34 protein-coding genes and 1 pseudogene (1 of these 35 only partly in view) are annotated in these 56,779 nt (G+C 71.5%); 18 read left to right on the forward strand and 17 right to left on the reverse strand.

What is annotated here, in order from left to right; all coding sequences use genetic code 11:
- Nucleotides 1-575 carry the final stretch of a complex I subunit 5 family protein gene (locus JK363_RS22025; RefSeq protein ID WP_201876707.1) on the forward strand. Its footprint begins 1,231 nt before the window's first position, so 575 of the gene's 1,806 nt are visible here — the last part of the coding sequence; the start codon falls outside the window, past its left edge; the stop codon is at nt 573-575.
- A 139-nt stretch (nt 576-714) separates the two neighbouring features.
- Complete coding sequence (locus tag JK363_RS22030) at nt 715-1,395, forward strand: UdgX family uracil-DNA binding protein (RefSeq protein WP_201876708.1); 681 nt, start codon at nt 715-717, stop codon at nt 1,393-1,395.
- 92 nt (nt 1,396-1,487) lie between these two features.
- On the opposite strand, the gene JK363_RS22035 is transcribed toward JK363_RS22030, so the two are convergent.
- Nucleotides 1,488-2,225, reverse strand: coding sequence for an SDR family oxidoreductase (locus tag JK363_RS22035; protein WP_201876709.1), 738 nt, complete (start codon nt 2,223-2,225; stop codon nt 1,488-1,490).
- Between the two features lie 456 nt (nt 2,226-2,681).
- Between JK363_RS22035 and JK363_RS22040 the strand changes: the two genes are divergently transcribed.
- From JK363_RS22040 to JK363_RS44715, 7 genes and pseudogenes are all read left to right on the forward strand, one after another.
- Entirely contained in the window at nt 2,682-3,128 is a 447-nt protein-coding gene (locus JK363_RS22040) for a cupin domain-containing protein (protein ID WP_201876710.1), read from the forward strand.
- A 700-nt stretch (nt 3,129-3,828) separates the two neighbouring features.
- Entirely contained in the window at nt 3,829-4,872 is a 1,044-nt protein-coding gene (gene hppD, locus JK363_RS22045; RefSeq protein ID WP_201876711.1) for a 4-hydroxyphenylpyruvate dioxygenase, read from the forward strand.
- A complete protein-coding gene (locus JK363_RS22050) occupies nt 4,869-7,340 on the forward strand; it encodes an aminotransferase class I/II-fold pyridoxal phosphate-dependent enzyme (protein ID WP_307821822.1) in 2,472 nt (823 codons plus the stop codon). The genes hppD and JK363_RS22050 overlap by 4 nt, the downstream gene beginning before the upstream one ends.
- Before the next feature lie 3 nt (nt 7,341-7,343).
- Nucleotides 7,344-8,444 (forward strand): prephenate dehydrogenase, encoded by a 1,101-nt coding sequence (locus tag JK363_RS22055; protein ID WP_201876712.1) that lies wholly within the window; start codon nt 7,344-7,346, stop codon nt 8,442-8,444.
- Between the two features lie 279 nt (nt 8,445-8,723).
- Nucleotides 8,724-10,805, forward strand: a complete 2,082-nt coding sequence (locus tag JK363_RS22060) for an ABC1 kinase family protein (protein ID WP_201876713.1) — start codon at nt 8,724-8,726, stop codon at nt 10,803-10,805.
- 228 nt (nt 10,806-11,033) lie between these two features.
- Nucleotides 11,034-11,291, forward strand: coding sequence for a LysR family transcriptional regulator (locus JK363_RS22065; RefSeq protein ID WP_201876714.1), 258 nt, complete (start codon nt 11,034-11,036; stop codon nt 11,289-11,291).
- A 219-nt stretch (nt 11,292-11,510) separates the two neighbouring features.
- Nucleotides 11,511-11,798, forward strand: a pseudogene (locus tag JK363_RS44715) (hypothetical protein); the annotation flags it as partial.
- A gap of 96 nt (nt 11,799-11,894) precedes the next feature.
- Here JK363_RS44715 and JK363_RS22075 read toward each other — a convergent pair.
- Both JK363_RS22075 and JK363_RS22080 read right to left on the reverse strand, forming a co-directional pair.
- Nucleotides 11,895-12,308 (reverse strand): DUF6640 family protein, encoded by a 414-nt coding sequence (locus tag JK363_RS22075; protein WP_201876715.1) that lies wholly within the window; start codon nt 12,306-12,308, stop codon nt 11,895-11,897.
- 94 nt (nt 12,309-12,402) lie between these two features.
- Nucleotides 12,403-12,891: a luciferase domain-containing protein gene (locus JK363_RS22080; RefSeq protein WP_201876716.1), complete on the reverse strand. Its 489-nt coding sequence runs from the start codon at nt 12,889-12,891 to the stop codon at nt 12,403-12,405.
- Nucleotides 12,892-13,010: 119 nt separating this feature from the next.
- On the opposite strand from JK363_RS22080, the gene JK363_RS22085 reads away from it, so the two are divergent.
- Nucleotides 13,011-13,430 (forward strand): winged helix-turn-helix transcriptional regulator, encoded by a 420-nt coding sequence (locus JK363_RS22085; protein ID WP_201876717.1) that lies wholly within the window; start codon nt 13,011-13,013, stop codon nt 13,428-13,430.
- Nucleotides 13,431-13,470: 40 nt separating this feature from the next.
- Here JK363_RS22085 and JK363_RS22090 read toward each other — a convergent pair whose 3' ends face one another.
- From JK363_RS22090 to JK363_RS22100, 3 genes are all read right to left on the reverse strand, one after another.
- Complete coding sequence (locus JK363_RS22090) at nt 13,471-13,911, reverse strand: DUF3592 domain-containing protein (protein ID WP_201876718.1); 441 nt, start codon at nt 13,909-13,911, stop codon at nt 13,471-13,473.
- Between the two features lie 163 nt (nt 13,912-14,074).
- Nucleotides 14,075-14,611 (reverse strand): hypothetical protein, encoded by a 537-nt coding sequence (locus JK363_RS22095; protein ID WP_201876719.1) that lies wholly within the window; start codon nt 14,609-14,611, stop codon nt 14,075-14,077.
- 252 nt (nt 14,612-14,863) lie between these two features.
- Nucleotides 14,864-15,517 carry a LysE family transporter gene (locus tag JK363_RS22100; protein WP_201876720.1) on the reverse strand — a complete coding sequence of 218 codons (654 nt, stop codon included), beginning with the start codon at nt 15,515-15,517 and terminating at the stop codon, nt 14,864-14,866.
- A gap of 100 nt (nt 15,518-15,617) precedes the next feature.
- Here JK363_RS22100 and JK363_RS22105 point away from each other — a divergent pair, with 100 nt between their 5' ends.
- On the forward strand, nt 15,618-16,535 hold the full coding sequence (locus JK363_RS22105; protein ID WP_201876721.1) for a LysR family transcriptional regulator: 918 nt from the start codon (nt 15,618-15,620) through the stop codon (nt 16,533-16,535).
- A 74-nt stretch (nt 16,536-16,609) separates the two neighbouring features.
- Complete coding sequence (locus JK363_RS22110; RefSeq protein WP_307821823.1) at nt 16,610-17,284, forward strand: class I SAM-dependent methyltransferase; 675 nt, start codon at nt 16,610-16,612, stop codon at nt 17,282-17,284.
- Here the strand turns inward: JK363_RS22110 and JK363_RS22115 are convergent.
- Genes JK363_RS22115 through JK363_RS22140 form a run of 6 tightly spaced genes read right to left on the reverse strand, consistent with a single transcriptional unit; the run spans nt 17,265 to nt 32,622 of the window.
- Nucleotides 17,265-18,368 carry a class I SAM-dependent methyltransferase gene (locus JK363_RS22115; RefSeq protein ID WP_201876722.1) on the reverse strand — a complete coding sequence of 368 codons (1,104 nt, stop codon included), beginning with the start codon at nt 18,366-18,368 and terminating at the stop codon, nt 17,265-17,267. The two genes, JK363_RS22110 and JK363_RS22115, sit on opposite strands and share 20 nt — an antisense overlap.
- Entirely contained in the window at nt 18,365-19,579 is a 1,215-nt protein-coding gene (locus JK363_RS22120; protein WP_201876723.1) for a glycosyltransferase, read from the reverse strand. Before JK363_RS22120 ends, JK363_RS22115 begins: the two co-directional genes overlap by 4 nt.
- Nucleotides 19,576-20,451, reverse strand: a complete 876-nt coding sequence (locus tag JK363_RS22125) for an alpha/beta fold hydrolase (RefSeq protein ID WP_201876724.1) — start codon at nt 20,449-20,451, stop codon at nt 19,576-19,578. Before JK363_RS22125 ends, JK363_RS22120 begins: the two co-directional genes overlap by 4 nt.
- Before the next feature lie 2 nt (nt 20,452-20,453).
- Nucleotides 20,454-20,780 (reverse strand): acyl carrier protein, encoded by a 327-nt coding sequence (locus JK363_RS22130; protein WP_372444823.1) that lies wholly within the window; start codon nt 20,778-20,780, stop codon nt 20,454-20,456.
- Nucleotides 20,777-25,462: a beta-ketoacyl synthase N-terminal-like domain-containing protein gene (locus tag JK363_RS22135; RefSeq protein WP_443726304.1), complete on the reverse strand. Its 4,686-nt coding sequence runs from the start codon at nt 25,460-25,462 to the stop codon at nt 20,777-20,779. Before JK363_RS22135 ends, JK363_RS22130 begins: the two co-directional genes overlap by 4 nt.
- Nucleotides 25,456-32,622, reverse strand: a complete 7,167-nt coding sequence (locus JK363_RS22140; protein ID WP_201876725.1) for a type I polyketide synthase — start codon at nt 32,620-32,622, stop codon at nt 25,456-25,458. The genes JK363_RS22135 and JK363_RS22140 overlap by 7 nt, the downstream gene beginning before the upstream one ends.
- Before the next feature lie 360 nt (nt 32,623-32,982).
- Here JK363_RS22140 and JK363_RS22145 point away from each other — a divergent pair, with 360 nt between their 5' ends.
- Nucleotides 32,983-33,924 carry an NAD-dependent epimerase/dehydratase family protein gene (locus JK363_RS22145; RefSeq protein WP_201876726.1) on the forward strand — a complete coding sequence of 314 codons (942 nt, stop codon included), beginning with the start codon at nt 32,983-32,985 and terminating at the stop codon, nt 33,922-33,924.
- Between the two features lie 14 nt (nt 33,925-33,938).
- Here the strand turns inward: JK363_RS22145 and JK363_RS22150 are convergent, their stop codons facing one another.
- The 4 genes from JK363_RS22150 to JK363_RS22165 form a co-directional block, all read right to left on the reverse strand.
- Nucleotides 33,939-35,198: a vWA domain-containing protein gene (locus JK363_RS22150; RefSeq protein WP_201876727.1), complete on the reverse strand. Its 1,260-nt coding sequence runs from the start codon at nt 35,196-35,198 to the stop codon at nt 33,939-33,941.
- Nucleotides 35,195-36,457, reverse strand: a complete 1,263-nt coding sequence (locus tag JK363_RS22155) for an AAA family ATPase (RefSeq protein ID WP_201876728.1) — start codon at nt 36,455-36,457, stop codon at nt 35,195-35,197. The genes JK363_RS22150 and JK363_RS22155 overlap by 4 nt, the downstream gene beginning before the upstream one ends.
- Before the next feature lie 65 nt (nt 36,458-36,522).
- Entirely contained in the window at nt 36,523-37,920 is a 1,398-nt protein-coding gene (locus tag JK363_RS22160; protein WP_201876729.1) for a hypothetical protein, read from the reverse strand.
- Nucleotides 37,921-38,099: 179 nt separating this feature from the next.
- Nucleotides 38,100-39,677, reverse strand: coding sequence for an alpha/beta hydrolase (locus JK363_RS22165; protein WP_201876730.1), 1,578 nt, complete (start codon nt 39,675-39,677; stop codon nt 38,100-38,102).
- Nucleotides 39,678-39,944: 267 nt separating this feature from the next.
- Here JK363_RS22165 and JK363_RS22170 point away from each other — a divergent pair, with 267 nt between their 5' ends.
- Nucleotides 39,945-40,427: a nuclear transport factor 2 family protein gene (locus tag JK363_RS22170; protein WP_201876731.1), complete on the forward strand. Its 483-nt coding sequence runs from the start codon at nt 39,945-39,947 to the stop codon at nt 40,425-40,427.
- Nucleotides 40,428-40,445: 18 nt separating this feature from the next.
- On the opposite strand, the gene JK363_RS22175 is transcribed toward JK363_RS22170, so the two are convergent.
- The gene (locus tag JK363_RS22175; RefSeq protein ID WP_201876732.1) at nt 40,446-41,081 is read right to left on the reverse strand and encodes a hypothetical protein; all 636 of its coding nucleotides are present in this window, start codon (nt 41,079-41,081) and stop codon (nt 40,446-40,448) included.
- Nucleotides 41,082-41,276: 195 nt separating this feature from the next.
- On the opposite strand from JK363_RS22175, the gene JK363_RS22180 reads away from it, so the two are divergent.
- From JK363_RS22180 to JK363_RS22195, 4 genes are all read left to right on the forward strand, one after another.
- The gene (locus JK363_RS22180) at nt 41,277-42,764 is read left to right on the forward strand and encodes an MFS transporter (RefSeq protein WP_201876733.1); all 1,488 of its coding nucleotides are present in this window, start codon (nt 41,277-41,279) and stop codon (nt 42,762-42,764) included.
- A 50-nt stretch (nt 42,765-42,814) separates the two neighbouring features.
- A complete protein-coding gene (locus JK363_RS22185; protein WP_201876734.1) occupies nt 42,815-43,576 on the forward strand; it encodes a thioesterase II family protein in 762 nt (253 codons plus the stop codon).
- A 240-nt stretch (nt 43,577-43,816) separates the two neighbouring features.
- Nucleotides 43,817-50,317, forward strand: a complete 6,501-nt coding sequence (locus JK363_RS22190; protein ID WP_201876735.1) for a type I polyketide synthase — start codon at nt 43,817-43,819, stop codon at nt 50,315-50,317.
- A partial coding sequence (locus JK363_RS22195) for a type I polyketide synthase (protein WP_236075994.1) occupies nt 50,314-56,779 on the forward strand: 6,466 nt, incomplete at its 3' end. The genes JK363_RS22190 and JK363_RS22195, both read left to right, overlap by 4 nt.

The following is a 56,779-nucleotide window of genomic DNA, read 5'->3' on the forward strand; positions in this document are numbered from 1 at the left end:
AAGCGGTCACCGAGGAGGCCGCTGGAGGCGGGGCGACCGCGCTGTTCGTGTCGGCCTCGGCGATCACCGGCGGCGCGGTGCTACGAGCGGGCGGCCGGGTGTTCCTCGGGCTCGGCACCCGCCCTCCGGACGCCCCGGAAGAGACGACCGGCGAAGCGGAAGAGCCGGAGACCCGTGGCGGGCCGCTGTCCCGGATCCCGGGCTCGATGCTCGCGGTACCGGCCGTACTGCTCGCCGGGGCGCTGGCGGTGGGACTGGTCCCCGCTCTGCGCACCGCTGTCGGCCACGCCGCGGACACCTTCACCGATCACCACGGCTATCTCACCTCCGTGCTGTACGGCCGTGCGGCACCGCCCGCGGCCACACCCGCACCGCACTGGACGGCGGCCGGTGTGCTGGTGGGTCTGCTGGTCACCGCCCTGGCCGTGGCGCTCGCACTGCTGGCCGTACGGCGCGCCGCGGCGGAACCGGCCCGCTGGTTCACCCCGCTCAGGCGGATGCACTCCGGCCATGTGGGCGACTACGTCGCCTGGTTCCTGGCGGGCATCACCCTCCTGGGAGCCCTGCTCGCCTGAGCCCCTGGCCGCCCTGGTGCCGTTCCTCCGGTCGTGGCCGTCTGCCGGTCGTCGCGTTAGGAGCTCCCCGCCTTCGGGAACCGGATGGGGCGGGTGCCGGGCAGGCCGGTCGCCCGGCACCACGAGGAGGTGGCCCGGTATGGGGCAGCCGTACGACGCCACCCCGTATCTGCCCCCGCGCGGAGGACTCGCGGCGCATCGGCGAGCCGCGGCGGGTTGTCGGGGCTGCCCGCTGTTCGAAAACGCGTCACAGACCGTGTTCGGAGCGGGCAGCCCCTCGGCTCGGCTCATGCTCGTCGGCGAGCAGCCGGGCGACCAGGAGGACCGCCAAGGGGAGCCGTTCGTCGGGCCGGCCGGCGGTCTGCTGAGGAGGGCACTGCGGGAGGCCGGTCTCGACGAGGCGCAGGCGTATTTCACCAACGCGGTCAAGCACTTCAAGTTCACCATCGCGCCACGGGGCAAGCGCCGGATCCACAAACCACCCAGTCTGCGGGAGGTTTCGGCCTGCCGACCCTGGCTGAACGCCGAGTTGCGCCTGATCGGCCCGGAGGTGGTGGTGGCGCTCGGCGCCACCGCGGGCAAGGCGCTGCTGGGGCCGTCCTTCCGGGTGACGAAGGACCGGGGCACCCTCATTCGCCTGCCCGGGGAAAGGGTATCCGGGAGAGACGGTGCTCCGGCTCCGACCGCCGGGGCAGAGGGCTTTGTTGTCCCGACACTCCACCCCGCGGCGGTTCTGCGTGCCGAGGATCGTGAGGCACGGTACGCGGGCCTCGTATCGGATCTCCGGCTGGCGGCCCGGGCACTGGCTGACGGGTCGTAGGCCGGTGTGGACGTCAGGTCGGGGTGGACGCGGCACGCCACGATGCCCGCACCGCCCGCGCCGCGACCAGCGCCCTCGGGCGCCTGGAGCGCCTATGGGCGCTTGAGCCAGTCCCGGTAGTGGGTGGGGGCCAGGTCGGCGCCTTCCGGCGCGGTGAGCACCTCTCCCGTGATCACACCGAACATGCCCGCCTTGTCATCGGTGACCACACGGCGACCGTCGGGTCGGGCGTCCAGTGTGATCCGGCCCAGCTCGTCGAGCGGGAACACCTCGGGGCCGCCGATGTTGCGGATGCCCCGCAACGGGGGGCCGGAGGCGGTATCCGCGACCGCGGCGGCGATGTCGGCGGCCGCCATCGGCTGCACGGGGGTGGACGGCAGCCGGACGATGTCGCCGTCGGTCGTCCAGGACATGATCGGTTCGATGAACTCGAAGAACTGCGTGGCCCGCACGATCGAGTACGGCGTCGGCCCGTTCGCGAGAGCGTTCTCCTGGATCGTCTTGGCCCGGTAGTAGTCGAGCTGGGGCACCTGGTCCACGCCGACGATCGAGAGAATCACCACGTGGTGTACTCCGGCCTCCTCCGCCGCGGTTCCGATGGTGTTCATCGATGTTTCGAAGAATTCGATGGAGGAGGCGTCGAACGCGGGGGAGTTCGTCAGGTTGATCAGCACATCGGTGCCCGAGAGGACCTCCTTCAGGCCCTTGCCGCTGAGCACGTCGACCCCCGTCGACAGCGAAGCCGGTACCACCTCGTGTCCGGCCGCTGTCAGGAGCTCGACCACCTGGGCGCCGATCCGGCCGCTTGCCCCCAGGACTGTGAACTTCATGACGCACCCTTCGTCGAGTGTTCGGATTCCTGAGGCGTCCGGTTCCCGAGGTGTCCGGGGAAGCCTGCCATGCCGTTGTGTGCGGCGGATGGCGTCAAGGCAATGACCACGACGAGCGGGGCCGTCGTCACACCGCGCCGTACCGCGCACGCCCGGCTTCCCGGCGGCTCCGGAGGGGAATCCGTCGCCTGACACCACGGTACGCCCGACCGTGCGACGGCCGCAGCGTGGCCGATCGGAGGCGGCCACAAGGGGTGGCCTGTACCGATGCGCAGTAGTGTTGCGTACGAAGCCGGTCCGCTCCGGCGCTCGGCGCCGGACGGCGGGCGGCGGTTGCTTGATCCACGCGACGAGGCGACATGCGGGCCGTATCGGCCGAGGCGTTGTGATGTGACGCGGCCACCTGTGACCACACCGTTCGGCCCTCCATGTCGGCGCCCGGACGGAGGTGGCGTGATGGCGAACGACGAGCCGACGGCCCACCCTTCAGCGAACCAAGGGCATCGATCGGAGGCATGGAGGACCGCTCTCACGGTGATACAGGAGGCGAAAACACTTGTCGTTCCGGAGGGTGCGCACGCCATGACGGTGGTGGTCGAGTTCCCTCCCGGAGACCCTGGCACACCGCCCCACCGGCACTTCGGACCGGCCTTCGGCTATGTGCTGGAGGGGGAGATGCTGTTCGAGCTGGAGGGAGAGCCGGAGCGGGTGATCCGGGCGGGGGAGGCGTTCTGGGAGCCGGGAGGCGATGTGATCCACTACCAGGACGGCAACCATCGTACGGACGTACCGGTCCGGTTCCTCGTGACCATGATGTGTCTGCCCGACAAGCCCATGCTTGTCCTCGTCGACGAGAAGGAGCTGGAGCAGCGCAAGAACAGGCGTGCGCCCCGGCCGTCCTGACGGCCCTCCAGCACAAACACGTGTGAAGAAGAGGAATTCTATAGGTCGTTGCCGGTTCCGCCCCCGGCTGTTTCCGTGGCGCGTCGGCGCGCCCGAAAAAGCCAGGTCCTCTTCGTTCGTGTCCGCATTTCCGGGAGCCGTGCCATAGGTGCTCGCGCGCATATCCCGCCGGGTCCGCCGCAGCACGTCGAAAGGGCATCGAAGAATTCATGGTGACCCGCTCGGCCGCCCGGCACCGCCGGGTACGGTCTCCTGCGTCAGCGCAATGTCCAGGGAGAGTTCAGGTGTCCCGGTGCTTCTGCGGCGGCGGTACGGCACCCTTCCGGCGCCTGGGTCGCCTGCGACCTGGCACACCGTGCCCCGCGCGCGGCCGTCGCCCCGCCCGAGGCGCTGATCGCCGTCGACATCCTCCGTGCCGACATGCGCGTCATGGACGGCTACCGCTACGACGCGGGTGAGCGGGCGCGGGTGTCCCGGTCCAGGTGCTGTATGACGAGGAGGACGGAACCGCGGAGGGCGCCGAGCGGTGACGGCCGCTCAGCCCGAAGGGGGCCTGGCTGCGCCGGAAAAGCCCTGGAACCGCCGCGGGCGGGACCGGCGCGAAGGCCTGTATGCAATTATTTAATGTGGTCTTCCCGCACTGAAGTCGACTGAATTAGAGTGCGTCTCATCGATGTGAACATGCGAGTCTAATTGTCGGATGGGGGATATCGTGACCGCGCACGATGTCGAGTACATAGAGATTTACACCAGCGACCAGCAGAAGACCACGGACTATTTCGTGTCGCTGTTTGGATTCCGTGAAAAGGCGAAAGGTGTCGCGGAAGGACTGGATTCGGTACTTCTCGTCCAGAACCAGCTCCATCTTGTCGTCTCCGCGGGCCCGGGCGCGGCGGAATTCCTCGCCGCGCACGGTGACGGCATTTGCGACATCGCCTTCTCCTGTGCGGACGCCGCCGCGGCCCGGGACGGCGCGATCGCGACCGGAGCCATCTCCCTCGCCCCCGCCGACGCCCCGGTGCCCGTCGTGTCCGGCTTCGGGAATGTGCGCCACACCCTCGTCCAGCGCGCCGCCGGCGAGGAGCGCGGACTGCCCGTCGGCCGGTCCTGGACCCCGGTGGCGGCCCCGGCCGCCCACTCCGACGACGCCCCCGAGCTGCGCCTCCTCGACCACATCGCCGTCTGCCTGGAGGCGGGTCAACTGCACGACGTGGTCCGCTTCTACATCGACGGCTTCGGCTTCGAGCAGTACTACAGCGAGTACGTCGCCGTCGGTGAGCAGGCCATGGACTCCATCGTGGTCCGCAGCCCCTCCGGCGGAATCACCTTCACCCTCATCGAGCCCGACCCCGCGAAGAAGCCGGGCCAGATCGACGCGTTCCTGAAGCGGAACGGCGGCGGAGGCGTCCAGCACCTGGCGTTCCTCGTCGACGAGATCATCCCGGCCGTCCTGGAGTTCGAGGCCCGCGGCGTCGAGTTCCTTCAGACGCCGGGCACTTACTACGACGCCCTCGCGGAGCGGATCAGCGACCTCGACGAGGGGATCGCCGACCTCCGCAAGACGAACGTGCTCGCGGACCGCGACGAATGGGGCTACCTCCTCCAGCTCTTCACCCGCTCCCCGTTCGAGCGGCGCACCCTCTTCTTCGAGCTGATCCAGCGGCATGGAGCCCAGGGCTTCGGCAGCGCCAACATCCGGGCGCTGTACGAGGCCGTGGAGCGTGCCCGGGAGATCAGCTCGTGACCGTTCACCCCGCCAACGACCACGCACCACCGCCGCTGTCCCTCGATGAATTCGAGGCCCGCGCCCGCGCTCGCATGCGGCCCGAGGTCTGGGACTTCATCGAGGGCGGGGCGGGCGAGGAGCGCTCGCTCGCCGCCAACCGGCAGGCGTTCACCCGCACCCGGCTGCGCACCCGCGTGCTGACCGGAGCCGGGGAGGGCGATCCGGCCACCACCGTCCTCGGGCGGCGGTGGGCCGCACCGCTGGCGGTGGCTCCGATGGCATACCACACGCTGGTGCACCGCGGGGGAGAGATGGCCACCGCCGGTGCCGCGGGCGCCGCGGGCATCCCCCTGGTCGTGTCCACCTTCGCCGGGCAGCCCTTCGAGGACATCGCCCGCGCCGCCGACTCCCCGCTGTGGTTGCAGGTCTACTGCTTCCGGGACCGCGAGACCACCCGCCGTCTCATCGAACGCGCGGAGCGCGCGGGCTTCGAGGCCCTGGTCCTCACCGTCGACACCCCGCGCCTGGGCCGCAGACTGCGCGATCTGCGCAACGGCTTCCGGCTGCCGCCGCACATCACCCCCGCCAACCTCCCGGTGGAGGGCGCGGACTACTCCTCCCCCTGGGAGCACAGCCGCACGGGTATGGACCCCTCGCTCGACTGGTCGGTCGTCGACTGGCTGCGCTCGGTGAGCGGTCTGCCGGTGCTCGTCAAGGGTGTCATGACGCCGGAGGACGCCGCGCTCGCGGTCGCCGCGGGTGTCGACGGCATCATCGTCTCCAACCACGGCGGACGCCAACTGGACGCCGCACAGGCAACGTTGGATGTACTCGCCGACGTCGCCGCCGTGGTCGACGGCCGCCGCGCACTCCTCCTGGACGGCGGGATCCGCCGCGGCGCCGATGTTCTGGCGGCCCTCGCGCTCGGCGCCGATGCCGTGCTCCTGGGACGGCCGATCCTGCACGGGCTCGCCGTGGCGGGCCAGGAGGGCGTGGCCCAGGTACTGGACCTGGTCGTCGACGAACTGACGGAGGCCATGACGCTGACCGGGACCGCCACGGTGGCCGACGCGGACGCCTCGCTGCTCGCCGCCCCCGCCACCGCGGCGCGCCTGTCCGTGCCCGGCTCCGCTTCCGTGCCCGCGTCCGCCCGCAGCTCCGGGGCCGCGACGCTGCGCAGGGAGCAGCTGCACGACAGTGTGTCCGACCCGGTTCTCGACACCATGAACTTCCTGAACGAGATCACGGGCCGTTTCCCCGACGCCGTCTCCTTCGCCCCCGGCAGGCCGTACGAGGGGTTTTTCGACACGGAGGAGATCTTCGGGTTCATCCGCCGCTACGTCGACCATCTGACGGCGGGCGGCTCGACGCCCGACGACATCAGAACCGCCGTCTACCAGTACGGTCCGACTGCCGGGATCATCCGAGACCTCATCGCCGACTCGCTCCGCACCGACGAGGACATCGACGCCGCGCCGGAGTCCATCGTCGTCACCGTGGGCGCGCAGGAGGGCATGCTGCTGATCCTCAGGGCGCTCTTCCGCGACCCGCGGGACATCCTGCTCGTCGCGAGCCCCTGCTACGTCGGCATCACCGGCGCCGCCCGGCTGCTCGACATCCCGCTCCGGCCGGTCGAGGAGGGCGAGAACGGCATCGACTGCGCGGCACTCGAAGCCGTCGTGGTCGCCGAGAAGGCGGCGGGACGGCGCCCCCGGGCCTTCTACGTGGTACCCGACCACTCCAACCCCTCCGGCAGCACCATGCCCCGTGAGGCCCGCGAAGAACTCCTCGCCCTCGCCACGCGGCACGATCTGCTCATCGTGGAGGACAGCCCCTACCGGCTCGTCAGCCCCGGCCGTCAGCAACCCACCCTGAAGTCGCTCGACCGCGAACGCCGGGTGGTGCACCTGGGCTCGTACTCCAAGACGGTCTTCCCCGGTGCCCGCATCGGATTTGTCGTCGCCGACCAGCCCGTGGTGGACGACCGGGGCAGCAGCCTCCTCGCCGACGAACTCGCCAAGATCAAGAGCATGGTCACGGTGAACACCCCAGCGATCAGCCAGGCGGTGGTCGCCGGGGCGCTGCTGGCCTCCGGCGGCAGCCTCACCGCGCACAACGAGCTACCCGCCAAGCACTACGGCGATGCCCTGCATGTCATGCTCGAGCAGCTCGACCGGCAGTTCACCGCCATGGGTCTCGAAGCGCGCGGCGTCAGCTGGAACCGGCCCAGCGGCGGTTTCTTCCTCGCGGTGCGCGTCCCGTTCGAGGTGGACAACACCGTACTGCTGCGCTCGGCCCAGGAGTTCGGCGTCATCTGGACACCCATGTCGTACTTCTACCCGGAGTCGGGCGGCGAGCGCACGATCCGGCTCTCCTTCAGCTATCTGAGCCACACGGAGATCGAGGAGGGCGTCGGGCGGCTGGCCGCCTTCCTCCGCGCGGAAATCGAGCGCTCCGCGGGCGATCGGGAACACGGCGGGACGTGACACATGAGGAGCGCGCTGATCGTGGGGACGGGGCTGATCGGTACCTCGATCGCCCTGGCGCTCAGCAGGAGCGGGGTCACCGTCTACCTGGACGACCGAGACACCACGGCGGTCAGAACCGCGGAGGCCCTCGGTGCCGGCTACCTGGAGCCGCCGCCCGCCCGGGTCGACCTCGCCGTGCTCGCCGTGCCGCCGGCGCACGTCGGCGCCGTGCTCGCCGACTGCCAGCGCAAGGGCCTGGCCCGCGCCTACACGGACGCGGCGAGCGTCAAGGCCCGGCCGCACGACGAGATCCGCGCCGCCGGCGGTGACCCGGGCAGCTACGTCGGCGGCCACCCGCTGGCGGGCGCCGAGCGCTCCGGGCCGCTCGCCGCCCGGGCGGACCTCTTCGAGGGCAGGCCCTGGGTTCTGACGCCCTCCCCGCAAACCGACCGCGCGACCCTCAACCAGGGCCTGGAACTGATCTCGCTCTGCGGCGGTGTGCCCATCCTCATGGACACCGATGCCCACGACCGGGCCGTGGCCCTGACCTCGCACGCCCCACATCTGGTCGCGTCGATGATGGCCGCCAGGCTGGAGGAGGCGAACAGCGAGTACATCCGGGTGTCGGGCCAGGGGCTGCGAGACGTCACCCGCATCGCCGGGGGCGACCCCGCGCTGTGGAGCGACATCCTGACGGCCAACGCCGACGCGGTCGCCGACGTCCTGGAGGCGTACGCGGCCGACCTGGAGCAGATGATCTCGGTGCTTCGCGCCCAGCGCGGCGACGACGAGCCCGCACGCGAGAAGGCGTCCGCGGAACTGGAGGAGATGCTGCGCCGGGGCAACCGCGGCCACGCCAGGGTTCCGGACAAACGCACCTCCCTGCCCATCGAGTTCATCGCCGTCCCGGTGGCCGTCCCCGACCAGCCCGGCGCGCTCGCCCGGTTGTTCTCCGCGGTGAGTGCCGCGGGGGTCAACATCGAGGACGTCCACATCGAGCACTCCCTCGACAAGCCCCGCGGCCTGGTCGAACTGCTCGTGGACGTGGCGTCGGTGACGATCGTACGGCGACTGCTCGACGAGAACGGCTGGGCCTGGCAGGAGGAGGTCCCGCTGGTCTAGGGCCCCGTCTTCACAGGGTCCGCCCTGCTCCCGACGCCTGGCACGGCCCGATCCGGGCGTGGTCAAGGACGCGGAGCGGGCGGCCCGGGTGGCCGCCCGGCGCATGGGCATGGAGCCCGCCGCGATGGCAGCGAGGTGTCCCCTTCGTCGGTGATGCTCCGTGCACACGCCCACCTGCGCCGACGGCATCACCGTGCGGTTGCATGAAGCTGACACGCTCCGCTCGATTCCGTCGAATTGCGCCTAGTGTGTCCCGCGACCTACCGAGGGAGCGGTTTCATGGGATTAGTGGCCACCGGCGGCAACGATGACATACCCCTCGCTCTCCTCATCGTCCTGACAGCCGCGATCCTGCTCGGCCCGGTCGCCTTCGGCCTCTCGGCAGCCTCTCGTCGCCTCCTGGGCATCAGGGTCGGTCCGCTGCGTGCTCTCGGCGCGGGCCTGGCGGGGGTGGCCGCCATGAGCGCCTGCGGACAGGCGATGGAACACAGTGGCAAGGACCTGGACGCGCTCTCCACCATGCAGATCCCTCTCGCGCTGTTCGCCGCGATGGCCACGCTGGTGATCCTGGAGGTCTTTCTCCCTTACGGCAGTTGGGCCAGACCGCTGCATGCGGTGCGCGGTTTCGGCGACCGGATGCGCCGGGCCCGCCGCTACTCCCGGATCAGCCGGATCTTCGTACGGCATGGCCTGGGCCGGCTGCTGCGCGGACGGGCCGGCTGGGACCGGGCGATGCAGCCCGGCCCGTACGGCGAGAAGTGCGCCCGGTCGGCGCGGCTGACGCTGGAGGAGTGCGGGGGCGCGCTCATCAAGCTCGGCCAGGTGCTCTCCACCCGGCGCGATCTGCTGCCCACACACTTCACCGACGAACTGCGCCGACTCCAGAGCGACGTACCACCGGCGCCCTGGCCGGAGGTGGAGGTGGTGCTCCGCGAGGAGCTGGGCAAGCCGGTCTCGGAGGTCTTCGAGTGGATCGAGCACAAGCCGCTGGCCGCCGCCTCCATCGCCCAGGTGCACCGCGCCCGGCTGCACGGCGGCCCCACGGTCGTGGTGAAAGTACAGCGCCCCGGCATCCGCGAGGTCGTCGAGCGGGACCTGGATATCGTGCTCACCGTCAGCCGCAGTCTGGAGAGCCGGGCCCGCTCCGCCCACGCTCTCGGCCTGCGCGAACTGGGGGACGCTTTCGCCGAGTCCGTGCGCGAGGAACTCGATTTCCGTATCGAGGCGCGCAATTCGGCCGCGGTGGCGAAGGCGACCGGCGGGCTCGAACTCGACGCGCCGGTCCGTATTCCGCAGGTGTACTACGCATTCACCTCGGCAAGGGTCCTGGTGCAGGAGTGGCTTGACGGAGTCACCTTCGACCGGGCCGGACCGGCCGCCGACCGGGCCGGCCTCGACCGTGAGAAGCTGGCCCGCACCGCCTTCGGTTCCATGCTCCACCAGATCCTGCAAGTGGGGGTCTTCCACGCCGATCCCCACCCGGGCAACATGCTGCTGCTGGCGGACGGGAGGATCGGACTGATCGACTTCGGTTCGGTCGGCCGCATCGACCCCTCGGTGCAGATCGCCATCCAGGAGCTGCTGGTGGCGGTGGATCGCGGTGACCCGGCCGGACTGCACGACACGCTGCTCAGCCTCCTCGGCACCCGGGCCACCACGCACGAGGAGCTGAACCCGGATCCGCTGCTGCTGGAGCGGGAGTTGGGTCGTTTCATGGCCCGGCATCTGGGCGTGACCGCCCAGCCCGACACGGAGATGTTCACCGTGCTGTTCCGTATGTTCGCCCGGTTCCGACTCGCGGTGCCGCCCGAGGTCGCCGCGGTGTTCCGGGCCCTGGCCACCATCGAGGGCACCCTCACCCAGGTCGCTCCGGGCTTCAACCTCCTCGAGGAGGCACGGGGGTTCGCCCTCGGGCTGCGGGCGGACCGGCTGACGTACGGACCCTCGCCGGGGCACGGTGGCGCTGCTACCGGCGGCTTCGCTCCGTCATCCATGTCGTCCGTGCTGCACATCGCCGCCCAGGAAGTGATGTCGGTGCTGCCGATGCTGCGCCGACTGCCGCGGCGGGCCGAGCGCATCAGCGCCTCACTGGAGGAGGGCAGGCTGGGCGTACGGGTCAGGCTGCTCTCGGACGCACGGGAGCGGCGGTTCGTCTCCGGTCTGATCCACCAGGTGACGGTCACCCTGCTGGCCACCTGCACCGGCCTGATGGGCGTGATGCTGGTGGTGTTCGGTACCGGCAAGGGTCCCAGGGTGTCGCAGCAGCTGGAGCTGTACCCGCTGCTCGGCTACCACGTGCTCGCGGTGAGCGCGATCCTCATGCTCAGGGCCCTCTACACCGCGATGCGCCGGCCCCTGTGACCGGCGCCCCATGCGGCTCCTCACCGAGCTTCGCCGCGCGGGCGGCCGAAGGCACCATCTTTCGGCCGCCCGCGCGGCGATCGGGAACGCGAAGGTGCAGCTTCCTGCACCGCCCATTGCCCTCGTACTCCAAGTGAGCTGATATGGAGTGGAATTCAAGCGATTCCAGCTCTACAGAGCTGGAATCGCTTGAACTCGCTTGTGTTTCACAGAGAGACAGGGGGAGTGATGCACGAACGTGAGTTTCGGGCGTTTGTTTCCGTGGCCGAGATCGGGCGCATGGACCAGGCGGCGAGAGTGCTGGGGTATTCGCAACCTGCCATCAGCTACCAGATCAAGTGCCTGGAGCAGATACTGGGAACGAAACTCTTCACTCGTGATTCCACCGGGGTGAGACTCACCAGGGAAGGCCGCATGATCCTTCCGTCCGCCCGGGCCGTACTCGCCCTGATCGAGAGCATGAAGGTTGTCTGCGCGCCGACGTGACGGACCGGCTTCGGGGCCGTTCCCGGTGCGTGGCATTTCGAATCGGCAGCTTCCTGCCATATTCCTTGCGGTGAGCGGTGCCCGGCCCGGTACGTTTCCGTGAAATCTTCGATGCCCCTACGTGACCCTCGGCGACCACGGGCGCGGGGCGAGTGATGGCGGCGGCCACCGCTCCGGCCGGAGCGGTGGCAAGGGTTCGAGCGGAGCCCACCAGCTGTGATGCGCGATGCGCGGCCGAGTCCCCACACCGACTGCGAACAGAGCGGCTTACATCCGCGCAACGCAGCATTCAGTTCTTCTCATTGCAATCTCTCGAACGCGGAGCCCAAGTGGCTGCCCTCAGACCTTGTCTGTGGTGATTCCCCGGTGTTTAGGGCCGAGTTGAATTCGGTGACAGTGCCAGGAAGGGGAGAATTCGATGGTCAATCCGCTGAGGGCCAGCATTCCATCTGGCCCGTTTTCGCCGAGATTCCGGACGACTGGGAAGCGGTGCAGGGCGCGGCCGCCCGTCAGGAGTGCCGGGGACCGGTGGCATTGTTCGCGACGGGTCCGGGACCCGTCCCGCGGTGCGCACGTACGGTCCGGGGCACCGGGCGCGGGTGCCTAGGCGATCCGGTGCTCCAGCCGCCGGGATTCAAGGACGTACGCCAGTGTGTTGAGGACCAGCATGGTCCCGGCGAGGACCGGCTGAATGGGTGGCACCCAGTCGCCGTCGACGAGGGCGGTGCCGGGGTAGAGGATCGCCGACAGCTGGGTGATCCAGTACAGCGACTCGGTCACCACGATCACCTGGACCAGGGAGCGCGTCCAGACGCCTCGGTGCACCCACAGCAGATACAGGCCCAGCAGGCCGAGCGCGGCGCCCATGCTCATGGTCTGGGCGTTGTGGAACTTCGCGTGCGGAGGCCAGTTGGGGTTGTAGATGTGGGTATCGTTCCAGTCCGCGAGGTAGGCACCGGTCAGGGTGACCAGTGAGGTGAGGGTCAGCAGAACTTTTCCAGTGGTGATCCTGGGCATGGGGTTTCTCCGCGAGGTGTGAGTGGTGTGAAGGGAACGCGGGGCGGTTCTCCGCGGCACGCGCCGGTGTTTTCGGCGCGGGTGGGGAGAGCGGTCAGACCGCGGCGGACCCGGCGGTCGGTGCATGACCCGTGGCGTACCGGTAGGAAGCGGCGATGACCTTCTTGGCCACTTCCAGTTCGGCTTCGTCGCGCGGCGCGTAGAACATCACGACATTGGCGCCACGGTCGTAGAGCGGGTGCTTCTCGCCCCACCCGGAGGCCAGGAATGCCGCGTGGTCGGCCGGATCCAGGGCCAGGTGCAGACTGCCATCGGCGTGCAGATGCACGAACTCCGCGTCCCCGCGTGGCAGGAACAGCCGGGCGCCGCCGGCCGGGGCGACATCGCTGAGGAACACCGCCCAGGTGCTGGGGACGGAGATCTCGCTGCGGCCCGGGGCGGTACCGGGGAGCGCGGTGGACATCCACTGCCGCAGCGCTTCCTTGATCTGCGCCGGGCTGGTCTGGGTGAGCTGGAGATGCGGGACCTCGGGCCCGGTCTCGGGCCGGTCACCCGCACGTACGGGCAGCGCCGGGAACATCATCGTGGTGCCTCCTTCGGTGGAGCGGTCCGGCTCTCTGCCGGGCCGCTTGCTGACACCACCACGCTAGTATCCTTCGTATAGTGGTTTCCTTCAGGAAAGTGCCCCCCTGCCCGCTGAGTATGGAGAGGGCGGACGAGAGCGAAGGGAAAGATGCCGTGACCGACCCGGCGCGGGAGGCGTGCCCGATCAATCCGGTGGTGGAGCTGATCTTCAGCCGCTGGACCACCCCGATCCTGTGGGCCCTCGAACACCACGGGCGCTCGCGCTTCAACGAACTCCAGCGGCTCCTGCCGACGATCACCCCGAAGGTGCTCACCCAGCGCCTGCGCCAGCTGGAACGCGACGGCCTGATCATCCGCACGTACCACGCCGAGATCCCGCCGAGGGTCGAGTACACCATCAGCGACCTGGGCCGCACCCTCGTCCCCGTCTTCGATGTCATCGCCGACTGGTCCGACGCCCACCTGCCGCAGGTGGCCACCGCCCGTCAGGCCTATGACACGGCCCGCGCGGAGGAAGCGGCCTGGGCGGAGGGCTGAGGAGGACATCCGTTGCCGCTCGGCATGCTCTGGGCCAAGCTCAGAAGGCCATCATGAACAGCTTCACCGACAGGATCGCCACCCCCACCACCACGAAGAGCGCCCCGAACCCGATCGCGGACCAGTAGTGGCCGAGGCTCATGCCCTCGGACGGAAGCGTCGAGTGGGAGGGGTCCGCCGGGTCGTAGACCACCGCGACCCGGGTACCGGGGCGAACGGTCTTGTCGAGGGGGCGGGCCATGTTGCCCTTGGTTTCCCTGGGTTGGTTGTCGGCTGTGGTCCAGGCGACGACCGGGGCGTACACGGTGGTTCCCCGGCTTCGCAGCGTGGTCGTCGACTCCGAGCCGTGGCCGCTCAGCTGCCGGGATTCCAAGCGGCTCACCACACCCTCCGTCCTCACGCCCCGCTGGAGCAGACTCCGAACCTGCCGGAGGGCGAGGAACATCAGCAGGCAGAAGACGCCGCCGACCAGTATGAACACCGCTGACAGGATCCAAGGGACAACAGAAGGGGACATGGCCCGGAGCCTATCGCCGGGCGGCCCCGGCTCCGGCTCCACGGAAACGCACCGCTTGTTCGCGGTGGGCACGCGTCATCGGCCGGCCCGGCACGGGAGTTGTCCATCCACGTGGCGCAAGCCGCTTTCATCCGGCCACGGTCTCCGCAAGGTACGCGATGCTCCCGACAGCCGTCCCATACCCGGGGACGGCAAGCAGCGGCCAGGGCACGGGGCGCGGCACGAGCACCCGCACATGGAAGCCGAAGTCCCGGTACTCTGGCATGCCTTCCGTGCCGGGCAGCACCATGAAGCGAGGCTGGATCGTGCAGAACAGCCACCAGTCCAGCACCAGCAGGTCGAAGAGGATGAGGGCCAGGAAGCAGATCGTGCCCAGCGCAAACGGCGGCCAGAAACCGAGCGCACCGTCCGAACGCCGGTGCAGCGCCCAGACGCCGGCCACCGGCACGGCGATGAACGCCAGCAGGTTCACCGTGCCTGCTGCGGCCGCCGCTCGCTTGCCCCGCGCGCTCTGCGTGCCGTACCGCTCCTGTATCGCCTGTGGATAGTCCGCGACCAGAGCGTCGGGGGCCACCAGCAGTGAGCCGATGACGCTTCCGCTGAACAGTGTCACAAGAACCGTGGCGCAACCCAGGCTGATTCCCAGTAACTCCCAAACACTCATGGGTCGGAGGGTACAGCAAGGTTAGGGTCGCCTAACTTGCCCCTCGAGGGTGGGCAGCGCGTCGGCGGCTTGTTGGCCTTGGGCGCTGAGGGCGGTGCTGCCGGTGGGGCGGTGGTCGCCCCGGCGGGTGCTGGAGGGCTCACCCGGGCTCAGTGGTTCTGGCCGAGTCCGGGGTCTTGCCGGGGAGCCCGTGGGGTGACTTCCGCTCGCGCGACCGGTCGAGGGCAGGGAGCCGCATGGCACGGCGGTGGCTCAGCCGGGCAGCAGCAGACCGACCGCCAGCGCCGCGACCACCACCGCGGAGGCCAGGGCGGTAACGGCCCGCCCCCGTGGGCCGGTCAGCGTTCTGCCCAGTGTGGCTCCACCCGCGGCCAGGAACAGCTGCCAGCTCACGGAGGCGGTGATCACGGCGGCCACGAAGGCCGCTTGGCCGGAGGGGCCGGTTCCGGTGCCCGTGCCTCCGGCGAGCACCAGCGCGGAGAAGTAGATGACCGCCCAGGGGTTCACCAACGTCAGGCCGAGGAAGGCGAGATAGGCCCGGACGGGGCGGCCCAGGACGTTCCGCTCCGGGCCGGGCGGGGCGTCCCGGTGCCGGTGGCGCCATGCCCGTACGGCGGTCCGTGAGGCCATGCCGAGCAGAATGACCGCGGCGAGTGCGCGCAACAGCCCCGCCACGGGGGCGACGGTCCGTGCGACCGCGGCGCCGCCGACCACCGCGACCAGGGCGTAGCAGCCGTCGGCGGTGCCCACCCCGAGGGCGGCCGCGGCGCCGACCCGGAACGACGTCCGGGCGGTCACGCTCACCAGGAGCACGGCCAGCGCACCGACCGGCATGGCCAGCGCATAGCCCGCCCACAGCCCTGGCAGAAACGACTCGGTCAGCAGCTCGGTCAGCGTCTGGGACATGCCCTCAGCATCGGAGGCCGCCATTGTTCGGGTCCATCGAATGTTTTTGTACGGAACCGTGCGGCACCGCCGTACGATCCGCGCCACCTACGATCGCCGTATGATCGACCCCCGGTTGCAGACTCTCCGTGTCCTGCACGAACAGGGCACCGTCACCGCCACCGCCCAGGCGCTGCATCTGACTCCCTCCACGGTCTCCCAGCAACTGCGCCAACTCGCCGCGCGGCTCGGTGTGGAGCTGTTGGAGCCGGCGGGCCGCCGGGTACGGCTGACACCTGCGGCGCTGGCACTGCTCGGGCATGCGGACGCGCTGTTCGCGCGCTGGGAGGAGGCCCTCGCGGATCTGGCCGGGTATGCGGACGGGGTGGCCGGGCGGCTGCGGATGACGGGGGTGGCGACCGCCATCACGGGGGTGCTGGCACCGGCGGCGGAGCGGCTCGCCCGCGAAGTGCCGAGGCTGGAGGTGGAGATCGGAGAGGATCCGGGCGAGAACCGCTTCGATCTGCTGCTGGCGGGCCGGGCGGACATCGCCGTCGTGATCCCGACGCCGGGCGGCCCGCCGCCGGACGATGTGCGTTTCACCCAGCGGCCGGTTCTCCAGGAGCCGCAGGATCTGCTGGTGCCGGCCGGGCACCGGTTCGCCGCGCGGGCGGCGGACGGGGTGACGCTGGCGGCGGCCGGCGAGGAGTGCTGGATCCGCGCGGGCGATCCGGCCGATCAGCATCAACTGCTGCTGGCCGCCTGCGCGGCCGCCGGTTTCACCCCACGATTGCGGCACAGCGCGGTGGAGTGGGCCGCGGTCGTGGCCCTGGTCGCCCATGACTGCGGAATCTGCCTGCTGCCGCGGTTGGCTCAGGTGCCGGACGGCTACCGGGACCGGGTCGTACGGGTGCCGCTGCGCGGAGAGCCCGTTCCGGTGCGGCGGTTCGTGGCGGTCGTACGGCGCGGCAGCGAGCACCGGCCCCCGATCGCCCGCGGGCTGACGGCGCTGCGCGCGGCCGCGGGCGCCATGCGGTAGCCGGTGCCGGTGGCGACCGATCTCGAGGGCGCGCTGCCCGTTGCGGACGTCCCCTGCGCATAGGGTGCCGCTTTGTGGACAACGACATATCCGATGGGCGGTTGCTTTCCCTGGACAGCACCGCGGGATACGGCGACGCGGCCGAGTCCCTTGCCGAGCAGTACGAGAGCGTGACCTTCGCCGAGGTGCACCGGGAGGTACTGCACCTGTTTCCGGCACACCCCAGCTCGGTGCTGGACATCGGGGCGGGCAGCGGACGCGACGCGGCGGCACTGGCCGCTCGGGGACACCGGGTCGTGGCCGCGGAACCCACCGCCGAACTCCGTGCGTTGGGTCGGCGCATCCACGCCGACAAGGAGATCGAGTGGATCGACGATGCCCTCCCCGAGCTGCCCGCTCTGAGTGTGTGCGCACGTCGATTCGACCTGATCCTGCTGACCGCGGTGTGGATGCACCTGGACCCGCCGCAACGGGCGGCGGGCATGGCCGCCCTCGTCCGTCTGCTCGGCGCCGGGGGACGGGTGATCCTGTCGCTGCGTCACGGCCCCGTTCCGGCCGGGCGCCGTATGTTCCCCGTCTCCGCGCAGGAGACCATCGCTCTCGCCGAAGAACACGGCCTGAAGGTGCTGCACCTCGCTCACCGCGAGGACCCGCACACCCGCGAGGGAGTGTCCTGGACCACGCTGGGACTGCACCACGCACCGCCGAGCCTCCAGGAGGCAACAACAGTCAGTCGCGGCGTGCGATGACCCGATAGGCGTTGGCCAGACGGAAGTGGCCCGCCATCGGCTTGATCAGCAGGCGGTCCAGCATGGTCGCGACGATCAGCGCGGGCACGCCCGCCAGGAGGATGGCGCACCGCGTCAGCCAGCGCAGTCGCCCCGGCCGTTTCTCCAGCCACGGGGCGTCCTCGGGCGGGGCGACCGCGTTCAGCAGCAGCCACACGGCGCCCAGCAGATCCACCGTGTCGTGTGGTTCGCGGTGCTGCTCCACGACCACGGTGAAGCCCAGCCGGGCCAGCTCCGCGCGGAGATTGGCCACCGGCACGAAGTGCAGATGCTGGGGCTGTAGCCAGGGCAGCCACCAGCGGCCGAAGAGCCGCGCGAACAGGCACTGCGCGTCGGGCACCTCGATCAGCAGATGGCCGCCGGGCCGCAGTACCCGTTGTGCGGCCCTCAACTCGGCGCGGGGATCGGTGCTGTGCTCCAGGTAGTGGTACATGCTCACCGCGTCGTACCCCTGGGCCAGTTCCTCGGCCAGTTCGGTGAAGGCGCCGCGGATCGCCCGGTCCACCCGCCCCGCACGCTTCGCCAGCTCCACGCCGTCGGTGAAGTCCAGCCCGTCGAAGGATGTGCGGGGGAAGACCGCGCGGGCCGCCTCGCAGAAGTGGCCGTGTCCGGTACCGACGTCCAGCCAGTTCCGCGGCGCCGGGGCGAAGCGTCTCAGCGGCTCGGCGCGCTGCCGGTAGGTCTTCCCCTTCCCGGCGAAGATGTTGCCGAGGTCCTTCTCGCCGAGCCCGTCGTAGAAGTCCCGGTAGTAGTACTCCAGGCCCGCTGCGCTGAGTCTGGGGTTCTGGAAGACATGGCCGCACGCCCGGCATACGTCCAGGGTGAAACGGCCCGGCTTGCGCTGGAAGCGGTCGACCGTGCGCAGCCGACGCCGCAGCCGGTCCGAGCCGCACCACGGGCAGTCGGGGCGGCGCGGCTCGAAGAACCGCTCCGTGCCCTGGGCCGCATCGGCCAGATAGCGCGGTCGCAACGCGGTGACGAGCGCCGCGCGATCGGCGCGAGCCGACCGCTTGCCGTGCTCGGCGCCCTCGATGGTGTCGCTCATCGCTCCTCCTCGGTGATCCGGTGGTCCCCGGCCGCCGGGTCCGCCAGATGTTCCAGATGTGTGGCGGCGACCGGGGCGCCACCTGCCGCGCGGAACGACGCGCTGACCCGCTCGGCCGCACCCCGGTAGCCGGGCTGCCCGAGCACGGTGTCCAGCGCCGCGCACAGCTGGGACGCCGTCGCCCTCCCGAAGCGCACCCGCACCCCGGCCCCGGCGTCGACCACCTGCGCCGCCACCACCGGCTGGTCGTCCCGGATCGGGGCCACCACCAGCGGGACCCCGTGCCACAGCGCCTCGCACACCGTGTTGTGCCCCGCGTGGCAGATGACCGCGTCGGCCCCTTCCAGCAGGGGGAGTTGGGGTACGTAGGGAAGGGCGAGCACATCGCGGTCCGCCGCGGTGTCCGGATCCGCGGTGGCCGCCGGATCGACGATCACCATCTGGAGACGGTCGGCGCTCCGGCGCCCGGCCGCGCGGCACTCCGCGAGGAACCGCGCCCCGGCGTCGGCGTTGGCGGTGCCCAGGGAGACCAGCACGGTGCGGCGCGCGGTGTCCAGCCAGTCCCAGGGGAAGGGAGGTTCGGCCGGGCGGGCGGCGACCGAGGGGCCCACGAAGCGGATCCGCCCACCGCCCCGCCCGGTGGCCCGGCCCGCCAGTTCCTCGGTGGTGAACGCGAGGACGAGGTGCGGCGAGAACCGGGGATCGGCGGTGCCCCGCGGATCCCCGATGCGCCCGCGCAACTCCTTCAGCAGCCCCTCCAGCCACGCATCGACCTTGGGCATCCCGTCGAGCGCACCGCTGAACTCGGCCGAGGTGGTGGCCGAGGTGGCCCACCGGACACCCCTCCGCTCCGCCACCAGACCACCGGCGACGGTCTGCTGGTCCGCCACCACCACATCCGGGCGGAACCGGGCCACCGCCCGCTCCGTCCCCGGGGCCATCTCCTCCGCGAGCGGCACCAGGAACCGCTCCCAGAGGAACTTCAGCGCGCCCGGCCCCCGGATGTCCGGCGGCCGGACGGCGCCGCCCGCGCCGAGCCGGATCCCCGCGCAGGGGAAGACGGCCGCCCGGCCCCCCGTCAGCGGCTCCAGCAGCTCGGGGAGCCCCGCCCAGGCCACCTCATGGCCCCGCGCGGCCAGTTCGGCGCCCACCCCGAGGGTGGGATTGATGTGTCCGACGAGCGGTGGCACCACGAACAGGAACCGGCTCACCGGACGTCCGCCCCAGCCGCCACCGGGCCGCGGCCGAGCCCGGCCCCCGGTACGGGGGACGGTGGTGTGCCACCGGGGTCGAGCAGCCACCACAGCAACAGGTCGAGCAGCGGCCCAGGCGCCTCGGCCAGGACGGAGTGGCCCTGGCCCGGCAGGACGACCGACCGGGCACCGGGCAGCAAGGACTCCAGCCACTCCCCGGCCCCGGCGAGCTCGGACTCGGCGCCGTACACCGCGAGCACCGGACACCGCACCGAACGGACCTGCTCCGCACCGCGTGTGCGGCTGCCCGGCACGTCCCGGGCGATGGTGGTAGCGCGCACCAGACGGGCCGCCGACCGCGCCAGCCGGGCCGTGTGCGCCCCGCGGTGCGCGGTGATCCAGGCCATCGACTCGGCCTCGTGCTCGATCAGTTCGCCGACCATCCGGCGGAAGATCCCGTCGATCTCCGTGGCCCACGACGCGGTGGCGGGCTTCGCCTCGATTGCCACGAGCCCCGCGACCCGTTCCGGGTGGCGGATGGCGTACTCGAAGGCCACCGTGCCACCGAAGCAGTTGCCGACCAGATGGACCGGACCGGTGATCTCCAGCCGGTCCAGCAGCCGTTCCAGATCGGTGACGAACGACTCCAGTTGGTAGCCGGTGGCCGGGCGACGGCTGCGCCCGTGGCCCCGGTGGTCGTACATGACCACATCGAGCCCGGCGGCGGCGAGGCCGGGTGCCACGGTGAAGTAGTAGCTCGCCAGGCTGTCGGTGAGCAGTCCGTGCAGCAGCACGGCGGTGGCGGCGGCCGGGTGGCCCGCGGGCGGGGGCAGCCGCTGGACATGGAGTTCGATACCGTCGCGGGGGCCGCCGGTGTGGACCATCGCCATCGTCAGCTGCCTCCTTCGGCGGCCCGTAGCTTCCGCACCACATGGCCGACCAGGCGTCCCACCGTGAGGTCGATGATCTCGTCGAGCTCCAGATCGGCCACGAACTCGGCGAAGTTGACGTGTTGTCCGTACCGCGCCTCCAGGGTGCCCGCCAGGGCCACCAGGTCGATGCTCTCCAGCTCCAGGTCCTCGGTGAAGCGGGTCTGCATGGTGATCTCGATGTCGTCGACGCCGTATTCGTCGAGCATGGTCCGGAGCATCCCCGCGATGTCCGCGAGGACGGACCGCTCGTCCGCCACGGGTGGGGCCGTCTGCTCACCGATGGTCACAGTGCGTTCTCCTCGTTGTTGTCCACCGTGCCGGTCGTCCAGGCCACGGCGTAGTCCCTGACCGGCAACCCGGGTGGGTTGGCCGTCTCCGCGCACCGCATCCGGTAGCGGCGCGGCGGACCGGAATCCGCGGACACCGCTGACACCCCCGACACCTCGGACACCTCGGCCAGCAGCCACCCGGGCCCGGCCGCGACCACGGCCGTTTCCGGTGCCCGGCCGGGTACCGGTGTGCCCTCCGCCGCGGTCACGGCCCGGTGCGCGGCGCGGAAGGCCGCCACCCACCGGGCCTCGGGCACACCGGTCGCGTCGCACACCGCGGCCAGTGCCTCCCGTTCCCGGTCCGCCACCGGGGTCCCTCCGCCGGGGTCCCCGACCGCCTCGATGCCGATGCCCAGCAGCCCTCGGCCGCCCGGCGGGCGGGGACGCACCACGGCCACCCCGGCCTCGGCCCGGTGCGCGAGGGACACCTCCAGCTCCGGCAGCGCCCGTCCGTGCGCCCCGGTGGCACACGGGCGCCCCCGCTCGTCCTCCTGGATCCTGATCTCGGCCGGGAAGACCGGACCCTCCCCGTGCTCCCAGAGCCACTGCCGCACCGCGTCCTTGGCCGCGATCCGGCCGAGCAGCCACTGTCTGCGGCCGCGCGGCGCGTGGCGCTCGTACGCGGCGCGCTCGGCCGCGCCCAGGTGGTTGCGCATGATGAGGTCACGGGACGCCAGGTCGGGCCAGCGTTCATGGACCAGCACCCAGCCGCCGGGGCGGGCGCTCGACAGTGTGTTGCGCTGCGGGAAGCGCTGGGCCGCCACCGTACGGGGGTGGTTGTCGAAGCGGCGGTCCTGCCAGCCGTTCAGCTCCGCCCACACCACGCCACCGACGTGGAGCTGCATATCGGCCTCCAGCGTGGTGTCGCTCAGCGACACGATCCGCACCACGCACTCGAGCGCGGTACCCGGTGCCGGTGGCGGCCCGAAGAGGCGCAGCCGGCGCAGGGCGACGGGGAAGACCACGGTGCGCTCGGTGCGGGTGGCCATGATCCAGTAGCCCAGGAGCTGGCCCACGTTGTCCAGCAGCGCGCCGGGCGCGGACGGTGCCGTGATCGTGCCGCGCACCTGGGACGCGCCGATGGCGGTGAGCCGGGTGAGGCCCTGGAACGCGGGGCCGTGGAACATCCACCGCTCGCGGTACAGCTCGGCCGCGGTGTGATCGGGGGCGCGTTCGTCGGCGGGATCCGTACGCCACGGGGCGGGGCGGTCGGCCGGATGACCGGAGGCCGTCTCCACCACACCGCGCGCGCCGTCCCCGAACGCGACCTCGAACCGGTCCGGACGGCCGGGGGAGGGCGTCACGGTGATGGGCACCTCGACCGGTGGCGCGGCCGCCACCCACTGGTCGAACCGCGCTCCGTGCACGGCGACCGCCCGCTGCCCGGGGGCGGCCCGTTCCGCCGCGTCCATGAGGTGCTGGAGGATCGTCGTGGCCGGGACCACCGGTCTGCGGTCCGTCTCATCGGGCCAGCCGGGGCGTTGCGGAAAGAAGCAGTGATCGAGCAGATAGGGCATGGCGCGGGTGGAGATGTGCAGCACGGTGCGCGTCGTGTGCCGCTCCGCGTGTGGTTCCGCGACATGCCGGGTGCTCCGTGCCGTGACGGGTGTGGCCGGAGGATTGCCCGCCGGGGCGGGACGGGCGGCGGCCGCGGCGATGACCTCCGCCGCCGTGTCCGCCGTCTCGCGCAGCAGCGCGTCGAGTTCGGCGGCCATGGGGTGGTGTCCGGCGAGGGCCCCGAGGCCGCCCGGCGTCGTCCGGCCGTTGGCCGCCACGGGGGACGGCCGGATGTCGGAAACCTCCGCCCGCAGCGCGTCGGCCTCCCGTCGGCCGAGCGACACCAGGGAGCCGCCGAGGTCGAGCCGCACCGGTGGCAGCGACGCGGTGGCTCGGAGCTTTCCGTGGCCGACCGCGCCGGGTCTGGGCAACGCGGGGTCGACGCGGGCACCTTCGGTCCACAGAGCGGTGGCCACCCGGCGGAGCTGGGCGACACCGTCACGGCGGGCCGAACCCGCCGCCACCACCAGGTGGTCCCTGCCCTGGAGCGTGTCGCCGATGAGCGAGGCCAACTGCCCGGTGCCCACCTGGACAAAAGCCCGCACCCCCGATGCGTGGAGCGCCTCGGTCAACGCGCGGAAACGCACCGGCTCCAGCAGATGGCGCACGAACAGGTCACGCACCGCCGCCTCGTCGTGCGGATAGGGCGCGGCCGTCGTCGCCGACCACACCGGGGTGGCCGGGACCAGCAGCTCGAACCGTCCCACGCTCTCCTTGATGGGCTCCAGATAGGGCGCCAGCATCGGGGTGTGGAAGCCGGACTGGAACGGAAGCAGCTGCGCGATGACCCCCTCGGCACGCATCGCGGTGACGAACTCCTCGACGGCGGCGCGCGGTCCGCACACCATCGACTGACGCGGGGCGTTGTCATGGGAGAGCACCGTCTGCGCGTACGGCCGCTCGGCGAGGGCGGCCACCACCCGCTCGGCGGAGGCGCCCAGGGCGGCGAAGGCCAGGCCGGGCACCCGGAGCGCATCGGGGTCGAATGAGTCGAGGAAGGCGTCGACGGCCTCCCCGGAGCAGAGCCCGCCGGCCGCCATGGCCGTCCACTCGCCGACACTGTGGCCCGCGAGCGCGTCCGGCACCAGACCCATCCGCCGCAGCGCGCGGTCGAGGAGCCGCCCGACCGCGAAGACTCCCACCCCATGGCGGCCCACGTCGCCGACCCGCGCCGCTTCGGCGGACGCGCGGGCGACCCCACCCGGTATCCCGAAGTACGCGGCGACGCCGTCCACTTGGGGCGCGAACTCCGCCTCCAGACCGGGGAACACGAACGCCAGACCACCGTCGTCGGGGTGTCGCTCGCCACCCTCGCCGAGCAGCGGGGCCGGGGTGAACCAGAGGTCGCCGCGACCCCGCCACGCCCGGCCGCCCGTCACCACCCGCCGGGCCAGGGCCAGCCGTTTGGCGGTCGGTGCGACGATGCCGAGCCGGGCGCGGCCCGGTGTGCGGTGGCCGTCCGAGCCGGCGGCACGCAGCGTGGCGTCGTCCGCCGCGAGCAGCTCGCCCAGGGCCTCCGGAGTGGCGGCGGCGAGGGCGAGCACGGGCTCGGGCTCGCTCACGGCGAAGGCAGGGGCAGGGGCAGGGGCCGGAGTGGGGGAGGGGCCGGAGCGCGATGGCGAGGGCGCTTCCTCCAGCACCACATGCGCGTTGATCCCGCCGAATCCGAAGGCGTTCACCGCGGCCCGGCGCACCGGCGCACCGGGCCAGGTCTCCCAGGGCTCGGCCTTGTCGAGGGTGCGGAAGCGGGTGGCCGCGAGCGCGGGATGAGGGTCGTCACAGTGCAGCGTCGGCAGCAGCTGTCCATGGTGGAGTGCCAGCGCGGCCTTGACCAGTCCGGCCACACCCGCCGCGGGCATGGTGTGGCCGATCATGGACTTCACCGAGCCCATGACCGCCACCTCAGCGGCATCACGAGGAGGCCCGAAAACCTCGGCCACAGTGGTGAGTTCGGCCGAGTCTCCGGCCGGTGTGCCGGTGCCGTGTGCCTCCAGCAGTCCGATCGCCCCGGGCTCCCGCGGGTCCAGACCGGCCGCCCGCCAGGCCTGCCGCACGGCCCGGGTCTGGCCGTCGGGGTCGGGGGTGGTCAGACCCGCGGCGCGGCCGTCGCCCGCCACCCCGGTGCCCCGTACGACCGCGTAGACACGGTCCCCGTCCCGCATGGCGTCGGCCAGCCGCTTGAGCACCACCACACCGGTGCCCTCGCCGATCAGCACTCCGTCGGCGGCCCGGTGGAACGGGCGGATGCGCTGACTCGGCGACAGCGCGCGCAGTTGCGTGAACACACTCCACAACGTGATGTCGTGGCAGTGGTGCACACCGCCCGCGAGCATCACGTCGCACCGGCCGGAGGCCAGTTCGGCCACGGCCTGGTCGACGGCGACGAGCGAGGAAGCACACGCGGCGTCCACCGTGTACACGGGGCCGCGCAGATCGAGCCGGTTGGCCACCCGGGAGGCGGCCAGGTTGGGCACCAGCCCGATGGCCGCCTCGGGGCGATCGGGCCCCAGCCGAGCCACGAACGCCGCCCGGACCCGGTCCAGTACGTCGTCCCGGAGTCCGGGCAGCAGTTCCGCGAGCGTATGCGTCAACTGATGTGCGGTACGCACCCGTTGGTCCAGCCGGGCGAGCCCCGGGGTGAGATAGCCACCGCGTCCGAGGACCACCCCCACCCGCTCCGGAGCGGGCAGCCGGTCCGGGCCGCCCGCGTCGTCCAGGGCCTCCGCGGCCACCTTCAGCGCGATCAGCTGGTCGGGCTCGGTACCGGACACCGAGGACGGAGTGATCCCGAACCGTACGGCCTCCACCTCGGCGAACTCGTCGACGAACCCGCCACGTCGGCAGTACACCCGGTCCGGTCCCGCCGTACCGCCCCCCGCGCTCCCGGGGGCGTAGAACGACGCGTCCCACCGCCCGTCCGGGACATCGGTGATGGCGTCCACGCCGTCCAGCAGGTTCCGCCAATAGGCGGCGAGCCCCGGGGCGCCGGGGAACAGCACGGACATCCCGACGATCGCCACCGGCGGGACACGGCCGTCCCCGGCAGCCCCGTCCGCCGTACCGCCCGCGGCCCCGGTCACCAGCGCGAGGCGGTGCAGACGACGGCACGGACGGACGTGTCGCCCCAGGCCAGCTCGCGCAGCAGGGCCAACGCGCCCTCCTCGGGGTCGATCAGCGCGATGCCACGCCGGGCGTAGGCGCGCGCCAGCTCCGGGGTCACCATCCCGTGGTGCGCGCCCGTGGGCGCCCAGGGGCCCCAGTGCACGGTGAGCGCCCTGCGTCCGGTGCGGGCCGCCCACCGGGTCCCGATGGCCTCCAGCACGTCGTTGGCCGCCGCGTAGTCCGCCTGACCGCGGTTGCCGGACACCGCGGAGACACTGCCGAAGAGCACCGCGAACGAGGGCTCGGCGGAGACCTTGTCCAGCGCGTCCAGCAGTGTGCTCGCGCCGTCCGTCTTGGTGCCGAACACGCGCTGGAAGGACTCGGCGGTCTTCTCCTCGATCAGATGGTCGTCGATCACACCGGCCGCGTACACCACGCCGTCCAGCCGTCCGTGGTCCGCGTGGATCTCCTTGACGGCCTGGAGCACCGCGCCCGCGTCGCGCACGTCCACCGAGCGGTACCGCACCCGGCTGCCCCATCGCCGTAACTCCTCGACCGTGGACGCCACTTCGCGTGCACTCAGGATCCGGGTGGCCTCCCGTTGGATCTCCGCCGGTGTCCGGCCCCCGCCCCGGGCGGCGAGCGCGGCGCGCAGCGCGGGCTCGTCCCGGGCCCCGGCGGTGGCCGGGTCCTCGGGACCAACGGGTTCGGGGGTGCGGCCCAGCAGTTCGATCCGGCAGCGGGAGGCGGCCGCGAGCGTGGCGGCGAAGCGAGCGGTGATGCCCCGGCCACCGCCGACCAGGACCACCACCGCGTCCTGGTCGAGCCCCAGGGCCGCGGCCTCCGCCGCGCCCTCGCCCGCGGGGCCCGCGCCCGATGCGGCGAGTGTCCCCGGCCCGCTCTCCACTGCCTCAAGACCCTGTCGCCCGGTGGCGGTGCGCAGCACGACCGGTGCCCGGTCCTCGGCGGCCACCTCGTCGAGCAGCGCGTCGGCGACGGCGGCCGCGGTGGCCGTCCCGTCCGGGGGGAAGTCCGGGGGGAAGTCCGTGGGGAAGTCCGTGGGGAACTCGACAACCGTCGCCGCGATCCCGGGGAATTCCTTGGCCACCGTGCGGAACAGCCCGCGCAGCCCGGCCGGACGGAGGTCGAGCGGATCGGCGCGGCGGGCGGCCAGCAGCCATCGCGGACCGCGGCGCAGGGCCGCCTGGACGACGGGAAACGCCGCGGGCAGCACGGGCGCGCCGGAGCCGGTGAGCGGGTCGAGCAGGATGACCCCGTCCACCCGGCCGTCGCCTTCGTCCAGCAGGTGTTCCGCGTCGAACACCACGGCTTCGGCGCCATACCCGGTCAGCCGCGCGGTGAGCGCGTGGGCCACGTCGTCGTCGGGGCCGAGCAGGGCGAAGCGGGTGCCGGACAGCAGCGCCGGTGCGGTGTCGGCGGTGTCGGGAGCGGTGAGCGGCACCGGGCGCAACAGGAACCGGCGGGGTGCCGTTCCCGTGAGGGTGTCCGAGGACTCCGCTGCCTTGGCCGCGGTGGGGACCTCGGTGGGTGGGGCGGCGTCGATGGGTTCGGCGGCTGTGGGCGACAGCCGGGCGGTCAGCCAGGTGGCGACGGCCATCGCCGTACGGGCCTTGGCCAGCTCCTCCAGCTCCTCGTCGCCAAGGGCATCCGTACCGGCCATGCCCAGACGGCGGGCCAGCTCTCCCGCGATCTCGGCCCGTTTGATGGAGTCGATGCTGAGATCGGCCTCCAGATCGAGATCCGGCTCGATCATGTCGAGGGGGTAGCCGGTGCGTTCACCGATGATGTCCGAGACGGCGCGGAGCACCTCCTCCACGGTGTGTTCCCGGGCGGGCGCTTCGGTGTCATCGGCGGCGGGCGGTGGCATTTCCACGGGGACGGGCGCGTCCACGGGAGCCGGTGCGGCCACCGACGCCGGCACCGGCACGGGAACGCTTTCCGGTGCGCTCGGCCGGGCGTCCGGCGTGGCGCCGAGGTACGTCAGCAGCACATCGCGCTGCGCCGCGACCATCTCCCGGCTCGCCTTCAGGAATTCGGAGATCAGGGCGTCCCGGTCGCCCCGCGCGCCCTCCGTGTGTTCCGTCTGGCTCACCGTTGCCTCCACAACACGTCGGGCCGGTGCGAGCGCACCGGGGAGAAGTTCACCGGCGGCGGTGCGGACCAGCTGTCCGTCGACCGTCCAGCCCACCCGGCGCGGCGGATCGCCGTGTCCGGCGTCCACGGTGTCCCGGCCCCGGAACATCCAGCCGGTCCGCACCGGCAGCCCGGCCACCCCCAGTTGGGCGAGCGCGTCGAGGAAACCGCGCAGCCCGCCCGTACCGTCCCGCGCACCCTCGCAGGCGACGGCGCGGTGTGGGCGGTCGCCGAGGATCGCCCCGACCAGCCCGGTGAGCACCGTGCCGGGGCCCGCCTCGACGAACACCCGGGCACCCGCCGCGTACATGGCCTCGATCTGCTCCATGAAGCGCACCGGCGCGCCGATCTGGGCGGCGAGTTCCGCCCGGATCGCGTCCGGGGCCGGGCGGTGCGGGGTGGCCGTGCGATTCGCCCACACCGGGAACTCGGGTGGCTCCACCGTCTGCCGGGCCAGTGCCTCGGTGAAGCGTGCCGAGGCGCCCGCGACCAGGGGGCTGTGGAAGGCGCAGGCCACCGGGAGGGGTTTGGCCGAGTGTCCGGCGTCCCGCAGCAGCCGTACCGCCTCGGCCACCGCCTCCTCCGGCCCGGAGATCACTGCCTGGCGCGGGGCGTTGTGGTTGGCGAGGACCACCCGCTCCTGGAGACCGGCGTCCCGCAGCACCCGTAGGACGTCCTCGGCCGGTGCCGTCACCGCGGCCATGGCCCCGGGAGTGTCCCCCGCGGCCGCCACGATGGCCGACGCGCGCTCCGCACTCAGCTCCAGCAGGGCATAGGGGGTGAGGGCCCCCGCCGCGCAGAGCGCCACCAGCTCCCCGTAGCTGTGCCCGCCCGCCATGTCGGGCACCACACCGGCGGAGGTGAGCAGGTCGTACGCGGCCAGCCCGGTCATACCGAGGGCGGGCTGCGCCACCCGGGTGTCGGTCAGCGCCGCGCGCTGTGCCGCCCTCCCCGCCGGGTCGAACGCGGCGGGCGGATAGAGCACATCGGCGTGGGCGCGGCCGAGTTCCAGATGGCGCTGGAGTTCGGGGAAGGCGATGAAGTGGCCGCCGAACATCCCGGGCCGCTGACTGCCCTGGCCGGGGAAGAGGAAGGCCACTTTGCCGGTGCCGTCGCTGTCCCCGGTGCGGCCTGCCTCCGGTACTCCGGCGAGATGGATCCCCGCCGCCGGGTCGTGTTCGCCCGCCAGCACCCGGCGCAACCGTGCCGTCAGCCCCTCCACGTCCTCGGCCACCACCGCCACCCGCACCGGCGTGGGGTCGGCATCCGACCGCCGGGAGGCGGCCAGCGCCAGATCGCGCAGCCGCCACGGTCGGATGCCGGTACCGTCCGTGGTTGCCGACCTCAGAAGGTCCTCCACGGCGCGGAGCGCCGCCGCGTGGTCGGCGCCACGGAAGGTGAACAGCTCCGCGGGCCAGGCTCGGAGACCGTGCGGCGGGGGAGCGCCGCCGTCGTGGGCCGCCACGACCACATGGAAGTTGGTACCGCCGAAACCGAATCCGCTGACCCCCGCGACACGTTCGGCGGCGGGCACCCCCCACGGCCGGGCCTCGGCGGGAAAGGAGAAGGGGCTGCTGTCCTCGTTCCAGGCGGAGTTCGGCCGCTTCAGATGCAGGGTCGGTGGCTTGACGCCGGTGTGCAGTCCCAGCACGGTCTTGATCAGACCGGCCAGGCCCGCGGCGCATTTGGTGTGCCCGATCTGGGACTTCACCGAGCCGAGGGCACAGCTCCCCGGCCGGGCCCCGGCGGCGCCGAACACCTCGGTGAGGACGCTGAGTTCGGTGCGGTCCCCGACGACCGTTCCCGTGCCGTGGGCCTCGAGGAGACCGACGTCCGCGGGCGAGACACGGGCGTTGCGGTACGCGCGCTCCAGCGCCGCCCGCTGTCCCTCGGGACGTGGCGCGGTGAGACCCAGCGAACGGCCGTCGCTGGAGCTGCCCACGCCCTTGATCACCCCGTAGACGTGGTCGCCGTCGCGTTCGGCGTCGGCCAGCCGCTTGAGCACCAGACATGCCACGCCCTCGCCCAGGACGATGCCGTCGGCGGAGCTGTCGAACGTACGTGACCGGCCGGTCGGGGAGAGCGCGTGGACCGACGAGAACAGCATGTAGTCGGTGATGCTGTTGTGCAGATCGGCGCCGCCGCACAGAACGGTGTCACTGGTGCCGCCGACCAGCTCCTTGCACGCCACGTCCACGGCGGCCAGCGACGACGCGCACGCCGCGTCCACGGTGTAGTTGGCCCCGCCCAGGTCGAGCCGGTTGGCGATCCGTCCGGCGATCACATTGGCGAGCATGCCCGGGAAACCGTCCTCGGTGAGCGCGGGCAGCTGCTCCGCAACACCGCGCGGCACCTCGCCGAAGTACGAGGGGAGAACGGCCCGCAGCGTCTGCGCGTGGGACAGATCGCTGCCCGACTCGGCCCCGAACACCACGGAGGTGCGGGCACGGTCGAGGGCACGGCCGCTCTCTCCATCGCCGTATCCGGCGTCCTCCAGGGCCTGACGCGCGGCCTCCAGCGCGAGCAGCTGGACCGGTTCGATACTGCCCAGCGAGGCCGGAGGGATGCCGTAGCGCAACGGGTCGAAGGGGATCCTAGGCAGGAAGCCGCCCCAGCGGGAGTTGGTGGCGCCGGTGCTTCCGCCCCCGTCCGCCCTGTAGTGGACGGCCGGATCCCACCGCTGGGCGGGCACCTCCGTCACGGCGTCCACGCCACCCACCACATGGGCCCAGAACGTGGCGAGGTCGGGGGCCTGCGGAAACATACAGGCCATGCCGATCACGGCGATGTCCAGCGGCGGTGGCGCCTTCGGTTCTCCACCCAGCCGTTCCGTACCGGTGCCCAGCCGCTCGCGCAGCTCGGCCGTGTTCCGGTCGAGGAAGTCCGCCGCCCCGGAGGTGACGGAGTGGTGCAGCGCGTCGACGGTGGTGGTGGCCGAGCGCAGCACGGCCACGTCCCCGGCCATGAACATCCCCTCGGCGAGCTGACGGTCCTCGCCGACCCCCACCAGCCCGCCATCGGGGCCGCGTTCGACACCCTTGCTGGCGATCCGCAGTCGGCCGACGTTGAGGCGCTCCAGCTCCTCCCACATCCGCCGGTCCGGTGTGCCGCGGCTCCGCAGCCCTTCCCGGACGGTGTGAAAGCTGTCGGCGTACGGGCTGACCACACACCGGGTGGCATGTCCGGGCGCGGTTTCCAGCAGCGCGGTGCGCCGGGCTGCGACCACCTGGCGCTGGAACAGCGGCTGGACAGCACCCTGCGCCACGGCCTCCTCGGTGAACAGGTAGGCGGTGCCCATCAGCAGGCCCACGGCGCCACCGCGCCGGGTGAGCGGGGCGGCGAGCTCGGCCACCATGGCGGCTGACCGTTCGTCGTGGATGCCACCGGCGAAGAACACCTCGATGCGATGCCCCTGGCCGGTGTCGTCCGCGCCGTTCGCTGTGTTCGCGCCCGCCGCACCGTCCACCCCATCGAGGAAGTCCTCGATCACCCCCAACTGCGCCTCCCACAGCGGGAAGCTGTTCCTCGGGCCGACATGCCCCCCGCACTCGGAACCCTCGAAGACGAACCGGCGGGCTCCGGCCCGCAGGAACTGCCCGAGCAGCCCCGGTGAGGGCACATGCAGAAAAGTGGTGATGCCCTCCCGTTCCAGCGCCATGGCCTGGGACGGCCGTCCACCGGCGATGACGGCGTGGCTGGGCCGGACCTCGCGTACGGCCTCCAGCTGTGCGTTCCTGATCTCCTCGGGCGCGAAGCCGAGCACACCCACGCCCCAGGGCCGCCCCGCCATGGCGGCCCCGGCCTCCTCCAGCAGCGCGCGCGCCTGGTCGCGTCCGGCCAGGGCGAGCGCGATGAACGGCAGCGCACCGCCGTCGGCCACGGCGGACGCGAAGCCCGCCTGGTCGCTGACCCGGGTCATCGGGCCCTGGGCGAGCGGCAGCCGGGTCCCGGTCGTACGGGTCATCGGCGAACCGGGCCGCAGCACCGCGCCGGGCCCTGATGCCCCGCCGGGCCGTAATGCCGCGTCGGGCCGTAATGCCGCGTGTGGTGACGCCTGTGGGGCGGAACCACCGTGGCGTTCCCCGTCTCCCTCCTCCCGCCCGTCCGCCACCGCTCCCGCGTGGCGGATGGCGTCGGTGAGGGCCCGGACCGTCCGCGCGGCGTCCCGCCAGCGCTCGGCGAACCGTGCCGCGAGGAAGCCGTCCTGGCCGACGGGGAGGGGGCGTAGGCCGGGCGCGGACACTCTCCGCCGCAGAACGCGGTGACCGTCGGTCACGACGGTCTCCGAACCGTCCATGGAGCGGATCGCGGCCACGCGCTCCTCGGGAAGCCCGCATTCGGTGAGCAGCGACAGCTGGCTGTCCAGCACAACGCCGGCGGCGCCCGCCACGACGGCGGCCGCCGCCGTGTGCGGGCCGATGCCACCGCACGCCCACACCGGTACGGTCATCTCCGGGTCGGCGAGGAGTCGTTGGAGCAGTACGAAGGTGCTCAGCTCTCCCACCCGGCCGCCGCTCTCGCAGCCCCGCGCGATCACGCCATGGGCCCCGGCCGCGACGGCGTCGAGGGCCTCGTCCGGGGAGGTGACCTCGACGAGCACCCGGTGGTGACGCGCGATGTCCTGGACCGCCCACGGAGCGTCCCGGCAGAGCACCACCGTATGCGGCCCGTTCGCACCGGCGGCCCGTGGATCCGGGTCCACGGGCCGCTTGTTCACACCGGCCGCCCTGGGAGACGCACCGGCAGGCGGTGCGGTCAGATCGGCGGGTGCGAGTCGGCAGCCCGCCGCCACCCGGACCCCGAAGCGGCCGTCGCCCACCCATCGCCGGGTGCGTTCCAGCGTGTCTCGCGCCTGACGGCCACCAGCACCCAGATCGAGTACACCGAGCCCACCGGCGCGACTGATCGCCGCCGCGAGTCTGGCGTCCGGTTCCCCGAAGGGGGTGACACCGATGACAAGATCCCCCACGTGAACAGCGGACGCCATGTCTTCTCCCGAGAGGTCGATAACGCTGGGAAAAGGGACAATTCGAGCACGTTTCGACAGAGCACCGATCCGGGCGGCGAGGATGTCACTTTCGTGTTCAACCGGGAAGAGGCAGGGACGAATCATGTGTGATTCATGAGTGTTCGGTCGCCGGAGGCGCCGTTGTCGCGCTATCCGTCCGATCCCGCCCCGGTCGGTCCGGAGTGGGCGCCCCCTACCCTGGACGGGGGTCGGCAGCGGCCTCTACCTGCCATGTTGCGATCCCGGTCGCTGTCCGTCGCAGCCTGTCCGTGCCGTCCTTCCCCCGGTGGACCAGCCGGGCCCGGCACGGCGTCATGCCCTTCGCGCTAGTGTGCGCCTGTGAGCTTTTATGTCGTTATCGGATCCGGGCCGGCCGGCGCGGCCACTGCTCAACTGCTGGTCGAAAAGGGCCATTCGGTACGGGTCATCACCACGTCGGGCCGCGACCCGGAGCCCGGCATCGCCCATGTCGCCATGGACGCCAGGGACAGCGAGCGGCTGATCGCGGTCACAGAAGGGGCGGCCGCGATCTACAACTGTGCCGCACCGCCCTACCATCGCTGGGCAAGTGAATGGCCGCCGCTGGCCTCGTCGACCTGCGCGGCGGCCGAGGCGACCGGGGCCGTCCTGGTCACGCTGGGCAACCTCTACGGCTACGGACCGGTGGACCGTCCCATGACCGAGGAGATGCCACTCGCGGCGACCGGCCCCAAGGGGCGGGTGCGCGCCGCCGCTTGGGAGGAGGCGCGGACCCTGTATGAGCGGGGTCGTATCAAGGCGGTCGAAGTGCGGGCCTCGGACTTCTTCGGGCCCGGTGTGACCGACGGCGGGCATCTGGCCGCGCGGGTCATGCCACGGCTGCTGCGCGGCAAGCCGGTCTCCGTGCTCGGGGATCCGGACGCCCCGCACAGCTGGACCTATCTCCCCGATGTGGCCAGGGCCCTGGTCGAGGTCGCAGACGAGGAACGGGCCTGGGGACGCGCCTGGCACGTCCCCACGGAGCCCGCGCTGTCCATCCGGGGGATGGCCGACCGCCTTGCCGCTCACGCGGGAACGGGGCCGGTCGCCGTGCGCAGGCTGTCGCCCGCCGTCCTCGGTGTCATGGGGGTCTTCTCCCCGCTGATCCGTGAACTGAAGGAGATCCGGTATCAGTTCGACCACCCGTTCGCCGTTGATTCCAGCGCCTACGAAGCCGAGTTCACGGTCCGGGCCACCCCCGTCGGGGAGCAGGTCAAGGCGACGGTGGACTGGTGGCGTGAACGACTGGCCACCACCGGGTGACAGGTGCCCGGTCCTCACCGGGCGGCGGAATCCGATCCGATGACCACCACCCGGGCCCACTCGGGAGGTGAGTCCGGCACGTAGTCGGGGTCGTCCTCGTTCCACGTCCGCGCCGAGTGCTGTCGAGGGAACAGACCCACCACCGTCCGGCACGGTGGCCGACTCGTCGGCCAGGGCGTCTGCCCGTCGGTCAGGGCCACGATGGCATCCGGTCGGGGCCGGCTCCGGAGCGCCTTGGCGAAGCCCGTGCGCAGATCCGTCCCCCCACCACCCATCAGCGGAATGCCCTCGGCACGGCACAGCGGGTGCACCACCCGGGCCGCCGCGTCACACGGCACCACCGTGACCAGGTCGCGACGGCCGCCCACGGCACGGGAGATCGCGGCAACCTCTAGCAGGGCGCTGCCCAGTTCGGTGTCACTGACCGACCCGGAGGTGTCGATGACCACGCAGACCCGGGGCGGCCTTCGCCGAAGGCTCGGCAGCACAGCGCCGGGCACCCCGGCCGAGCGTCGCGACGGCCGTCCGTAGTGGTAGTCCTCGCCCGCTCCGGGGCCGGACGTCGCCGAGCGGACCGCCGCTCCCAGCAGCTCCCGCCACGGCTGCGGCGGGTGGAACACCTCCTCGGCCCAGCGCCGCCACCCCCTCGAGGCGTTTCCCGGACGTCCGGTGATGCCCTGTGCCACCCGGAACCGCACCGCGTCCCGTTCCTGCGTGCTGAGGCCGTGTGCGCCGTCCGGTCCCAGGTCCCACTCCCGTTCCAGCCCATCGGCACCACTGCCGCAGTCGAGCCAGGCCAGGCTCTGCGTACGCGGTCCGAGCCGGAACTGGCGCAGGTAGTCCTCCATGAGCTCCCCGTCGCTCAGCGCCAACGCCCCTGGATCGACCGCGCCTTCGGGCCGCACCAACCCGTCGCCGTACACATCGTCGTTGATCTCGCAGTCCGCGGCGATGTTCATCCGCAGCCGTTCCGCCGGACCCGTCAGCCCGCGCTCGCGCGCGACCCGGTCACCGCGTCCATGATGATCACGCAGCAGATGCGACACCTCGTGCACCCAAACCCCGGCCAGTTCCTCCACCGGCGTCCGGTCCACGAACACGGGAGAGACGTAACACCGCCAGTGCCGGTCGACAGCCATCGTGGGCACCCGACGCGATTCCACGGTGTGCAGGGCGAAGAGCGCCGTCGCCAAGTAGGGCCGGACCCGCGCCGCGTGCAGCCGGGCGGCGAAGAGCTTGTCGCGGTCCAGCGTCCCCGGTGTGTCCGTGGTCATCGGCCGCCCCGCGCGGTGACGGCGGCCCGGGTCGCCACGTGGTCCGCACGCCGGGACACCGTCACCGCTCCGGCGAGCTGTTCGATCGACGCGGGCACCTCCCACTCCTCCCGGCGCAGTGTGGCGAGCGTGGTGGCGGGGACGACCACCAGGTCCGGAGCTCCGGTCTCCACCGCCCGGACCAGCAGCGTCCACGCGGCGTCCCAGCGGGGCTTCTCCGGGCGCTTGCGGACCGCGTCCACCACCGCGTCCAGCACGGCCTGGCGCAGATCCCCCCGCTCGGGCAGGACACCACCGGCCGGGTCGGCGAGCAGCACTTCGGGATCCGGCAGGTCCATCCGGTCCAGAGAGGCCAGCAGTTCCAGCCCCGGACCGTCCCCCACGGTGCCCCGGACCAGAAGCGACAGTACGTCCCGGGAGGATCCGGCCGCGGTCGCGAAGGCGATCAGGCACAGGGTCATCTCCCAGCTCCGGGGGGACGGCCAGGGGCCGCCCCGGCGGCTTTCACTGCTGGGCAGCCGGTGGACCAGCCCAGGGCGCGCGGTGAGGAGCCCGCACACCGCGCGGCGGGCGAAGGCCACGGCCTCCGGCAACTTCTCCCGGTCGAGCCGGGGCAGTGTGGCCCGGGGCCACGTCCCGCCCAGGCCGCGTACCACGACGTCGTGGTCGTGGGTCCACTGAAGATGGACGAACCGGTTGGCCAGGGGCGGGCTCAGCTCCCAGCCATCGGCCGCGGAGGACCGCGGATTGGCGGCAGCCACGATCCGGACGCCGGGCGGCAGTCGCAGGGTGCCGATCCGCCGCTCCAGTACGAGGCGGAGCAGGGCGGCTTGTACGGCGGGCGGCGCCGTCGACAGCTCGTCCAGGAACAGCAGTCCTCGTCCGGCCCGTACCAGTCGCACCGCCCAGTCCGGCGGGGCCATCGGGACACCGTGTTCCGCGGGGTCGTCGCCGATGATGGGCAGCCCCGAGAAGTCGGACGGCTCGTGCACGCTGGCGATCACGGTGGTCAGCGAAAGGTCCAGGGCCGCGGCGAGCTGTGTCAGGGCCGCGGTCTTGCCGATACCCGGCTCACCCCACAGCAGCACGGGCAGATCGGCGGCCACGGCGAGCGTCAGGGCCGCCAGCTGTGTGTCGGCGCGCGGTTCGGTGGCCGAGTCGCGCAGCAGGTCCAGCAGCTCCCCGGCGACGTCGAGTTGGGCGGCGGAGACCGGGCCGGCGAGGTGGTCGGTCGTGGCAAACGGGGTCTTCATGGGCATGTGTCATCACCTCAAGGCTCGTAGTGATCCAAGTGATCCGAATAAGTGGGGGAGCGGGCCCCGGGTCAGCTGAGGGTCGCGTTGCGCGGGTGCGAACGGCGGTCACGCCGACGTGGCGGACTCGACCGCACCCGGCCTGTTCCGGCCAGGCCCGCCCGGAACAGGCCGTAGGTGATCCGCCGCCGCGCGGCCGTCTCCAGCTCGTCCCGCAAAGCGCCGTTGCGCAGCACCGCGTTGGGGCCCAGCAGGTCCTCGACGACGGCCAGCGCACCGGCGGTGTCGCCGTGGTTCAGGCGTTCGCGGATGCCGGGGAGGCAGTCCGGACGACGGTGCGCCTCGTCGATGGCCCGCAGACACGGAAGCGGAGTACCGCTCAGCGCGGCCAGCAGTTCCTCCCGGCGGATCTCGGCCGGGTCGTGGTCCAGTGCCGCCAACACCCCGTCGACCAGGCCGATCCGGTGCTGTGCTCCTCGGCACTCCACGAGGTGTGGTGGTCCTGCCCGGTCCGGGGTGCTGGACGGAGCGGTCGGAACACGATCCGGCACCAGCGCCGAGGCGACCAGCGGGTGCAGTTGATCGATCTCGATCGCGCCGGTGCGGAGGAGTTCCAGATCGGGGAGGACCCAGGTGGCCGCATCGGGCAGGACGGGCAGCGCGGAGGCTCCGCTCTCCGTGGTTGCCGTGGCGATCCGCAGGGCGGGCGGCCCGACGCCCTCGCGGTGCGGCACGAGGTTCAGGACCAGCCGATGCCGGCCCCCGAGCCGCACGCCGACGGCACGGGTGGACCGGTCCTCGGCGTGGAGCAGAATCCCCGCCTCGGCCGCCCACCGGTCAACGGCACAGCGGCGTCCCCGCGGCACCATCTCCAGTGCGTCGGGGTCCACCACGGGACTGCCGTCGACGGGCGGCCGTTCGGCCCCGGACCGGATCCGCAGCTCATCGGTTCTGCGGGCGTCCCACAGGTGGCGGTGCAGATCGAGGCGGAACCGCCGGTTGGGGCGCGGATGCGGATGACGGCAGGCGCCGGCCTCGGGGTGGGAGCCGTCCCACACCGCGAGGCTGATGCGCTGACCGGCATCCGCCCAGGCCGGAGCAGTCCGGGCCACGAGATGCACGGGGTGTTCGCCAGTGCGCCCCGGAGCGGCGTACCGAGCCAGGGTGATGGTCACTCCTGGGCGCAGCAACCCGTCAGGAGCGATCCTCGGCATATGCCAGCGCAACAGGTCAGGAGCCAGCCGGCGGAGATCTGCCCGGAGGCGGGTTGCCAGCTCCCGGCCATGGGTGCGTGCCAGGGAACGCAGGTTGAGATCGACATCAAAGCCTGCGGCGGCGCATGCCCCTGCCCAGTCCCCGGCACAACGGCGAGCGGTCGCAGTCTCGATCATGGACGGCGGCACGGCGTACTGACGCACGCGCAGCCAGAAGGAAAGTCGGGAATCCCCGTTCGCGGTTCGAGTGAGCATCAGCACTCACCTTGCGCGGACGGGACCCCCATTCTGTGGAGAGAAGGAGTCATCATCGCGGTGATCGTAGCGTCTGCCGCGTCAGTGTGCCAGGGGCGGCTTCCGTGACGTGGACGGAACGCGACGTGGGGCTCCGGTTTGCCGGAACCCCACGTCAACTCACCTCATGCAGAAGCGGATCAGAAGCCGTCCGCCATACCCGGGAGTCCCGGAGGTGTGGGAAGGGGCAGCTTCGTGGCGCCGCGCTCGCGCTGGGAGGCGGGCGTCCGGCAGGTCAGGTCCTCCGCCGGGAGACGTCCGGTGGTCAGATAGCTGGTGGCCGTCTTGTCGGCACAGGACTTGGAGCCGTAGATGCCGTGGCCCTCACCTCCGGCAACGGTGACCATCCGCGAGCCCTTCAGGGCCCGGTGCATACCGCGACCGCTGGTGAGAGGCGTCTGCGAGTCCCACTCGTTCTGCAGAACGAGCGTGTCGACCTTGGTGTTGAACGTGGTGGCGGGCTCGCTGCCCTCCTTCTTCCAGAAAGCACACGGCTTGATGGTGGAGCCGAAGTCGCCGTACAGCGGATACTTCGCCTTGTCCCGCACCGCGTCGCTGCGGTACTGCTCGGGGTCGCGCGGCCACTCACGGGTGTCGGCGCACACCACGGACCAGAAGGCGGCGGTGCCGTTGTCGTCGGGGGCGGCCCGGCCGAAGGTCGGCTGGGTGGGACGGCTGGGCGCCTTGGGCTCACCGGTGCGGGCCGGGGCCCGGTCGGCAGCCTTTTTCAGCTTGGCGATGCCCTCCGCGCCTTCGCGCACGGTGAAGAACCCGGCGCGGCTGCCGGCGCGAATGTCATCGCCGGTCAGCTTCTGGCCGTCGAGCTCGATCGGCTTGCGGTCGGCCTGGGCGACAAGGTCCCAGAAGGTCTTGCGAACGGCCTTGGGAGTCTTGCCCAGCTTGTACGTGCTGTGCCGCTGAGCGGTCCACTCGCTCCACCGCTTGAAGGCGGGTTCGGCGCCCTCGGCCCAGACCTGGATCATGCCGCGCCATATTCGTGCCGGGTCCACGGCGCTGTCCAGAACGAATCGGTCGGCGTGCTGGGGGAACAACTGCGTATACACGGCCCCGAGGTAGGTGCCGTACGAGTACCCCAGATAGGAGATCTTCTTCTCACCCAGCACGGCCCGGATCACATCCATGTCACGCGCCGTGTTCCGGGTGGTGATGTGGCTCAGCCTGTCGCCCTGTTTGGTGTCGCACTTCTTGGCGACGGTACGGGCCCACTTCACGTCCTTGGCCAACTTATCGGCCCGGTAGGGGCGTTGCCAGTTCTCCTCCGTGGCGGTCAGGCCACAGGTGACGGGGGAGCTCTGGCCGACACCCCGGGGGTCGAAGCCGACGAGGTCGTACTTCTTCTTCACGGACGCGGGCAGCTCACCGGACGACGTGAACGGCATGTCAATGCCCGAGCCGCCCGGGCCACCGGGGTTGAGCAGCAGCACCCCACGGCGCTCCGCCGCGGTGCTGGTCTTCATCCGCGATATCGCGAGGCTGACCTTCTTGCCGTCGGGACGGCTGTAGTCCAGCGGGACCTTGATGGTGGCGCACTGGAAGGAGGCCGGAGTTTCGCTGTGGCAGCGGTGCCACGCCGGCCGCTGCTTGACGTACTGCTCCAGGGGGTTTTCTGCGGCGGAGGCGGTGCCCGGCGCGAGGGCCGGCACCAGGGCGGCGAGGGTACTCGCCGCCAGCACATGAGTTAAGGGTCTGTTTCGCACCTGCGGTGTCCTTCTGGGCAGTGTGTGTCGGACGCATTCACCTTTTCGCACGGGGCGGTTGGGAGGTAACCCCCACGGGGGTGGAATGGTGTCCGACCGTGGGGGGACAGACCGGCCCGCAGGTGGTTCTGAAGTCGTAGTCACAGGGCGGTCCGCCTGGGTGTGCCCCTCCCAGGGACGGCGCATCCTGGCCCGTGTTTTCGCCGCCGGTCAGACTCCGGAGCGCAACGGTGAACGCCCGTCAGCCCCGGAAGGAAGGGAACGGATATGTCATCCTCTGCCGCCGACTACAACAGCCTGATGCGGAGAGTTCGTGTTCTGGAGGACAAGGAAGCGCTGCGCACCTTGATGATCCGCGGGTGGCGGGCGCTGGATCTCAAGGACTGGGAGACCTGGATCGCGTGCTGGGCCGACGACGCGACGCTCGAATTCGGCCCGTGGGAGACGATCCGCGGGAAGGAGGCGATCCGGGCGACGGTGGAGAGGGCGGAGTCGGCCTATCCGAGCATGCAGCACCACATCCTGAACATGCATATCGCCATCGAGGACGAGAACGAGGACCGGGCCACCGGCATCGGATACATGTGGTTCGTCGCCGTCACCGAGCCCGGGAGGACCGCCTCTCCCTACTCCATGGGAGGCCCCTACGCATGGGAGTTCAGCCGGGGCCGGGACGGCTGGCTCCTGACCCGCCAGCGGCTCGGCGTCTGGTGGACCCACGGTGAGGACACCCGCAAGGCGTTCGCGTAGCCGTTGCGGGCGAGGGGCTCATGCGTCGAACCAGACCACCAGGCGGACCTGGGAGTCACCATGGACGCTCGCAAGCGTCCGCATCACCGTCCACACCGGTTCCCACGGGCCGTCGGCGGAGACCGCGTCACGGCGCCGGGCGCGTTCGACGCGGAAGACGGTGGTACCGACGTCCCATTCGGTGCCCTCGTCCCACAGTTCTCCGACCCGGTCGGGGGCGACGGACAGGGTGTCGACGCCACTGGCCCTGGCGAAGCCACGGCCCCAGTCACCCCGGTGCATCAGCTCCAGGGTGCCGTCCGGATGCCGCCGGTAACGGGCGATATCGGTTGCCCGGGGGATCGCTGGTTCGTCCCAGTCGACGGCGAGGACCTCGTCCCAGCCGATCCAGGTGGCACCGAACGCCGCCTTCCCCGACGCCGCGTGCCCGGCCCGGGTCACCGTCGAGGCATCGGCCGGGATACCACGGTCGGCCGCGACCGGCCGCCAATGGCCACTGAGGGCCCGGACCCCGAAGAGGCAGGCGAAGGCGGGGTAGTCCCGGGTCATGCCGAGCATCGACAGCTCGATGGCGGAGTACCAGGCCGTTTCTCCGATGTCGAGGCCAGGCCCCCAGGTGCGGCACTCCACGAAGCCCTCGATGTCTGTTCCCACGGACCGATTGTGGCGTGCCCCGACGATCGGCACACGGGAGGGTCCCCGGGTTCCGCCGACCTGCTGGGGCACCCGGCACTGCTGTGACCTCTGCCACATCTGTGCGGGAAGTCCGCCGCGGATGTATCCGGACCGGGTGCGCCCGGATCTGTGGTCCGGAGAGGGAACAGTCAGCTTGAGGGTGGGAAGATAACCGTGACCGTTGAACGAAATCCGTGGCACGTTCTAGGCGCGCTGCTTGTCGGATTCTCCCTCATTTTGCTGGACATGAGCGTGGTGGCGGTCGCCAACCCCGCCATCATGGAGTCGCTCGAGGCCGATGTCTCCGAAGTGGTCTGGGTGACCAGCGCCTATCTGCTCACCTACGCCGCGCCGTTGCTCTTCACCGGACGGCTGGGCGACCGCTTCGGCCCCAAGAACGTCTATCTCGTCGGCCTGGTGGTGTTCACGCTCGCCTCCCTGTGGTGCGGTGTGGCGGGGAGCATCGACATGCTCATCGCGGCCCGCGCCGTGCAGGGACTCGGGGCCGCGCTGATGACACCCCAGACCATGGCGGTGGTCACCCGGATCTTCCCCGCGGACAAGCGGGGTGCCGCGATGGGCGCATGGGGCGGTTCCGCCGGAGTCGCGCTCCTGGTGGGCCCGGTCATCGGCGGTCTGCTGGTGGACTCCGCCGGCTGGGAGTGGATCTTCCTGATCAACGTACCGATCGGCATCGTGGCCTTCCTCCTCGCCTGGAAGATGGTGCCCACGCTCGAGACCAGGCCCCACAAGTTCGACCTGATCGGCATCGTGCTGTCCTGCGGGGGCATGTTCCTGCTGGTCTTCGGCCTTCAGGAGGGCAACAACAGGAACTGGTCGGCGACCATATGGCTGATGATCGGCGCGGGGCTCGCCGTGCTGACGATGTTCGTCGTGACACAGGCGCTCAACAAGGGTGAGCCCCTGCTGATGCTGAGTCTGTTCCGCGACCGCAACTTCGCGCTGGCCAACGTGGGCATCGCGGCCATGGGCGCCGCGGTGACCGCGATGACCGTGCCCACCTACTTCTACCTCCAGGGCGTGCGCGGGCTCACCTCCATGGAGTCGGCCCTGATCTTCGCCCCGTTGGCGATCCTGACCGGTGCCTGCGCCCCGGTCGTCGGCAAGCTGTCCGACACGATGCATCCGCGCACCTTCACCACCACCGGCTTTGTGCTGTTCGGCATCACCATCGTCGCGTACAGCGAGTTGATGAAGCCGGACTCGGACCTGTGGATGTTCTCGGCCACGGCCGCCGTGACCGGTATCGGCAACGGCATGGTCTGGGGCCCGCTGGGCGCCATCGCCACCCGCAACCTCCCCATCCACCAGTCCGGTGCGGGCTCCGGCGTCTACAACACCAACCGCCAGGTGGGCGCCGTACTCGGCAGTGCCGCGGTCGGCGCGCTGTTCGTGGACCGGCTCGACGCGCACCTGCCGGGTATCGGCGGGGGCGGGGGCCATGTCGAGGGCAGCGTCACCGCCATTCCCGATATGTTCAAGGAGCCCTACAGCACGGCGCTGAGCGAGACGGGTCTGCTGCCCGTCGCCTTCCTGGTGCTGGGCGCGATCGCCTGCACCCTGTTCATCCGCTTCCCGTCGCAGGAGACACAGAAAGAGAACGAGCGCGTCGCCATGCAGAAGGTCGATGACGCCAGTTGACCTCCGAACGCCAGTCGACGTCATGCGGAAATGAACGGGGAGGGTCTCCTATGGGTACCACTGAAGAATTCGGCCGCTGGATCCGCAAACTCAGCTCCACGGACGATCCCAAGGCCAGATTGATTTTCTTTCCGCACGCCGGAGGTTCAGCGAACTCCTACTTCCAGTTCGCGCGCGGATTCCGCGATGTGGACGTCTATGCGGTGCAGTACCCCGGTCGGCAGGATCGACGCCATGAGCCTTTCCGGGAAACCGTCGAGGAGCTGGCCGACGAGATCGCCGAACTCATCGGCGAGTGGAACGATCTGCCCGTCGTCCTGATGGGGAACAGCATGGGCGCGCTGGTGGCCTTTGAGGTGACCCATCGCCTGGAGGCCAAGGGCAATGCGCCATTGGCCCTCTTCGCCTGCGGTCGGGTGGCGCCGACGCTGCGCAAGGACGAGGGAACGCACCTCAAGGGCGATGACGCATTCCTCCAGGAGATGGCGCTGCTCGGCGGCATGGGGCATGAGCTGCTCCAGGACGAGGAGATCCTCGATTTGGTCCTGCCTCCCATGCGTGCCGACTACCGGCTGGCGGAGACGTATTGCGCCTCGCCGGAGACGCGGATCTCGGTGCCGGTTCATGTGCACATCGGCACGGTCGACCCCAAGGTGAACGAGCCCGAGGCGGCCGAGTGGCAGCGGAGCACCACCGGTGAGTTCACCCTCGACACCCATGAGGGCGGCCACTTCTTCTTCACCGACAACGGCGCCCGCCTGACGGATTCCATCAACAAGGCACTGAACGACGCGCTTGCTGTGAAGCCGTGAGGTTCTGACGGCTCGGGCGACCCGCCGCGCGGGCTTCGGTAGCCATCCCGGAGCCCCGCGCGGCCGGGTCGCTTCGCCATGCCCGAAAGTGCCTCCGGGCCGGTCCGCCACAGCATCGGCGGCCCTCAAACCTCTCTCGGGAAAAACCTCTTGAATGGCTGTATCCGGACGGGTCACCGCGGGATCTAAAGAGTCGACCACATGGTTGCCGGCAAGAGCCCGAAGGTGGGGGAAACAAGCATGGCCCTCGAGAAGCCCGACATCGTCGGAGCCCTGCGTAAGTCGCTGAAGGAGACCGAGCGTCTGCGGCGGCAGAACCAGCAGCTGCTCGACCAGGCGGGCGAGCCCCTGGCCATTGTGGGGATCAGCTGCCGCTTTCCCGGAGGGGTGACCTCACCGGAGGAATTGTGGTCGCTGGTCGCCGAGGGACGCATGGGGTTCTCGGAGTTCCCCGACGACCGCGGCTGGGACCTGGACAACCTCTATGACCCGGACCCGGACCACCCCGGTACGGCCTATACCCGCCACGGCGGATTCCTCGACAGCATGGCGGAGTTCGACGCCGAGTTCTTCGGTATCAGCCCCCGTGAGGCACTGGCCATGGACCCGCAGCAGCGGCTGCTGCTCGAAGGGGCCTGGGAGGCGTTCGAGGACGCGGGAATCGACCCACTGACGCTCAAGGAGAGCGACACCGGCGTCTTCTGCGGGCTCATGTTCTCCGACTACCAATTCGTCGCGGGCCTCAGCGACCGGCGGCCGGAGATCGAGGGCTACCTCTCCATCGCGTCCTCGCCCAGCGTGGCATCGGGCCGTATCAGCTACACCTTCGGCTTCGAGGGCCCCGCGGTCACCGTGGACACGGTGTGCTCCTCCTCGCTCGTAGCGATCGACCTGGCGGCCAAGTCCCTGCGCGCCAAGGAGTGCTCGCTCGCCGTGGTCGGCGGAGCGACGACCCTCGCCCGGCCCAGCGCCTTCATCGAGTTCAGCCGCCAGCGCGCCCTGTCACCGGACGGGCGCTGCAAGGCGTACGCGGAGGCGGCGGACGGTGTCGGCTGGGCGGAGGGCATGGGCCTGCTCGTTCTGGAGCGGCTCTCCGACGCCCAGCGCAACGGACGGCGGATCCTGGCCCTCGTGCGCGGCAGCGCCGTCAACCAGGACGGTGCCAGCAACGGCCTGACCGCGCCGAACGGTCCGTCCCAGGAGCGGGTGATCCGGCAGGCGCTGGCCGCCGCCGGGCTGTCCCCGTCCGATGTGGACGCCGTCGAGGGACATGGCACGGGAACCCCGCTGGGTGACCCGATCGAGGCGGAAGCGCTGCTGGCCACCTACGGCCAGAACCGGGAGAACGGCCCCCTGTGGCTCGGCTCGGTCAAGTCGAACTTCGGCCACACCCAGGCCGCGGCCGGGGTGGCGGGCGTGATCAAGATGGTGATGGCGATGCGTCATCAGACGCTTCCGCCCACCCTGCACGTGGACGCCCCGTCCTCGCATGTGGACTGGGCATCGGGCGAGGTCGCGCTGCTGACCGAGGCCCGGCCGTGGACTCCGGGGGAGCGCGTCCGGCGCGCGGGCGTCTCGTCGTTCGGCGTGAGCGGCACCAACGCCCATGTGATCCTGGAGGAGGCTCCGGAAGGGGACCGGGCCGAGGACCACGCGCCGACCGGGGAGCACGGCACGGGTATCCGGCCGCCGGTTCTCGTACCGCTCTCGGCGCGCGGCGAGGCGGCACTGCGTGAGCAGGCCGACCGGCTGCGGGCGCACATGATCGCTCGTCCGGAGCTGGACCACCTGGACATCGCGTTCGCCCAGGCGAGCACCCGCGCCCATCTCGAGCGCCGCGCCGTGGTCGTGGCCACGGACCGGGGCGCCCTGCTGACCGGTCTGAGCGAGCTGAGCTCGGCCGAGCCGGCCGCGAACGTGGCGGAGGGCCAGGTCGCCGGTGCGGGTGTGAAGCCGGTGTTCGTGTTCCCCGGGCAGGGTGCGCAATGGATGGGCATGGCGGTCGAACTGCTCGAAGCCTCTCCGGTGTTCGCCGCCGAGATCGCCGCGTGTGGTGAGGCGCTGGCGGAGTTCGTGGACTGGCGCCTGGAGGATGTGCTGCGCGGTGCGCCCGGCGCGCCGACCCTGGAACGCGTCGATGTGGTGCAGCCCGCCCTTTTCTCGGTGATGGTGAGCCTGGCGGCGCTGTGGCGCTCCTACGGTGTGGAGCCGTCGGCGGTGGTCGGCCACTCCCAGGGCGAGATCGCCGCCGCGTATGTGGCCGGTGGTCTGTCGCTGCGGGACGCGGCCCGGATCGTGGCGCTGCGCAGCCAGTTGGTCCGTGACCGCCTCGCCGGGCTCGGCGGCATGATGTCCGTCGCCCTTCCGGTGGAGCGGGCCGAGGAGCTGATCGCCCCGTACCGGGGCCGGATCTCGGTGGCGGCGGTGAACGGCCCGGCAGCGGTGATCGTCGCCGGAGAGCCGCAGGCGCTGGACGAGGTGCTCGCGGCCTGCGAGCGCGACGGGGTGCGGGCGCGCCGGGTCAAGGTGGACTACGCGTCGCACTCGGCCCAGGTGGAGGCCATCGAGGCCGAACTGCTGGAGGCGCTCGCGCCGGTCGAGCCCTCGAGCGGACGAGTGCCCTTCTACTCCACGGTGACCGGCGGGTTCATCGACACCGCCACCATGGACGCCGCGTACTGGTACCGGAACCTGCGCGGGCAGGTCGGGTTCGAGCCCGCCATCCGGGCCCTCATCGACAAGGGCATGGGTTGCTTTGTCGAGGTGTCGCCGCATCCGGTGCTGACGATGGCGGTCGACGAGACCGTCGAGGCGCGGGACGCGGTGGGCCGCGTCGCCGTGGTCGGCTCCCTGCGGCGGGACGAGGGCGGACTGCCCCGGTTCCTGCTCTCGCTCGGCCAGACGCATGTCGCGGGTGTGCGCATCGACTGGGAGGCGGTGTACGCGGGCACCGGAGCACAGCGGGTGGACCTGCCCACCTACGCCTTCCAGCGGGAGAAGTACTGGCTGACGCCGTCGGCGCAGGGCGGTGATGTCGCGGCGGTCGGCCTGGACCGGCTGCGGCACCCGGTCCTGGGCGCGGCCGTGCAGGTCGGCGACCGCGACGAGTGGGTGTTCACCGGTCGCTTCTCCACCGAGTCGCAGCCGTGGGTGAGCGACCATGTGGTGCTGGGCTCGGTGATCGTGCCGGGCGCCGCGCTCGTCGAACTCGTCCTCGCCGCCGCCCGCCGCCTCGGCTGTGAACTCCTCGACGAGCTGATCTTCGAGGTTCCGCTGACCCTCGACGAGGGCTCCGCCCGGCACATCAGGGTCACCGTGGGGCTGCCGGGGGAGGACGGCCGCCGCGAGGTCGCCCTCCACTCCCTCTCCGAAACCGCCGCCTCCGGGACCGGTGAGGACCGCGAGCGGCAGGTCGTCAGGCACGCGCGCGGCCGGCTGGCCCCCGAGGCCGACGGGTCCGCGGCGCCCTTCCCCGCCTCCTGGCCGCCGGTTGCCGCCGTCGAGTCCTCCGCCGACGCCCTGTACGAGCGGCTGGCCGACGTCGGGCTCGACTACGGCCCGCTGTTCCAGGGCGTACAGGCGGTGTGGCGCGGCGGCACCGAGGTGTACGCCGAGGTGGCCCTGCCGGAGGACACCGCCGTCGACGGATTCGCCATCCACCCGGCGCTGTTCGACTCCGCACTGCACGCCGGCATGCTGGACAAGGACCCCGGATCCGCTCCGGACCTGCCGTTCTCCTGGTCCGGAGTGCGCTGCGGCCGCCCCGCCACCTCCCGGGTTCGGGTGCGCATCGGCGCCACGGGTGAGTCCGCCTTCCGCGTCGATGTCGCCGACGAGAACGGCGAGATGGTCGTCTCCGTCGACAGCCTCGCCGTACGCCCGGTGGACCCGGCGCAGTTGACCCGCGCCCGGGGCGAGCAGAACGCGCTGTTCCAGCTGGACTGGACGCCGATCACCGGCACGTCCTCGCAGGCCCGTGTGGTGGTCCTCGGCGATCTCGACGCGCCGGGTGAGCGCTACGCCGATCTGCCCGCCCTGGAAGCCGCGCTCGCCGACGGCGCCGCCGGTGCCGACCTGGTGCTCGCCGAGATCGCGACCCCGGCCGCGGACGACCCCGCCCACGCCGCCAACGAGGTCGCCGAGCGCACCCTCGCCCTGGCCCAGCGATGGCTGGCCAGCGAATGGCTGGGCGAGGCCACCCTCGTGGCGGTGACCCGGCAGGCGGTCGCCGTCGGCGCGGAGTCCGTGGACCTGGCCCAGGCACCGGCCTGGGGTCTGCTGCGCAGCGCGCAGACCGAACACCCCGGCCGCTTTGTCCTGGTCGACACCGACGGTGGCACCCAGCCGGACTGGAGCTCCCTGGCCGGTCTGGACGAGCCGCAGTTGGCCGTGCGCGGCGGCCCGCTGCTGGCCCCCCGGCTGGGACGGCCGGTGGCCGGGCCGTCCGGTGAGGCGTGGCGGCTGGGCAGCACGGAGAAGGGCTCCCTGGAGAACCTCACCATCCTGCCCTCCGACGGCACCCGCGCGCTGGGTGTCGGCGAGGTCCGCGTCGCCATCCGGGCCGCCGGCCTGAACTTCCGCGACGTGCTCATCGCACTCGGCATGTACCCGGGTGAAGCGCCCCTGGGCAGCGAGGCGGCGGGCGTGGTGCTCGAGGTCGGCTCCGGCGTGACCGACCTCAAGCCCGGCGACCGGGTGTTCGGACTGGTGATGGACGCCTTCGGCCCCGTCGCCGTCGCCGACCGGAAGACCGTCGCGCCCATGCCGGAACATCTCACCTTCGCCGAGGCGGCCGCGATCCCCGTCGTCTACCTGACCGCGTACTACGGTCTGGTCGACCTGGCCGATCTGCAAGCGGGCGAGAAGCTGCTGGTGCACGCCGCCGCCGGTGGCGTCGGCATGGCCGCCGTACAACTCGCCCACCACTTCGGCGCCGAGGTGTTCGCCACGGCGAGCCCGGCCAAGTGGGACGCCGTACGTGCCCTGGGCGTGCCCGCGGAGCGCATCGCCAACTCCCGCGACCTGGGCTTCCGGGACACCCTCCACGAGGCCACCGGTGGCGCGGGCGTGGACGTCGTCCTGAACTCCCTGGCGGGCGAGTTCGTCGACGCCACACTGGAACTGCTGCCGCGCGGCGGTCGCTTCATCGAGATGGGCAAGACCGACATCCGCGACCCCGAGGCCATCGCACAGGGGTGGGCCGGTGTGCGCTACCGCTCCTACGACCTGATGGAGGCGGGGCCGGAGCGCATCCAGGAGATGCTGGTTGCCATCGCCGACCTGTTCGAACGCGGCATGCTGTCCTCCTCGCCGATCCGCGCCTGGGATGTGCGCCGGGGCCAGGAGGCGTTCCGCTTCCTGCGCGAGGGCCGCAACGTCGGCAAGGTCGTACTCACCGTTCCGGCCCCCCTGGACCCCGAGCGCACCGTGCTGATCACCGGTGGCACCGGTGGCCTGGGCGCCCTGTTCGCCAAACACCTGGTCACCCGCCACGGCGTACGCCATCTGCTGCTGGTCAGCAGGCGTGGCCCGGCCGCCGAGGGCGCCGCCGAGCTCGTCAGCGAGCTGGAAGCGCTCGGCGCGCAGGCACACGTGGCCGCCTGCGATGTGGCCGACCGCGAACAGGTCGCCGGTCTCCTCGACTCGCTCGACCGCCCGCTCACCGCTGTGATCCACACAGCCGGTGTGCTGGCCGACGGCGTCATCGAGTCGCTGACGCCCGAGCAGATGCGGCACGTCATGCGGCCCAAGCTCGATGCCGCATGGCATCTGCACGAGCTCACCTCGCGGATGGACCTGTCGGCGTTCGTGCTGTTCTCCTCCGCCGCCGGACTGCTCGGCAACCCGGGCCAGGCCAACTACGCCGCCGCCAACGCCGCCGTCGACGCGCTCGCCGCGCTGCGCCGGGCGGCCGGTCTGCCCACCCTCTCCCTGGCCTGGGGCCTGTGGTCCGACTCCACCGGGATGACCGGTGAGCTGGACGAAGCCGACCTCGCCCGCATGGAGCGCACCGGCATCGGCGCGATCTCCGAGGACCTCGGCCTGGAACTGTTCGACCAGGCCCTCGGCTCCGAGGCGGCCCTGCTGGCCCCGGTGCGACTGGACCCGGCCGCGCTGCGCACCCAGGCCCGGTCCGGCATGCTGCCCGCCCTGCTCCGCGGTCTGGTGCGAGCCCCCGCGCGCCGTGCCGACAACGCCCGGTCGCTCGAGCGGCGGCTCGCCGGAGTGCCCGAGGCCGACCGCGAGCAGGTCGTGCTGGACCTGGTGGGTACCCAGGTCGCGTCCGTGCTCGGCCATGCCTCGGCCGCCGCCATCGACCCCGAACGCAGCTTCAAGGAGCTCGGCTTCGACTCCCTCGCCGCGGTCGAGGTGCGCAACCGTCTCAGCCAGGTGACCGGTATCCGCCTGCCCGCGACGCTGGTCTTCGACCACCCCACCCCGGTCGAGGTCGCCCGGCTGATCCTCGCCGAGGTCGGCGGAGCCACCAGCGCACAGCGCTCCTCGCCGCTCGACGAAGAGCTCCAGCGGCTCGAAACACTCCTGATCACCCTGTCCGAGCAGGAGCAGCAACTGGCCGGTGCCGAGCCGCGGCTGCGCTCGCTCAGCAACCGGCTGAAGATCCTGCTGAGCACGACGGGCGGCGGCCACGACACCACTGACAACACCCCCGAAGACGACCTCGACTTCGTCTCCGACAGCGAGATGTTCGACCTGATCGACAAGGAGCTCGGATCCGCATGACCGGGAAGACAGACAACGGCCTGAGCGGATCGAGCGGATCGATGGGCGAAGAGCAGAAACTCCGCAGCTACCTGCGCCGGGTGACCTCCGAACTGCGCACCGCCAACCGCAAGGTGCGCGAGCTGGAGCAGCGTGACGTCGAGCCGATCGCGATCGTCGGCATGAGCTGCCGCTTCCCCGGCGGGGTGACTTCGCCGGAGGAACTGTGGGAGCTGGTGGCGTCCGGGCGGGACGCCATGGGCCCGTTCCCGACCGACCGTGGCTGGGACCTGGAGCGGCTCTACGCCCCCGACCCGGAGCGGCCGGGCAGCGCCTACGCGACGGAAGGCGGGTTCGTCGACACCGTTCCCACCTTCGACGCCGACTTCTTCGGGATCAGCCCGCGTGAGGCGCTGGCCATGGACCCGACCCAGCGCTTGACGCTGGAGACGGCGTGGGAGGCCCTGGAGGACGCGGGCATCGACCCGACGACCCTGCGGGGCAGTGACACCGGTGTGTTCGCGGGCACCGTCTCCTCCGACTACGGCCCGTCGACGCTGCCCGAGCTGGAGGGGTTCCGGGTGACCGGCACCCAGAGCAGCGTGATGTCCGGCCGCGTCGCCTACAGCCTCGGTCTCGAGGGACCGGCGGTCTCGATCGACACCGCATGCTCCGCCTCCCTCGTGGCCCTGCATCTGGCCGCGCAGGCCCTGCGGGCGGGGGAGTGCTCGCTCGCGCTTGCCGGTGGTGTCACCGTGCTGGCCGGGCCCTTCCTGTTCGTGGAGTTCAGTCGGCAGCGCGGACTGGCCCGCGACGGGCGGTGCAAGGCGTACTCGGCGTCCGCGGACGGGACCGGATTCTCCGACGGTGTCGGTCTGGTGGTGCTGGAGCGGCTGTCGGACGCCCAGCGCAACGGGCGGACGATCCTCGGTCTGATCCGGGGCAGCGCGGTGAACCAGGACGGCGCCAGCAACGGTCTGACCGCGCCGAACGGCCCGTCCCAGGAGCGGGTCATCCGCCAGGCCCTGGCCAGCGCCGGGTTGAGCCCGGTCGAGATCGACGCGGTGGAAGGCCACGGGACGGGCACCAAGCTCGGGGACCCGATCGAGGCCCATGCCCTGCTGGCCACCTATGGCCGGGAGCGGGACGGGGATCCGCTGTGGCTGGGCTCGATCAAGTCGAACATCGGTCATACGTCTGCCGCGGCGGGTGTGGCGGGTGTGATCAAGATGGTGATGGCGATGCGGCATGGTGTGCTGCCGCCGACCCTGCATGTCGATGAGCCGTCGCCGCACGTGGACTGGGAGTCGGGTCGCGTCGAGTTGCTGACCGAGGCCCGGGACTGGCGGGTTGAGGGTCGTCCACGTCGTGCGGGTGTGTCGTCGTTCGGTGTGAGTGGCACCAACGCGCATCTGATCCTCGAGGAGGCTCCGGCCGAGGAGCCGTCCGAGGAAGTGACGCCGGTCGAGCCCGTGCGGCTTGCCGGTGCGGTGCCGGTGGTGGTGTCCGCGCGGACGGACGAGGCGTTGCGGGCGCAGGTGGAGCGGTTGCGTTCGCACCTGATGTCGCGGCCTGAGGTGCCTGTGGTGGACACGGCGTACTCCCTGGTGACCTCGCGCGCGTTGCTGGACCGCCGGGCGGTGGTGGTGGCCGGGGGCCGGGAGGAGCTGCTGGCGCGGCTGACCGGGGTGACGACGGGTGAGGCCGCTGTCGGGGGTAAGTCGGCGTTTCTGTTCACGGGGCAGGGTTCGCAGCGTTCGGGGATGGGGCTGGAGCTGGCCGGGGCGTTCCCGGTGTTCGATCAGGCGTTGACCGAGGTGTGTGCGGAGTTGGATCCGCGGCTTGGTCGTTCGGTGCGGGAGTTGCTGGCCGCTGACGGTGATGTGCTGAACGCGACGGAGTTCACGCAGGTGGTGTTGTTTGCGGTTGAGGTGGCGCTGTTCCGGTTGGCGGAGTCGTTGGGTGCGCGCCCGGATTACCTGATCGGGCATTCGGTTGGTGAGATCGCTGCCGCGCATGTGGCGGGTGTGCTGTCGTTGGCGGATGCGGCCGAACTGATGGTGGCGCGGGGCCGGTTGATGGGTGCGCTGCCCACCGGTGGTGCGATGGTGGCCGTTCAGGCTGCTGAGGATGAGGTGGCCGAGTCGCTGGCCGGGTTCGAGGGCCGGTTGGAGATTGCCGCGGTCAACGGGCCGCTGGCGGTGGTGGTGTCCGGTGATGAGGACGTCGTGGAGGAGTGGCTGCCGTGGTGGGAGGGGCGGAAGACGTCCCGGCTTCGGGTGTCGCATGCGTTCCACTCCCCGCGGATGGAGCCGATGCTCGAGGAGTTCCGCGGTGTCGCGGAGCGGTTGGAGTATTCGGAGCCCCGGATCCCGGTCGTCTCCAATGTGTCCGGTGAGCTGGTGTCGGCGTTTGACGCGGACTACTGGGTGCGTCATGTCCGTCGGGCGGTCCGGTTCGCCGATGGTGTGCGGACGCTGTGGGATCTGGGTGTGCGGCGGTTCCTGGAGCTGGGCCCCGATGCCGTCCTGACGGCGATGGCGCGGCAGTGCGTGGAGGATGACACCGAGGCCGCGTTCATCCCCGCTCTGCGGGCCAAACACGGCGAGAGCGCGACCTTCGTCGGCTTCCTCGGCCGCGCTCACACCGCGGGCGTGGACGTGGACTGGAACGCCTTCTACGCCAACACCGGTGCCCAGCGCGTGGATCTGCCCACGTACGCCTTCCAGCGTGAGCGGTACTGGCTGACCCCGGGCACCGCTCCGGGCGATGTCTCGGCCGCCGGACTCGTCGGCGTCGAGCACCCCGTCCTGGCCGCGGCCGTGCAGGTCGGCGACCACGACGAATGGGTTCTCACGGGCCGCATCTCCACTGAGACCCAGCCCTGGGCCGCGGAGCATCTGCTGCTCGGCACCATGGTCGTGCCCGGTACCGGGCTGGTCGAGCTGGCCCTCACCGCCGGACGTCACACCGGAACCCCGGTCCTCGACGAGCTGGTGCTGGAATCGCCCCTGGTCATCCAGCCCGACGTCACCCGGCAACTGCACATCACCGTCGGGGCGTCGGGCCCGGACGGCCGTCGCGATGTGGCCATCTACTCACGGCCGGAGAACGGCACCGGTACCGCGGAGACCGAGACCACGTGCCACGCCCGCGGCACCCTCGGCACCGACAGTGCGCCTGCCGGGGCCTGGCCGGAGCAATGGCCGCCGCAGGACGCCGAACCCATGCCCGTCGACGAGCTCTACGGCCGTCTCGCCGACCTCGGATACGACTACGGCCCGCTGTTCCACGGCGTCGAGGCCGTCTGGCGCGACGGCGACGAGACCTACGCCGAGGTGACCCTGCCCGAGGGCCACGAGGGCTTCGGCATCCACCCCGCGCTCTTCGACTCCGCGTTGCAGAGCGGCGTCATCCTGCTGACCGGAAACGACGCCGCCGCGCACCTCATGCCGTTCAGCTGGAGCGGTGTACGGCTCCATCGTCCCGATGCCTCACGGCTGCGGGTTCGCTCCACGATGACCGGTGGCACCTCGCTGCGGCTGGACGCGGTGGACGAGGACGGAGCCCCGGTGGTGTCCGTACGCTCCCTCGTCGTCCGTCCCGTGGAGCAGGAACGCATCGACAGCACTCGCGGCGACGCGCGGCAGTCGCTGTACACGGTGGACTGGATGCGGATCGAGACCGGCCCGATCGACGGGACACAGGACCACATCCGGATCGGCGCGGGGGAGACCTACCCGGACCTGGACGCTTTGGAGCGTGCGCTCGCCGAGGGCGCTACGGCGCCGCGGGCGGTGCTCGCCACCGTGTCCGCCACCGGCGAGGACACCCCCGACGCGGCGCGCGCCACCGTCGGCGGGGCACTCCTTCTGGCCCAGCGATGGCTGGCCAGTGAGTGGCTGGGTGAGGCAAGGCTGGTGGTGGTGACCCGTCATGCGGTCGCCGTCGACGGTGAGGCTCCCGACGCCGCCCAGGCGGCGGTATGGGGTCTGCTGCGCAGTGCGCAGTCCGAGCACCCGGGCCGGTTCGTACTGGTCGACGTGGACGGTGCCGAGCCCGACTGGGACGCCCTGCTCAGCACGGACGAGCCCCAATGGGCGGTGCGCGACGGCCGGTTGCTGGCGCCGCGGCTCGCGCGTCCCGACGCGGCGGTCGGTCAGCCGCCCGCCCTCGACCCGGACGGAACCGTCCTGGTCACCGGTGGTACGGCTGGTCTGGGCGCGGTGTTCGCCCGTCACCTCGCGACCACGCATGGCGTCCGTCATCTGCTGCTGCTCAGCCGTCGCGGTCTGAAGGCCGATGGCGCCGCCGAGTTGGTCACGGAGCTGGAGGGCCTGGGCTGTCGAGTCCGGGTCGCCGCGTGTGATGTGTCCGACCGGGACCAGCTCGCGGCGGCGCTCGGTTCTCCGGAGCGTCCGCTGACGGCTGTGGTGCATGCGGCCGGTGTACTTGACGACGGTGTGATCGAGGCGCTGTCGCCGGAGCACATCGAGCGGGTGATGCGGCCGAAGGTGGACGCAGCGTGGCATCTGCACGAACTGACCGCCGGGACGGATCTGTCGGCCTTCGTACTGTTCTCGTCGGTGTCCGCGCTCATCGGCAGCCCCGGTCAGGGCAACTACGCGGCGGCCAACGCCGCGCTGGACGCGCTCGCCGCGTCGCGCCATGCCTCGGGGCTGCCCGCCACCTCACTGGCCTGGGGCCTGTGGGGTGACGCGGGCGGAATGTCGGGCGAGCTCAGCGAGGCCGACCTGACCCGTCTGGAGCGCACCGGTGTGGGCGCGCTGGCCCTGGAGCGCGGACTCGAGCTGTTCGACCTGGCCCTCGGCACCGGCGTGGCGATCCTGGCGCCCGTCCAGCTCGATCCGGCCGCGCTGCGGGCCCAGGCTCGGGCCGGTCTGCTGCCCGCGCTGCTGCGCGGTATGGCACCCGTGCCCGCCCGGCGCGCCGAAAGCGGCGGTTCGCTCGCTCAGCGCCTCGCGGGCGTCGCGGAGGCCGACCGGGAGCGGATCGTCCTGGACGTGGTGCGGGAGCAGGTGGCGGCCGTCCTCGGCCACGCCTCCGCCACAGCGATCGACACCGACCGCGCCTTCAAGGAGCTCGGGTTCGACTCGCTGAGCGCGGTGGAGCTGCGCAACCGGCTCACCCAGGCCACCGGTGTACGTCTGCCCGCCACGCTGATCTTCGACCACCCCACCCCGACCGCCGTCGCGCGGCTGCTGCTGTCCGAGTTCGGCGGTGTGGAGGCAGCGCCGAAGCCCGTCACCCGGACGAAGCGGGTCACGCTGGACGAGCCACTGGCCATCGTCGGCATGAGCTGCCGCTACCCCGGCGGGGTGAGCTCGCCGGAGGAGCTGTGGGAGCTGGTGTCCCAGGGCCGTGACGCGGTGGGCGGGCTGCCCACCGACCGCGGCTGGGACCCGGCCATCTACGACCCCGACCCGGACCAGATCGGGAAAATCAACACCAGTGGCGGTGCCTTCCTCGAGCGCATCGGGGAGTTCGACGCGGAGTTCTTCGGCATCAGCCCGCGCGAGGCCACCGCGATGGACCCGCAGCAGCGGCTGCTGCTGGAGGCGTCGTGGGAGGCGTTCGAGCGCGCGAGTATCGACCCGACGACGCTGCGGGGCAGTGACACCGGTGTGTTCGCGGGCGTGGTGACCACCGACTACGGTGGCATGTCCTCCGGCGAGTTGGAGGGCTACCGCCTGACCGGGACCACGACGAGCGTGGTGTCCGGCCGGATCGCGTACACACTGGGCCTGGAGGGTCCGGCGGTGTCCGTGGACACCGCCTGCTCCTCCTCCGCCGTCGCCCTGCACCTGGCGGGGCAGGCGCTGCGAGCCGGTGAATGCTCGCTGGCGCTGGTGGGCGGTGTGACCCTGCTGGCCGGCCCGTACCTCCTGACCGAGTTCAGCCGCCAGCGCGCGGTGTCGCCGGACGGACGCTGCAAGGCGTACTCGGCGTCGGCCGACGGGACCGGGTTCTCCGACGGTGTCGGTGTGGTGGTGCTGGAGCGCCTGTCGGATGCCCAGCGGAACGGGCGGGCGATCCTGGGTGTGATCCGGGGCAGCGCGGTGAATCAGGACGGCGCCAGCAATGGTCTGACCGCGCCGAACGGCCCCTCCCAGGAGCGGGTCATCCGGCGCGCCCTGGAGAACGCCGGGCTGCGACCGTTCGAGGTGGACGCCGTCGAGGGCCACGGGACGGGTACGAAGCTGGGCGACCCGATCGAGGCGCAGGCGCTGCTGGCCACGTACGGCCGGGAGCGGGACGGGGATCCGCTGTGGTTGGGCTCGATCAAGTCGAATATCGGTCATACGTCTGCCGCGGCGGGTGTGGCGGGTGTGATCAAGATGGTGATGGCGATGCGGCATGGTGTGCTGCCGCCGACCCTGCATGTCGATGAGCCGTCGCCGCATGTGGACTGGGAGTCCGGCGAGGTGCGGCTGCTGACCGAGGCCCGGGACTGGCGGGTTG

This window comes from Streptomyces coffeae (genome assembly GCF_016741875.1).
Lineage (GTDB): Bacteria > Actinomycetota > Actinomycetes > Streptomycetales > Streptomycetaceae > Streptomyces > Streptomyces coffeae.

Coding starts and splice junctions, on each gene's coding strand:
- JK363_RS22060 (WP_201876713.1), top strand. CDS start 8,724: ATGGGATTAGTGGCCACCGGCGGCAACGATGACATACCCCTCGCTCTC.
- JK363_RS22150 (WP_201876727.1), bottom strand. CDS start 35,198: ATGACCACGGACACACCGGGGACGCTGGACCGCGACAAGCTCTTCGCC.
- JK363_RS22080 (WP_201876716.1), bottom strand. CDS start 12,891: ATGATGTTCCCGGCGCTGCCCGTACGTGCGGGTGACCGGCCCGAGACC.
- JK363_RS22115 (WP_201876722.1), bottom strand. CDS start 18,368: ATGAGCGACACCATCGAGGGCGCCGAGCACGGCAAGCGGTCGGCTCGC.
- JK363_RS22170 (WP_201876731.1), top strand. CDS start 39,945: ATGTCATCCTCTGCCGCCGACTACAACAGCCTGATGCGGAGAGTTCGT.
- JK363_RS22085 (WP_201876717.1), top strand. CDS start 13,011: ATGGAGAGGGCGGACGAGAGCGAAGGGAAAGATGCCGTGACCGACCCG.
- JK363_RS22095 (WP_201876719.1), bottom strand. CDS start 14,611: ATGAGTGTTTGGGAGTTACTGGGAATCAGCCTGGGTTGCGCCACGGTT.
- JK363_RS22125 (WP_201876724.1), bottom strand. CDS start 20,451: ATGGCGATGGTCCACACCGGCGGCCCCCGCGACGGTATCGAACTCCAT.
- JK363_RS22100 (WP_201876720.1), bottom strand. CDS start 15,517: ATGTCCCAGACGCTGACCGAGCTGCTGACCGAGTCGTTTCTGCCAGGG.
- JK363_RS22055 (WP_201876712.1), top strand. CDS start 7,344: ATGAGGAGCGCGCTGATCGTGGGGACGGGGCTGATCGGTACCTCGATC.
- JK363_RS22065 (WP_201876714.1), top strand. CDS start 11,034: ATGCACGAACGTGAGTTTCGGGCGTTTGTTTCCGTGGCCGAGATCGGG.
- JK363_RS22040 (WP_201876710.1), top strand. CDS start 2,682: ATGGCGAACGACGAGCCGACGGCCCACCCTTCAGCGAACCAAGGGCAT.
- JK363_RS22105 (WP_201876721.1), top strand. CDS start 15,618: ATGATCGACCCCCGGTTGCAGACTCTCCGTGTCCTGCACGAACAGGGC.
- JK363_RS22030 (WP_201876708.1), top strand. CDS start 715: ATGGGGCAGCCGTACGACGCCACCCCGTATCTGCCCCCGCGCGGAGGA.
- JK363_RS22160 (WP_201876729.1), bottom strand. CDS start 37,920: ATGCTCACTCGAACCGCGAACGGGGATTCCCGACTTTCCTTCTGGCTG.
- hppD (WP_201876711.1), top strand. CDS start 3,829: ATGGGGGATATCGTGACCGCGCACGATGTCGAGTACATAGAGATTTAC.
- JK363_RS22035 (WP_201876709.1), bottom strand. CDS start 2,225: ATGAAGTTCACAGTCCTGGGGGCAAGCGGCCGGATCGGCGCCCAGGTG.
- JK363_RS22140 (WP_201876725.1), bottom strand. CDS start 32,622: ATGGCGTCCGCTGTTCACGTGGGGGATCTTGTCATCGGTGTCACCCCC.
- JK363_RS22185 (WP_201876734.1), top strand. CDS start 42,815: ATGGGTACCACTGAAGAATTCGGCCGCTGGATCCGCAAACTCAGCTCC.
- JK363_RS22190 (WP_201876735.1), top strand. CDS start 43,817: ATGGCCCTCGAGAAGCCCGACATCGTCGGAGCCCTGCGTAAGTCGCTG.
- JK363_RS22075 (WP_201876715.1), bottom strand. CDS start 12,308: ATGCCCAGGATCACCACTGGAAAAGTTCTGCTGACCCTCACCTCACTG.
- JK363_RS22155 (WP_201876728.1), bottom strand. CDS start 36,457: ATGCCCATGAAGACCCCGTTTGCCACGACCGACCACCTCGCCGGCCCG.